Origin of the sequence: Nocardiopsis quinghaiensis, assembly GCF_008638365.1 — a bacterium.
GTDB lineage: Bacteria > Actinomycetota > Actinomycetes > Streptosporangiales > Streptosporangiaceae > Nocardiopsis > Nocardiopsis quinghaiensis.
The window spans coordinates 1-56,626 of the sequence record NZ_VWVU01000001.1 but is presented as its reverse complement, the minus strand read 5'-3'; the positions used below and the strand labels follow the sequence as shown (position 1 = coordinate 56,626).

Below are 56,626 nucleotides of genomic sequence, written 5' to 3'. Positions count from 1 at the left end.
GATTGGAGGCTCCTTGTCTCCCCGCTCCATCAAAGAGGTTCCGCTCCCCGCCCCAGCCGTCATCGACGCGGTCCGGCACTCCTGCTCCTCCTTACCGCCCGGCTCGACCCGCCTGGCCGAGCGCTTCTACCAGAACCTGTTCTCCATGGCGCCCGCGGTACGGGAGATGTTCCCCGAGAACATGCAGACCCAGAAGGAGCGCATGGCCTTCGCCCTGCTGGAGGTCGTCCACCACCTCGACCAGCCCGACGAGGTGGCCGGCTACCTACGGCAACTGGGCGCCCAGCACAGGCGGGACCTCGCCATCGAACCCGAGCACTACCCCTACGTGGGCCGTGCCCTGGTGCGCGCGGTCAGCGAGATCTCACCGACCTGGTCCTCCTCCATGAGCTCGGCCTGGGTGATGGTCTACGAGTGGATCACCGCCAACATGCTCGAGGGCGCGCGCGACGCCGACGCCGGCAAACCCGCGATGCGCAGCCGCCACGCGGCCGCGCCCTCCGGGGCCCGGTCCGACCAGCGGCGGACCGGGGCGCCCGAGGCGACCAACGCCTCCTCTCCGATCCGCTGACCCGCCGGTCCACGGTCCTCCCCAGACCGTTCCGGCGCTTCCCCACCCCACCTGTCCCACCGCCTGGGCGACTGCGGCACCGCAGATCCCACCAATCCCAGCAGCCCCATCAGTTCCTGTGAGAGGCAGTGATGCGCGAGACCTCCCCACGGCACGCACCCGGCAGCGCGGGTGAACACCGCGTCCAGGAGATCACCGGCACGAGCGAGCGCGCCGATCGCTTCTACCGCGACCAGATGCTCGACCACCTGAACCCGCGGATGCGCGAATTCGTCTCCCGGCAGGAGATGCTGTTCATCGCCACCTCGGACCGCCATGGTGAGTGCGACTCCAGCTTCCGCGCGGGGCCGCCCGGCTTCGTCCACGTGATCGACGAGCACACCCTGACCTATCCGGAGTTCCGGGGCAACGGCGTGTTCGCCAGCGTGGGCAACATCCTGGAGAACCCGCACGTGGGCCTGATGTTCATGGACTTCGCGCGCGACCGCATCGGGCTGCACGTCAACGGCCGGGCGAGCCTGCTGGAGGACGTGGAGCTGCGGCGCCACATCCCCGGCCTGCCCGCGCCCGAGGTCCCCGGACAACGGGCGCTGATGTGGACCGTGGTGCACGTGGAGGAGGCCTACATCCACTGCCGCAAGCACATCCCGCACCTGCGCAAGGTCGACCGGGACGAGTCCTGGGGCAGCGACGACACCCTGCGCAAGGGCGGTGACTTCTTCGCCGCCAAGGACACCTCCCAACAGCTGAGCGAGCCCTCCGTACCCGCCTACCCGAGCTGACCTCCGTGGACGGCGGAGGGAACGCGGGGCCGCCCCTCCGTGCGGCCCCGCCCGCCGAGGACGCGTCGGCGTTCGGGGCCCCCGCCGGCACCGCCTTCCGGAGGGCCTCCAGCGGGTCCGACGGGTCGTCCTACCTCAGGGTGTCGAGCAGCGGGCCGAACTCCTGGTCGCCGGTGTACAGCGAGACGGTCCGGGCCTCGTGGTCCGTCTCGACCGCCACGGCGCTCAGGCGGGGCACGTCGGTCTCGGCCCCCGGACCGGGCCGCCACCAGTACAGCTGTGAGCTGACGGGCTTGTCGGTGTCGGCCACGAACCGCTCGGCGAGTGCCCGGAGGCGCTCCATCGCCGCGATCGGGTTCCCCTGGCCCAGCGGGTGCGCCAGGACCGCCTGCGGAACCGGGAAGGCGACGAGCGCGCCGTGCGGCGCCTCTCCCAGATGGCGCCCCAGGACGTGCGCCTGCGCCGAGACGTAGGGGTGCTGGCCGCCGACGTGGACGATCCTCACCCCGTCGATCTCGTGCTCGCTGGTCTCCACCGGCTCCGCCACGGCGTGGGCGACGGCCTCGGCGAAGGCCTCCCCGGTGGACCGGCCCGACCGCTCGTGGGCGTGGCGGCTGAGCGGCTGGACGCTGTCGGGGTGGTCCACGGCCACGGTCTGCCACAGCCCGGGAGCGAGTTCGCGGGCCACGAGCTTGTCGATCACGCCCTCGGGGAAGGCGCTGTCGGGGTAGAGCCGGACCCGCAGGCTCTCGGCGGGTGCGGAGTCCTGCTCCCGCGAGCGCGAGATCTGCTGGGACACCGCCTGGGCGAAGCGGCCCGCCTCGTCGAGGGCCCCGTCCACGGAGGCGTTCCCCACCTTGGCCAGGTAGGCGCTGACGTCGGTGGTGGCGCGGTCGCCTCCGGGCAGGGACAGGCTCAGGACCTGCGGGGACTCGAAGCGGGCGCCGATGCCCATGCGTTCGAGGACCGCGACCAGGGCGCCCCGGCCGTGGTCGTCGGAGCGCGGCGGGTAGTGGGTGCCCAGGGGCACGCCCCGCTCACGGAACATGCGCGTCGTGGCGCGAACGGCCTCGTCGGCCATCCGCGGGTACTGCTCGACGGGGTGCGATCGGGCGCGCTCGGCCGCCTCCCCGTAGTCGGTGTCGAAGGAGCCGGCACCGGGCAGGGGGACGCGCACTCCCGTGGCGGACAGGCGCTCGGCGCGGATGCCCGCGCGGTGGTAGGCCTCCACCAGGAGCGCGACGAAGTCCGTGTCCCGACCGCCGGGGTTCGATGTCTGTGCCATACGGCGTGTGACTCCTCCTCCACGTCCGTGGTCCGCGGTTCCACGGAGGACCCGTGCCCCCCCGGGCGTGCTCTGGTACCGGCGCTTCCTCGACCGTGCTCCCCAGTATCATCCGCCGCACCCGTCCCGGCTATGGCACATGCCACGAGCAGCCCGAACGTCCTGCCTGCCCGTTGTGATGGAATTGTCCACGGGCCGACGGGCCCCGTGAGGACTCACGCGGCCCGCAACAGCACATCGACAGAGGGGGTTGGTCCCGATGACCGACAGCGCGTACGTGATCGCAGGGTCGGAGGCCACCGGCGGCGCCGGCATCCAGGCCGATCTCAGGGCCTTCCAGGAACTGGGCGTCTACGGCATGGGGACGATCACCTGCATCGTGTCCTTCGATCCGAAGAACGACTGGCGCCACCGCTTCGTCCCGATCGCCCCGGACGTCATCGCCGACCAGATCGAGGCGGCGACCTCCTGCCACGACCTGGACGTGGTCAAGCTCGGCATGCTCGGCACTCCGGACACCATCGACGTGGTCGCCGAGGGACTGCGCCGTCAGCCGTGGCGGCACGTGGTCCTGGACCCCGTGCTGATCTGCAAGGGGCAGGAGCCGGGAGCCGCGCTGGACACCGACAAGGCGCTCACCGCGCAGATCCTTCCGCTGGCCACCGTGATCACGCCCAACCACTTCGAGGCGCGCACCCTCTCGGGCATGGAGAGCATCGAGACGGTGGACGACCTGGTCGAGGCCGCCCGACGCATCCACGCGCTGGGTCCCCGGCACGTCGTGGTCAAGGGCGGTGTGGAACTGCCCGGCCCGGACGCGGTGGACGTGCACTTCGACGGCGAGGAGGCGACCGTCCTCAGCGCCCCCAAGATCGGTGACGAGCGTGTGAGCGGGGCGGGCTGCACCTTCGCCGCCGCGATCACCGCCGAACTGGCCAAGGGCGGCGACGTGGGGAGGGCCGTGGACGTGGCCAAGGCGATGGTGCGCGAGGGCATCAACCACCGGGTGACCACGCGGGCCCCGTTCGCCTCGGTGTCCACGGCCGCGCCCCAGGCCTGAGGCCCGGCGGTCACACCCGACCTGCACATTGTCCGTTATGTCTAGATTTTTGCCCTGAACATGATTGCGGCCCCCGTCAGGCGGTTACGGATGTTGACAGGACCGAAAGCCGAGCGGGAGGTGGGTATGTCCGAGCGCGACCAGGCCCGCAACAAGGCCGACGAGTTCAGCGGCAAGGCCAAGGAGGGCTTCGGCAAGGTCACGGACAACGAGCAGTGGCAGGCCGAGGGCAAGGCCCAGAAGAAGACCTCGAAGCTCAAGCAGGCCGGGGAGAAGATCAAGGACACCCTGACCGGGAACGGCAAACCCGGCAGGTGACGGTTCCACCGCCCCGGTGGCGCGGGGAGGCGCCGGTGCGTCCGGCGCCTCCCCTTCCGCGTGCCCGCCCCCGCGCCGACCGCCCGCGGGCTCAGCCGACCGGGGAGAACCCGAGCCGGATCCGGTGCCGTCCGGCCGCCAGGTGGTGCTCGGGGAGCGTCCCGGGTCCGCACGAGGCCGTGCCGATGCCGTGGTGCGCCTGGTCCAGGTGCAGATGGATCCGGTCGCCGGGAACCAGCTCGTGGGGGTGGTCGGCCGCGTCGAGCGCAGCCGTGTCCCAGCGGCGCGCGGTGAAGTCGAACACCGGGTCGCCCTCCACCCGCAGGCCCCTGCCGTCCTCCGCCCGTAGGACGAGCCACCTGGCGTCCATCCGGTTGCCGTTCTCCTGGGGCCGCAGGTAGGGGGTCTGGAGTCCGTCGACCGTGGTGGAGAACCGGCCGATCCTCGCGGCCTGGGACACGTCCCGGTAGGCCTCGCCGGGCCCGCGGCCGAACCACTCCGCCCCGCCCAGGGAGGCCGGCAGGGCCATGTGCACGCCGAAGCGCGGCAGCGGGCAGGGCCACTCCCCCTCGGCCTCGGCCTCCACGTCCAGGATCAGGCGCCCTCCGTCGGTGCTCCACCGGTGGGCGACGCGCATGCCGATCTCCCGGGCGGCCGGGGCCAGCCTGGTCCGGACGACGAACGCGTCGTCCTCCCGTCCGGTGGACACGAGGCGCGAGGTGAGCCGGTCCAGGCCGGATCCGCGCCACCAGGCGGCCACGGAGATCCCGTGCGGTGCCACGTCGTTGTCGGTCGGGGCGCGCCACAGGTCCACCACCGGCGTGTCCACGGGCAGGCCGCCGATCGAGAGCAGCGCGCCGGTCTCCGTGTCCAGCAGTCCCGGGCCGATCCGCACGGTTCCGTCCCCGGCGGCGTACGGCGCCGCACCGCCGGCGGCGAGGGCCGGAGCCGCCGCCGGTCCGGCCGCGGAGGCGCCGATCCCGGCCTGCCCCCAGGCCAGCTCGTGCCCGGCCGGGGCCCAGGGCTCCTTCCCGGCCAGCCGGACGGACACGGTCAGCCAGGCCTCCCCGCCTCCGGGAGGCTCGGGCAGTGCGGGCGACGGCACGTCGACAGCCTCCCCGGGCCCGAGGACCGGTACGTCCAGGACGCCCTCCCCGAACGGGACGCCCTCCTCCTCGGCCCGCCAGGAGAAGGTCAGGCCCGAGGTGTCCCGGAAGTCCCAGGTGTTGGTGACGGAGACGGTGCCGGCCGCCGGGTCGGGGGCCACGCGCACGGGTGCGATGGTCCTGGCGTACGCGGTCAGCCCCGGGCTGGGCACGCGGTCGGGCAGCAGCAGGCCGTCCGCGACGAAGTTCCCGTCGTGCAGGACCTCGCCGAAGTCGCCTCCGTAGGCGAACCACTCGGTGCCGTCCGGCTCCCGGCGGCGGATCCCGTGGTCGATCCACTCCCAGACGAACCCGCCCTGGCAGCGGCCGTGCCGCTCGAACAGCCGCTGGTACTCCTCCAGCGCCCCCGGCCCGGTCCCCATGGCGTGCCCGTACTCGCACAGGACGAAGGGCAGCCCGCGCCGGTGGGCGTCGGCCGCCGGATCCGCCGTCTCGGGCTCCTCACGCCTGCCGACGGCGTCCACCTCGTCGTGCGGCGCGTACATGCGCGAGTACACGTCCACGTACGTGCTGTCCCGGTCGCCCTCGTAGTGGACCGGGCGGGAGGGGTCGTGCCCGCGCGTCCACTCCGCCATGGCCCTCAGGTTCTCCCCGGTCCCGGCCTCGTTGCCCAGGGACCACAGGATGACGCTGGGGTGGTTGCGGTCCCGCTCGACGGTGCGGCGTATCCGGTCCAGGTAGGCGTCGCGCCAGCGCGGGTCGTCGGAGGGGTTGCCGCGCCATCCGACCTCCTCGAACCCGTGGGTCTCCAGGTCGCACTCGTCCACGACCCACAGGCCCAGCTCGTCGCACAGGTCCAGGAAGTCGGGGTGGGGCGGGTAGTGGCTGGTGCGCACCGCGTTGACGTTGTGCCGCTTCATCAGCAGTACGTCCTCGCGCATGGTCTCCCAGGGCACGGCGCGGCCGTGGTCGGGATGCCACTCGTGCCGGTTCACCCCACGCAGCAGCAGCGGGCGGCCGTTGACGCGCAGTCGCCCGCCGGAGACCTCCACGGTCCGAAAGCCGATCCGCGTGCGGGCCCGCTCCCCCGGCGCGCGCACCTCGGCGTCGTAGAGGCGCGGCGCCTCGGCCGACCACGGCTCCACCGCGCCGACCGCGTGCTCCACCCCCGCGGCGGCGTCCACCAGCCCCAGTTCGGGGACGCTGACCAGGACGTCCGGCGACCCCTCCGCGTCGACGCGCAGGGTGCCCGTCCCGGTGGTGTGGTCGTAGGCGGTGTGCACGGCGAGGTCGTCGATCCCCTCCGGGGGCCGGGCGAGGAGGGTGACGTCGCGGAAGATCCCCGACAGCCACCACATGTCCTGGTCCTCCAGGTAGCTGGCCGCCGACCACTGGTGGACGCGGACCGCCAGGGTGTTGCGTCCCGGGCGCAGCAGGTGGCCGACCTCGAACTCGGTGGCCAGGCGGCTTCCGGTGGAGAAGCCCAGTTCGGTGCCGTTGAGCCAGGCCCGGAAACAGGAGTCGACCCCGTCGAAGCGCAGCACCGCCGGGCCCTGCGGCCACTCTCCCGGCAGGTCGAAGACCCGCCGGTGGTCACCGGTCGGGTTGTCGTCGGGCACGTGCGGGGGGTCGATCGGGAAGGGGTAGGAGATGTTCGTGTAGGCGGGGTGGCCGTGGCCGTGCAGCTGCCAGTGGGCGGGTACGGGAAGGCCGGACCACGCGGAGTCGTCGAAGCCGGGGGCCTCGAACCCGTCGGTGCCGGCCTCGGCCCGGGGCAGCAGCCGGAACCGCCACGTACCGTTCAGGTCCAGTGAGGGGGCGTCGGAGGAGAAGCGGGCGCGGGGCGCCCGGGTCCCCCGGGAGGGGGTGAAGTCCTCCAGGTAGGCGGGCTTGCGGTTCGCGGGCACGTCAGGCCTCCCTCAGGTGCAGGAGCAGGGCTTGGGACGGGTTGAGGTTGGGCATGTGCACGCCGGAGCGGGCGAGTACCGCGCCCGACACGGTCGCCCCGCCCTCGGCGAACCACTCCGGGAGCACGTGCTGCATGGTGGAGGGCGGGCCCGCCTCCCGACGCCACACCAGGCGGTAGGTCCGGTCCCCGCGCAGGCCGGGCAGCCGGACACGTCCGGGCAGGGCGCGCGCGGAGGTGGTCGGCCGCGCGTACCGGAACACCGCCTCGCTCCCGTCCGGGGCGACCACCCCGTCGAGCTGGTCCGCGGGGTCGGGTGCGTCGGCGTGCACGGTCTCGCCCGAGTGCAGCAGCGGGCGCAGCTCCTTGTACAGGCCGATCCAGGAGGCCAGCGTCCCGAGTTCGTCGTCGGTGCACCGGGTGATGTCCCACTCGATGCCGGCGTGGGACATCAGGCTGGCCAGGCAGCGGAAGGACAGGTCCGCGTCCCGGCCCGTGGTGTGCGCGGTGCGCCCGCCGACGTGGCTGCCGACCAGCTCGGGCGGCAGCAGCAGGGCGGTCCAGCGCTGGATGGCCAGCCGCTCCAGGGGATCGTTGGTGTCGGAGGCCCACACGCGGTCGGTGCGTTCCAGGATCCCCAGGTCCACGCGGCCCCCGCCGGAGGAGCACGACTCGATCTCCAGACCGGGGTGGCGCTCGCGCAGCCGGTCGAGCAGCGCGTAGACGGCCAGGGTCTGCCGGTGCGTCCCGGCTCCGCCGATGGGCGCGTGCACGGGTTCGAGCAGGTCGCGGTTGTGGTCCCACTTGAGGTAGTCGAGCCGGTACTCGGCGACCAGCGCGTCCAGGTGCTCGAACACGTACCGGAAGGCCTCGGGACGGGACAGGTCCAGCGGTTGCTGGTTGCGGCTGGGCAGGGCCATGCGCCCCTCGGCGGCCAGGATCCACTCGGGATGGGCGCGCACCAGGTCGGAGTCGGGGTTGACCATCTCCGGTTCCACCCACAGCCCGACCTGCATGCCCCGGGAGCGGACGTGGTCGAAGAGCGGGTGCAGTCCCTCGGGCCACACACCGGTGTCCACGGTCCAGTCGCCGAGTCCCGCGGTGTCGTCGCGGCGCCCCCGGAACCAGCCGTCGTCCAGCACGAACCGCTCCACGCCGATCCCGGCGGCGGTGTCGGCGAGCCGTCTGAGTGTGGTGAGGTCGTGGTCGAAGTAGACGGCCTCCCAGGTGTTGAGGACCACCGGGCGCGGGGAGGAGGGGTGGTTCGGCCGGGCCCGCAGCCAGCGGTGGATCCGCGCGGACATGCCGTCGAGTCCCCGGTCGGACCAGGACAGGAGCACCCACGGGGTGGAGTGGGACTCGCCCCGTGCGAGGCGGACCTCACCGGGGTGGAGCAGCGCGCCGCCCGCGATCACCGCGTCGGCCTGCCCGGCGCCCTCGGGCAGGCGCTCGGCCAGGTGGACGTGGTCACCGCTCCAGGCGGTGTGCACGCCCCACACCTCGCCGCGGCGGAAGCCGAACCCGGGCGTCCCGGCGGCGAGCAGCAGCGGGGCGTCGTGGCCGGTCCGGCCTCGGCGGGAGGCGCGCAGCCGGGTACCCATCGTGAGCTCCTGGCGCTGGGGCGAGCGCTCGCGGCACCAGCGCCCGGTCAGGTCCAGGACCTCCTCCGCCTCCCGGGGCAGGGGCAGGGTGACCAGGAGGGCGTCCGGGGTCCACGGCTCGGCGTCGGTGTTGGTGACCGTGTTGCGCGCACGGACCAGCCCGGAGGCCTCCATCCGGAGCTCGCACCGCAGTTCCAGCCCGGCGGCCTCCGCCAGGACGGTGAGGACCCCGCCGACACCGGGCGCGGAGTCCGCCAGCGGGGCCGCGGAGACCTCGCGGACGGTCCAGTCGGGGAAGCTGACCCGGCCCTCGTGGTGCCCGGCGATCCCGGGGTGGCCGCGCCATCCCTCGGCCTGGGTGGGCACCAGCGACAGCCACTGGGACACGTCCACCCCGTTGTGCGCGGCGGGTGGCGCCGAGACGGCGGCGAGCCCCCCGGTGTCGGGCAGGTCGGCTCCCCAGTGCAGGACGTGGGGCAGCCCGGTCTCGGGCACGCCGAGGACCAGGGAGGCCCCCGCCGCGCTCAGACGAACGGTGCGATGCGTCATCGGCTCTCCGGGTGTGGAGACCCCGTCTTCAGTCGGGGCGGGAAACACCCATCTCCTTCCTGGCATGAGTTAACAAGAGCATTGGCCAGAACGTGAGTACGGCCAAGTCAACGGTGAAGCGGGCGTTCAAATACCGCTTTTACCCCACGGGGGCGCAGGCAGCGAAGCTGTCGCGCACCTTCGGGTGTGTGCGCCTGGTTTACAACCGCGCTTTGGCCCACCGCACCCGGGCTTGGTACGACGAAGCCCGCCGAAAAGTGGCGCGGGTGTACGCCCGCGTCAGTGACCGCCGGCGGGATTTTCTGCACAAGCTCACTACTCGACTCGTCCGCGAGAACCAAGTGGTCGTGATCGAGGATCTAACCGTACGCAACCTGGTCAGAAACAGCAGGCTGTCCCGGGCGATCTCGGACGCGGCCTGGCGTGAGCTGCGCATGATGTTGGAGTACAAGTGCGCCTGGTACGGGCGTCAGTCGGTCACCGTGGACCGGTTCTTTCCCTCCTCCAAGCTGTGCCCGATGTGTGGGGCCGTGCGGGAAGAACTGCCGTTGCACATGCGTGAGTGGATGTGCGTGTGTGGTGTGACCCATGACCGCGAGGTGAACGCGGCGATCAACCTCAGGGCCGCCGGGCTGGCGGTTGCTACCTGTGGAGCTGGTGTGAGACCTCAACGGGAGTCCTCCCGGACGGGGCAATCAGCGACGAAGCAGGAAGAACACGACCAGCGTCGGCAGGGCGACGATGACCGATCCCGCCGAGAGCAGGTTGTAGTCGACGAAGAAGGCGCCATGGAGGTTCTGCAGGGCGGTGGTGATGGGCAGCTTGTCCCCGCTGGACAGCAACGCCAGCGCCCAGAAAAAGTCGTTTTGGAGTGCTCTTCCGTTTGAAGCCGGAAGATTCCCGTCTACCTCGCGGTGGCGGGCTCGGCGCGTCGAGCACGCCTGACGGCTGCCCTCCCGGCAGCCGGGACGAGCGCAAGGCCCATCCGATACAGGTGCAAGATGTTCCGCGCCGCGTTGTAGTCGGCGTTACCCGACCAGCCACACGTGATGTTCTTGCACACGAACACCGCCTGGGATTCACGGTTGCCCGGGGTGGTGCACCCGCACATCGAACAGCGTTGGGAGGTTCCACGAGCAGGAACCCTGTGCAGGGCGCCGCCGCGCCGGGCCAGCTTGTACTCCAGCAGGGACACGGTCCGTCCCCACGCTTCCTGGCTGATGGAGCGGTTCAGCCCGGCTTTGGTCCGCACGTTCTTCCCCGGCTGTTCGACCTTGCCCCGCGCGGAGCGGGTCATGTTCGTGATGTTGAGGTCCTCCACCACCACGGTGCCGTAGGTCTTGGCGATATCGGTGGTGGTCTTGTGCTGCCAGTCCAGGTGCCTGCGCTTGGCTCTTGCACGAAGCGCCCGGATCCGGTCATAGGTTTCCGACAGTCGCCGGGAGGTGCGTTCTCCGCGCTCGCGAAAGCTCTTGCGATGTGCCGCCTGATGCTCGCAGCGCGCAAGCTCCGCTTTTTCCTCGATGGTCAGCCACTTGTCGCGGTCAGCTTTCCCGTCCTTCATCCTGGAGGGACGACCGTGGTCGTGGTGGTCGCCATCGGACAGGGCCAGGGGCACGGTCACCCCCACGTCGATGCCGACATCACCACCGGAATGGAGTTGTGGGTCCTCTTCCAGGGTATGAACGCGGAAGACGATGTGCCAGCCCAGGGCGTCCTTGACCAGCCGTGCCCCGGTGATCCGGTTGTCAGCGTCAGCCCGCCTGCCCACGGGCAGATCCCTGGTCCAGCGGAACCGGACACGTCCGGCCCTGGGGATGTTCACCATGCCCCAACGCCGATGAACACGGGTGATGTCCATATGCTGCCCCTGCGGGATGTCCACCGACATCGGTGACCGGAGGCGGGCCTTGAAGAGTGGTCTGCCGGCGCGGCCCTCCCAACAGTTCTTCCACGCCTGGACGTAGGTCTTCAGCACGGCCTGTGCCGCCTGGGCGGGCAGGACCGCCAACCAGTCGATGTCCTTGCGTGCCTGCCGGATGACGGCGTCGGCATCCTTGACAGACACACGCCGGTTCTCGCCGACCATGGTCCACCAGTCGTGCAGCAGGTTCCACAGAGCACGTGCGGCATGAGCCTGGGCATCGAGCTTGCGCACCTGCTCGGGCTCCAGGGAAAGGCGGGCGTTGTGGCCACGGTAAACCTCGACCACGCCTTCACCCCCTTGCTGCGGCCAGAGACGAACATCCACACGAGAGCGGTGTCGGTGTGAACGTAGCACCATGCAACGTCACCTTGTGGACGAATACGAAAAGAAGCGTGTGCACGACAGGGCGACGGTGGCTATGGCGGGCAGCCACACCAGGCCCGCCACGAGCAGGGGGGCACTCCCAGCATCATCCCGGCCTCGCGCCGGACGAGCGCCGTCTGCGCCTCGTTGACGCCCCGGCCCAGGGGGTCGGCCTGGTGGTGGGGCAGCAGCTCGTCCCAGGCGCGAAGACGCTCCTGACCTTGGGGGAGTCCCAGGAGTGGTCGCCGTTGAGCAGCTCCAGGTGGAACTCCGGGCCGTTCAGGCGCAGGTTGAGGTGGTCGAACGTACCCAACATGTTCGACACCCTGACTCTGGGTTGTCAACACTTAACAACTTTTTCCAACAGTTTTCCTCGCTGGTATCCCCAGAATTGACACCAGGGAGGAACCTGCAAAACTATAACCAACACATTCACACACTTTCGATCACGACTGGGGGGCGGATGCTGGCTGCGCAACGGCAGGAGCTGATCCTCGAACAGGTGCGGCGCGCCGGGGCCGTGCGGGTCGCCGACCTCGTCGAGAGCCTCGCCGTGTCGGACATGACCGTGCGCCGCGACCTCGACGTCCTGGAGAACCGCGGGGCGCTGCGCAAGGTGCACGGCGGTGCGGTCGCCCCGGACGGCGCCCGCACCGAGGAACCCGGATTCGAGGCCAAGTCCACCCGCCAGGAGGACGAGAAGCACGCGATCGCCCGGACCGTCGCCGAGCTGGTCGAACCGCACAGCGCCGTCGGCCTGTCCGCCGGCACCACCACCGCCACCGTCGCCGGGTACCTCACCGAGACCCCGGGGCTGACGGTGGTCACCAACTCCCTGCGCGTGGCCGAGGTGTTCTACCAGGCCGCCCGCCCCGACCAGACCGTGGCGCTCACCGGCGGCTTCCGCACACCCTCCGACGCGCTCGTGGGCCCGCTCGCGCTCGCCTCCGTCCGCGGCCTCAACCTGGACACCCTCGTCCTGGGCGTGCACGGCATGCAGGAGCGCGCCGGTTTCAGCACCCCCAACCTCATGGAGTCCGAGACCAACCGGGCCCTGGTGGAGGCCGCCGCCTGCCTCGTGGTCGCCGCCGACCACAGCAAGTGGGGAACGGTCGGTATCAGCACCATCGCTCCGCTGGACCGCTGCGACGTGCTGGTCACCGACTCCGGCATCGACCGGGCCGCCCGGGCCGCCCTGACCGAGCACGTGGGCCGCCTGGTGGTCACCGACGTCCGACCGAGGAAGGAGGACGGATGAGAAGGACCTCCGCACGTCTGGCGGACGGCCGCGAGATCGTCTACTTCGACGAGGGCGACACCGTCCGCGAACCCGCCCCCGACCTGCGCGACCTCCCCCCGTCCGCGACGGGCGCGGAGATGCGCTTCGACCCCCTGCTGCGCGAGTGGGTGGTCGTGGCCTCGCACCGCCAGGGCCGCACCCACCTGCCGTCCAGCCGCGAGTGCCCGCTGTGCCCCTCCGCGGACGGACGGCCGACAGAGGTCCCGGCCGCCTCCTACGACGTGGTCGCCTTCGAGAACCGCTTCCCGTCACTGGTCGCCGACGACGGCCGGGCCCTGGAGGACGTCGGGGAGCTGGAGGCCTCCCGGCGCGTGGCCGCGGGCCGCTGCGAGGTCCTCGTCTTCGGTTCCGACCACGGCGCGTCCTTCGCCGACCTGTCCCCCGAGCGGGCGCGCACGGTCATGGCCGCCTGGGTCGACCGGACCGAGGCGCTGTCGGCGGTTCCGGGCGTGGAGCAGGTGTACTGCTTCGAGAACCGGGGCCCCGAGATCGGCGTGACCCTGCACCACCCGCACGGGCAGATCTACGCCTTCCCCTTCGTCACCCCGCGCACCCGGCGCGTGCTCGACTCCGCCGAGGAGTACCGCGAGCGCACCGGCGGCGACCTGTTCGCCGACGTGCTGCGCGCCGAGCAGGAGGCCAGGATCCGGGTGGTCGCCCGGACCGACCACTGGACGGCGTTCGTCCCGGCCGCGGCCCGCTGGCCCGTGGAGGTGCATCTGTACCCGCACCGGCGGGTGCCCGACCTGCCCGCGCTGTCGGAGGAGGAGCGCGAGGACTTCGGCCACCTGTACCTGGACGTGCTGCGACGCCTCGACGCGCTCTACGACGCGCCCCTGCCCTACATCTCCGCATGGCACCAGGCGCCCGTGCGCGAACGGCGCGACCTCGCCCACCTGCACCTGGAGCTGTTCTCGGTGCGGCGTGCCCCGGGCAAGCTCAAGTACCTCGCCGGGACCGAGTCCGGCATGGACGCCTTCATCAGCGACGTCGCGCCCGAGGCCACGGCACGGCGACTCCGGGAGGCCGCGCAGTGAGACTGCTCGTCACCGGCGGCGCCGGATACGTGGGAAGCGTGGTGACCGCCCTGCTGCTCGGGGAGGGCCACGAGGTGACCGTGCTCGACGACCTGTCCACCGGGCACGCGGACGCCGTCCCCGAGGGCGCCCGGCTGGTGGTCGCCGACCTGCACGAGACGGCCGACGTGCTGGACCCGTCCGTGGACGCCGTCCTGCACTTCGCCGCGAAGTCCCTGGTGAGCGAGTCGGTGACCGCCCCGGAGAAGTACTGGCGCACCAACGTGTCGGGGACCCTGGCACTGGCGGAGGCCGCGCTACGCCACGGGGTGCGGCGGCTGGTGTTCTCCTCCAGCGCCGCCGCCTACGGCGATCCCGGTTCCGACGCGCCGATCGGGGAGACCGACCCGGCGGTGCCCACCAACCCGTACGGCGCGACCAAACTCGCCGCCGACCACCTGCTGGAGTCGTGGTCGCGGGCCCACGGACTGGGCGCGGCGAGCCTGCGGTACTTCAACGTGGCCGGGGCCCACCTGGGGTTCGGCGAGCGGCACGACACGGAGACCCACCTGGTGCCGAACCTGCTGGGTGCGGCCGCCGGCGGGGGCGGGAGCGCGAAGGTGTTCGGCACCGACTACCCGACCCGGGACGGGACGGCGGTACGCGACTACCTGCACGTCGCCGACCTGGCCGAGGCGCACCTGCGCGCCCTGGAACACGTGCGGCCGGGGTCCTTCCGCGTCCACAACCTGGGGACCGGCGGCGGGCACAGCGTGCGCGAGGTGGTCGAGGCCGTCCGGCGGGTCACCGGCCGCCCGGTGCCCGTGGAGGACGCCCCGCGCCGCGCCGGCGACCCCGCCGTCCTGGTCGCGGCCAACGACCGGGCCCGCCGTGAACTGGGCTGGGAGCCGGTGCGCACACTCGACGAGACCGTCGCCGACGCCTGGGAGTTCGCCCTCTCCCGCCGGGACGCGGCCTGACGCCGGACCCCGGTGCCCCCATCGCACGGACGGACAAGGAGGCAGGACCGTATGCATGACGTGACGACCGCGTTCCGCTCGGCGTTCGGGTACGGGCCCGAGGGCGTGTGGACCGCGCCGGGGCGGATCAACCTCATCGGCGAGCACACCGACTACAACGACGGGTTCGTGCTCCCGTTCGCCCTGCCCCACGCGCTGACGGCCGCCGCGGCCCGGCGCCCGGACGGGGCCGTGCGGTTCCGGTCCCGCCAGGCCCGCGAGGAGTTCGGTGCCCGGCTGCCCGACCTGTCCCCCGGCGCGGTGAAGGGGTGGGCCGCCTACCCCGCCGGCGCGCTGTGGGCCCTGCGGGGCGAGGGACACACGGTGGACGGGCTGGACCTGCTGGTGGACAGCACGATCCCGACCGGTGCGGGCCTGTCCTCGTCCGCCGCGCTGACGTGCGCGACCGTCATGGCCGTCGCCTCCCTGCACGGCGCGGACCTCGGGCCGGCCGAGGTGGCCCGGTTGGCGCAGCGCGTGGAGAACGACTTCGTGGGCATGCCGTGCGGAATCCTGGACCAGTCCGCGTCGATGCTGTCCACCGAGGGCCACGCCCTGTTCATGGACACGCGGACCATGGGGACCGAGCAGGTGCCCTTCGACCCTTCGGCGGCGGGGCTCACCGTCCTGGTGGTCGACACCCGCGCCCCGCACCGGCTGGTGGAGGGCCACTACGCCGACCGCCGCCGGTCCTGCGAGGCCGCCGCGCGCGTTCTGGGGATGGCGGCCCTGCGCGACGTCGACGACCTGCCGGGGTCCCTGACCGCGCTGCCCGACGACGTGTCCCGCCGCCGGGTGCGTCACGTGGTGACCGAGAACGCGCGGGTACTGGAGACCGTGGACCTGCTCCGGTCCGGGGACCTGCGGGCGGTGGGGCCGCTGCTCACCGCCTCCCACACCTCCCTGCGCGACGACTACGAGGTCAGCGTTCCGGAGGTGGACACCGCCGTGGACGCCCTTCTGGCCGCCGGTGCGCTGGGCGCCCGGATCACCGGCGGCGGTTTCGGCGGGTGCGTGGTCGCCCTGGCGGACGCCGGCCGCGTGGAGACCTGCGAGAAGGCGGTGCGGAAGGCCTACCGGGAGCGGGGCTTCGCCGAGCCGGTCGTGTTCGGGGCCCTCCCGTCGGCGGGAGCGCGCCGCCTGCTTCCCCGGTGAACTGACCGGAACGTTACGGGTGCGAACCAGGGGTCCCCTCTGCGCTGATCCTGCTCCCAGCGTCACTGTGGAACGCCGGCAGTGCCGCTGGGAGCGAGATCATCGGGGTTGAGCGCGCTCCGGCGCACCCTTGCGGTCACCGCGGGGCGCACGGGAAACCGGTCGGTACGGCGTCGCCGGATCCGGGAGCCCCGCCCCTCGACGTGAGAGCCCCGCCCCCCGCCGTGGGAGCGCTTCCATGGACAATGGGCGGTGATCGAGACTAGGGAGTACGGCATGGGCCTCAGGTTCGGACTGCTGGGCACGGGCTACTGGGCGGCGGAGACGCACGCAGCGGCGCTGGACGGGCACCCCGGCGCCACCCTCGCGGGGGTGTGGGGGCGCGACCCGGCCAAGGCCTCGGCGCTCGCCGAGCGGTACGGGATCCGTGCCCACGACGAGGTCGACTCGCTGCTGGCCGACGTCGACGCCGTGGCCATCGCCCTGCCGCCCGACGTCCAGGCGGAGCTGGCGCTGCGCGCCGCCCGGGCCGGGAAGCACCTGCTGCTGGACAAGCCGGTGGCGCTGTCGGTCGCCGCGGCCGACGAACTGGCCGCCGAGGTGAGGGGGCGCGGACTGGCGTCGGTGGTCTTCTTCACCAGCCGCTTCTCCGACAACGTGACGGAGTTCGTGGAGTCGGCCGCCGACGAGGGCGGTTGGCACGGGGTGCGGGCGACGCTGTTCGCGTCGATCTTCCAACCCGGCAACCCCTTCGGGACCTCTCCCTGGCGCAGGGAGAAGGGCGGCCTGTGGGACGTGGGCCCGCACGTGCTTTCACTGGTGCTGCCGGTGCTCGGCCCGGTCACACAGGTGACGGCGCTCGCGGGACCGCGGGAGACCGTGCACATGCTCACCCGGCACGAGGACGGCGCGGTCGGCTCCTTCTCGGTGACGCTGAACGCCGCCCCCGAGGCGCAGACCTTCGAGGTCGTGCTGCACGGCGAGCGCGGCTGGGTGACGGTGCCCGGCGGCGACCGGAGCCCGGTGGAGGCCTTCGGCGGCGCGGTCGACCGGCTGCTGGCACAGGTGGAGGGCACGGTCGGCGACCCCTGCGACGTGCGCTTCGGACGTGACGTGGTGGCCGTGCTGGAGGCCGCCGAGACCTCGCTGCGCCTGGAGCGGGCCGTGGACGTGGACGGGGCCGCCGGGTAGGCACCCGACGGCCCGTGAAGGGGCGGGACCGCCTCAGGCGGTTCTGCCCCTGCTGCCCTTGGCGCCCTTGGAGTAGAGGCCGTCCGCGAGGTAGACGATCGCGGCCGCCACCAGCACCTGGACGATGACCGTGATGATCAGGCTGCCGGTGAACATGGCGGCGAGCCAACCACCGACGAAGGCCGCCACGATGCCCAGAAGCAGGGTCAGCCAAATCGGCAGGTGCTGTTTGCCCGGGACGACGAGGCGTCCCAAGGCGCCGATGATCAGTCCGACGATGATCGCGCTGATGATTCCGGTGATCTCCATGGGTTCCTCCGGATGTAGACGCTTTCTCCCCCTGCCCGCTCCACTGATGGGAAAACACCGGCGACACGCGCTTGGGGGCAAGCCTTTGCCACTTCTGGAGACGCTCGTGGGCGGGGCTTCGGACACGGCCTGGTTCTGCCCGCCGCAGAAGGCCCGTGGACGTCTCCCCGCCGCGCGGCCCGCGGCGTACGCTCGGAGAAGACCGTCGCGCACGCAACCGTGGAGGCCCTGATGTCCGACGTCCCACGCTCCCTGGACGAGGCCCGCGTGGGCGGGCGCGCCGAGGAGCCGGGAGACCCCCTCATGCGTGACCTCATCGGTGACCTGCTGCGGCGTACCCGGACCGGGCAGGGCCGAACTCTGCGCGAGGTGGCGGAGGACGCCCGGGTGTCCCTGCCCTACCTGTCCGAGATCGAGCGCGGACGCAAGGAGGCCTCCTCCGAGGTGCTCGCCGCCGTCTACCGCTCCCTCGGGCTGAGCCTCTCCGACGTGCTGGGCGAACTGTACGAGCGAACCGTGGCGGTCCGGCTCCGGCGGACCGGTACCTCCCCCGGCGACCACCGTCCGGAGGGCGCCTCCCCCGCGGCCGCGCCCGCCCACCGGGTACAGGTGCTGTCGCTGGCCGCCTAGTACTGCTCGGGCTCCACCACGGCCCCCGTGCGCGAGCCCAGCCGCACCCGCACACCCGCCGAGGTGGCCCCCGCCCGGGAGGGGTCGGGGAAACCCGCGGGGCAGCCCGACGAGTGCCCGGCCGGGGTTCGCCGGACACTCTGCCCCGACCCCTGTGGGGGGTGCCGGAACGATCCCGTCCCGGCACCCGCCACAATGCGTCCGGACGGCTCCGCTACGCGGCGCTCCCGACCGCCGGTGCGACCTCCCGGGTCGTGATGACCCCGTCCACCAGGCCGTACTCCCTGGCCTGCTCCGCGGTGAGGATCTTGTCCCGGTCGGTGTCGGCGCGCAGGCGCTCCTGCGTCTGCCCGGTGTGCCGGGCCAGGATCTCCTCCACCTGGGAGCGGACCCGCAGGATCTCCCCGGCCTGGATCTCCAGGTCGGCGGCGACCCCCTGCCCCTCTCCGGACGGCTGGTGCAGCAGCACCCGCGCGTGCTCCAGCGCCATCCGCTTGCCGGACGTGCCCGCCGCGAGCAGTACCGCCGCCGCGGAGGCCGCCTGGCCCATGCACACCGTGGCCACGTCGGCGCGCACGAACCGCATGGTGTCGTAGACGGCGGTCAGGGCGGTGTTCGAGCCGCCCGGCGAGTTGATGTAGAGCTGGATGTCGGTATCGCTCGACTCGTGGTCGAGGTGGAGCATCTGCGCCATCACCACGTTGGCGACGTCGTCGTCGATCGGTGTGCCCAGGAAGATGATCCGTTCCGAGAGCAGTCTGCTGAACACGTCGAAGGACCGCTCGCCGCGGGGCGTGCGCTCCACCACCACCGGCACCGTGTAGCGCCCGCTCATCGCCGCCCTCCCCTCACCTGGGTGGCGAACCCCGGGGAGTCGGCGCCCAGCCGCAGACCGCTGCCGTCCATCTGCGCCGCGGACTCGACCACGTGGTCGACGAACCCGTACGCCCTGGCCTCCTCGGCGGTGAACCACGCGTCGCGGTGCTGGTCCCGGGAGATGGTCTCCTCGGTCTGGCCGGTGTGCTTGGCGATCAGCCGCACCATGGTCTGCTTGGTGTACGCCAGGTTCTCCGCCTGGATGGCGATGTCCGCGGCGGTCCCGCCCAGCCCTCCCGAGGGCTGGTGCATCATGATCCGCGCGTGCGGCAGGCTGTACCTCCTGCCCGGGGCGCCGACGCAGGCCAGGAACTGGCCCATGCTGGCGGCGAAGCCCATGACCAGCGTGGACACGTCGTTGGGCACGAAGTTCATGGTGTCGTAGACGGCCAGGCCCGCCGAGACCGACCCGCCCGGGCTGTTGACGGCCAGCGTGATGTCCCTGTGCGGGTCCTCGTCGGCGAGCAGCAGGAGCTGCGAGCACACCCGGTTGGCGCTGGCCTCGTCGACCTGCGTGCCCAGCAGCACGATGCGGCTGCGCAGCAGGCGCGCGGCCAGCTGGTCGTCGAAGGCGCCGCCCGAGCTCTCGTCCGGGGCGGCGAGCCGTTCGTGGATCAACATGGCACTCTCCCTCACCGGCCCCCTGTGCGGGGTGGTCGCCCGCCCGGCCGGTGATCCCAGCCTGCGGCGGCGGACCGGGCGGCCGCCACCGTTTCGGCCCGGGGCAGATCCGCCCATGGCAGACCCCGCGGCCACGCCGCCCTCAGGTCTCGTCCAGGGCCTCGCGGAGATCGTGTAGAAGGGTGAGCACCAAGGGGCGCAGTGACGGCCTTATCGCGTCGAAGATCTGCCGCTGCTTGCGCTCCATATCCCTCCGGCGGATCGCGAGTATCCGCTCGCCCTCCTCGGTGATCGCCACCACGGTGCTGCGTTCGTCACGTTCGGAACGACGGCGCGCCATCATGCCCTTGCGCTCAAGCTGTTGGATCATGCGTGTGGCGGAAGGAGAAGAAACACCGACAATCTGGGCGACCGCACCGACACTGGGGGTGTCCATCCCACGCACCACCTCCATCAGGAGCGCCTGGGTGAGAGTGAGCTCATCGGCGCCCCTGTGGCCGTGCCCGCTACGGGACCGGGCGTGGATCGCCGCGTTGATGAGTTCGGTCCAGGCGCGCTGGAACTCTTCGAGCTCGGCATCGTGCTGCTCTGCACGGGGCTCGTGGGTCTCGTCGGGCACGAAACGGTCCTCGCAGGCTGGGTGGGCGCCGCGGGTCCACGACCGCGCGGTGGTTTGACGTTTGTATAGCCTAGCTATTAAATAGCCTTTGCACGCAAATCCACATAGATCCTTGCCCCCTCGAAACCGTAGCGACACCCCGTCCACTGATCCGGTTGTGGGCGAGACGGACCGCTGCTGGGGGCAGTGGACGTCCGCCCGGAACCAGGGCGGGCCCGGGCCGGTCCGGGAGGGGCGCATTGACAACAGTGCTGATCGCACATTTCGTCGCGGCTGCGATCGCGCCCTTACTGGTGCGCCAGTGGGGTCGCAACGCCTTCCTCGCGCTCGCCGTCGTCCCCGGCGTGTCCACCGCCTGGGCCCTTCTCCAGATACCCGCCGTCCTGCGTGGGGAGACACTCTCCGCCTCCATGCCCTGGGCCCCCGAGTTCTCACTCCGCCTCGGTCTGTACATGGACGGCCTGAGCCTGGTCATGACGCTCATCGCCGCGGGCGTGGGCGCTCTGATCCTGGTCTACTGCGCCCGCTACTTCAACGACTCCGAACCCGGCCTCGGACGCTTCGCCGGGGTCTTCGTCGCCTTCGCCGGGGCCATGCTCGGCCTCGTGCTGGCCGACGACCTCATCCAGCTCTTCGTGTACTGGGAGCTGACCACGGTCTTCTCCTACCTGCTCATCGGGCACAAGACCGAACTCAAGGAGAGCCGGCGGTCGGCCATGACGGCCCTGACCGTCACCACCTTCGGCGGTCTGACGATGCTCGTCGGCATGGTCATGCTCGGCGAGGCCGCCGGGACCTACGTCATCTCCGAGATCGTCGCCGCGCCGCCCGGCGGCGCCGCGGTCAACGTCGCGCTCGTCCTGGTGATGATCGGCGCGATGTCCAAGTCGGCCCTGCTGCCGTTCAGCCTGTGGCTCCCCGCCGCCATGCGCGCACCCACGCCGGTCTCCGGCTACCTGCACGCCGCGGCGATGGTCAAGGCGGGCGTCTACCTGGTGGCCCGGCTCACCCCCGCCTTCCACGACGCCGTCGTCTGGCAGTACACGGCGCTGTTCTTCGGCGCGGTCACCATGGTCCTGGCGGGCTGGAAGGCACTGCGCCAGTTCGACCTCAAGCTCCTCCTGGCCTACGGCACCATCAGCCAGCTCGGCTTCCTCATCACGCTGCTGGGCGCGGGGACCCGGGCCGGCGCCCTGGCCGGAATCTCCATGCTCATCGCGCACTCGCTGTTCAAGGCGCCGCTGTTCCTCGTGGCCGGCGTCATCGACCACAGCACCGGCACGCGCGACCTGCGCGAACTCTCCGGCCTGCGCACGTCCATGCCGGGGTCCTTCTGGACCACGGTCGTGGTCCTGGCCTCGATGGCGGGCCTGCCGCCCACCCTCGGGTTCGCCGCCAAGGAACTGGCCTTCGGCGCCTTCGCCCACGGCGACGTCGTCGACACCGCGGCCCTGACCGGCATCACGGTGGGCAGCGTCCTCACCGTCGCCTACAGCCTGCGCTTCCTGTGGGGCGCCTTCTCCGCCAAGGAGGACGTCGCACCCACACCGACCCACTCCCCCGGCCCGCTCTTCCAGGCGCCCGCCGTGGTCATGGCCGCGCTCGGTCTCCTGGGCGGCCTGCTCTCCAGCCTGGCCGACCCCCTCCTCGCCGTGTACGCGGACACCGTCCCCGCCACCCCCGGCGAGGAGGAGAAGCACCTGGCCCTGTGGCACGGCTTCGAACTCCCCCTGCTGCTGTCGGCGGTGTGCGTCGTCGGCGGCCTGGTCATGTTCGTCTTCCGCCACCAGATCGTGTGGGCGGGCACCCGGACGGCGCTGCCCGACCCCAACCGGGTCTACCGCCGCATGCTCGCCTGGCTGGAGAACCTGGCCCTGCAGGTCACCGGCAGCACCCAGCGCGGTTCGCTGCCCATCTACCTCGGCACGATCCTGGTCGCCCTGGTCATCGCCACCGGGTGGTGGATGGCCAGCGGTCGGATCTGGGACGGCGACTACCCGAGCCCGCGCCTGTGGGACTCCCCCGTACAGATCATCCCCGCCCTGATCATCATCGTCACCGCCCTGTTCACGCTGTTCGTGCGGCGACGCCTGTTCGCGGTGGTCCTCGTCGGCACCGGCGGCTACGGCGTCGCCACCCTCTTCTACGTGATGGGCGCCCCCGACATCGCGCTCACCCAGTTCCTCGTGGAGACCGTCAGCCTGGTGGTCTTCGTACTGGTGCTGCGCCGCTTTCCGCCCCGTTTCTCGGCGCCCGCCCTGCGCGTCCGCCGGATGTGGAACCTGGCCCTGGGACTGGCCACCGGCGTCGTGGTCTCCTCGATGACCTGGTACGCCCTGGCGGGCCGCCAGGAACCGTCCATCGCGGAGGGCTACCCGGCCGCGGCGAAGGAGGCGGGCGGCGACAACATCGTCTCGGTCCTGCTGGTCGACATCCGCGCCTGGGACACCATGGGCGAGATCTCGGTGCTCGCCGCCGCGGCCGCCGGCGTGGCCAGCCTGATGTTCGTGCGCCGCCGCGCCCAGCCCCGCAAGGCCCCGGGCGGAGTGATGGCCCTGTCGGTCACGCAGCCTCCGAGGCCCGACGAGGACCAGGACAGGGCCGACCTCGGCGGGATCCGGATCGCGCCGCGGAACATGCACATCGAGCCCCGGTGGCAGCACACCTGGCTGCCGGGCGCCGACGCCCTGCCCACCGAGCGCCGGTCGATCATCTTCGAGGTCGTCTCGCGCTTCCTCTTCCCGGTGGTCATGGTGATCTCGGTGTACCTGCTGCTGACCGGCCACGGCTCGGTCGGCGGCGGCTTCGCGGGCGGTATCGTCGCGGGCCTGGCGTTCACCGTCCGCTACCTCGCCGGGGGCCGGTTCGAGCTGTACGCCAGCGCGTGGGTACAGCCGGGCGCGCTGATCGGCACCGGTCTGGCCGTGGCCACCGGCACCGCGCTGGGCGGCGCGATCTTCGGCACCAACGTCCTGGCGGGCGGCCACGCCTACATCGACCTCTGGATCCTGGGCGAGGCCCACGTCACGGTCTCCATGCTCTTCGACACCGGTGTGTACCTGCTGGTCATCGGACTGATCCTGGACATCCTGCGCAGCCTCGGCGCACGTATCGACGAGCAGATCGAGCGGGACACCGCGCACGAGGAGGCGGGCACCCGGGGCAGGGCTCCCGAACCCGCCGAGGAGGTCATCTCGTGAACGAGTCACCCAGTCTGGTCATCGTCATCGTCGTCGGCGTCCTCGCCGCGGTGGGCGTCGTGCTCCTGCTGGAGCGCAGCCTCACCCGTGTGCTCCTCGGCTTCATCATGCTGAGCAACGGCGTCAACCTGATGATCCTGTCCATGGCGGGTGAGCCCGGCAGGCCGCCGGTCCTGTGGCTCACGGACCCCGAGGACATGACCGACCCGCTGCCGCAGGCGATGATCCTGACCGCACTCGTCATCACCCTCGGCATCACCGCGTTCCTCCTCGCCATGGCCTATCGGAGCTGGCAGCTGGAGGGCAACGACGAGGTACAGGACGACGTCGAGGACCTGCGCATCGTCCAGGGCGAGGGCCGCCGCGCCGTGCGCCAGCGCTTCCTCAAGGAGCGGCGCAGGCTCCAGGCCGACATCCGCCGCCAGCGCGCCGAACTCCAGGCGACCATCGCCGTCGCCGACGCCCAGGAGCTGGCCGAGCAGGCACGTATCAAGGCCGAGATCGCCAGGGCACAGGCCGAACTGGCCCGCTACGAGCTGGAGGCCGAGGACAACGACCCCGACGAGCGGTCCCAGGAGACCATGCGCCGCCTGAGCGACCGCGCGGAGAGCATGACCGCCCAGGTCCAGGAACTGCGCGGCCGGATCCGGCAGGGGCGGAAGCGGCTGCGCGAGCACCGGCGGGCCGACCGCGCCGCCGAGCGCGAGCTGTGGCGTGAGCTGCGCCGCCGCGTTCGCTCGCAGCGGCGCCAGGCGCGCCAGACCATGCGGGCCGAGCGCGAGCGCCTGGCCCGCGCCGAGGACAGCGACCTGCAAGGGAGCGAGTGACCATGGGTGTGGACCACCTCTCCGGGATCCTGCACTACCTCATCCCCCTGCCCGTGGTGCTCCCGCTGTTCACGGCCGGTGTGAAACTGGCCCTCGGCATCCGTTGGTCCCGTCTGCAGCAGTGGCTGAGCGTCATCTCGCTGGCCCTGGTCCTGGCCATCGGCCTGGTGCTGATGCTGGGCGTGCACGAGTTCGGTCCGCTGGCCGTGCAGGTGGGCGGCTGGGAGGCGCCGATCGGCATCACCCTGGTCGTCGACCGGCTGTCCGCGCTGCTGGTGACGGTGTCGGCGGCGATCACACTGGCCGTGCTGGTGTACTCCATCGGCCAGGGCATGGTGGGCAAGGCCGAGGTGGCGCCCCTGTCGGTGTACCAGCCGACCTACCTGATCCTGGTGGCGGGCGTGTCCAACGCCTTCATGGCCGGCGACCTCTTCAACCTGTACGTCGGGTTCGAGATCCTGCTGACCGCCAGCTACGTACTGCTGACCCTGGGCGGCACGCAGTCCCGTATGCGCGCGGGCGCCACCTACGTCGTGGTGTCGCTGGTGTCGTCGGTGCTGTTCCTGATCGCCATCGCGCTGGTCTTCGGCGCCACCGGCACGGTGAACATGGCCCACCTCGGCGAGCGGCTGCCGGAGCTGTCCACCGACCTCAGGGCGATCCTGCAGATCATGCTGCTGTTCGCCTTCGGCATCAAGGCGGCGGTGTTCCCGCTGGCCGCCTGGCTGCCCGACTCCTACCCGACGGCGCCCGCACCGGTCACCGCGGTGTTCGCGGGTCTGCTCACCAAGGTGGGCGTGTACGCGATCATCCGCACGCAGACCCTGCTGTTCCCCGGCGAGCAGCTCAACGGCCTGCTGATGTGCGTGGCGCTGGCGACCATGATCATGGGCATCCTGGGCGCCGTCGCGCAGACCGACATCAAGCGGCTGCTGTCGTTCACACTGATCAGCCACATCGGGTACATGGTCTTCGGCGTGGCCCTGGGCAGCGAGCAGGGCATGGCGGGCGCGGTGTTCTACATCGCGCACCACATCACGGTGCAGACCACGCTGTTCCTGGTCACGGGTCTGATCGAGCGCCGGGGCGGGAGCACGTCCCTGGACCAGCTGGGCGGCCTGGCGCGGATCGCGCCGGTACTGGCGGTCCTGTTCTTCATCCCGGCGATGAGCCTGGGCGGCATCCCGCCGCTGTCGGGGTTCCTCGGCAAGGTCGGCCTTCTGCAGGCCGGTGTGGCGGCGGGAACCCCGCTCGCCTACACCCTGGTGGGCACGTCGGTGCTCACGAGCCTGCTGACCCTGTACGTCATCGCCCGGGTGTGGAACTACGCGTTCTGGCGAAGGCCGTCCGAGGGCATGGTGGCCGAGCCCGGTACCGTGCTGGAGGACGTCGAGACCGACGACCCCTCCACCGCGGCGCTCGGCCCCGGTGATGCGGTCGGACCGTCCTCCCGGCTGAGGGACACCGCGACCGCGGCCACGTCGGTGGTCACGTCGGTGGTCCTGCCGAAGAGCATGGTCGGCGCCACGGTCGCGCTGGTGGCGTTCAACGTCGCCCTGACGGTGTTCGCGGGGCCGCTGATCGAGTACTCCCACGACGCGGCCGTCGAACTCCAGGCACGCACCCTCTACATCGAGGCCGTTCTCGGAGGCGACCGGTGACCAGACTGCGGAAGAAGAAGAGGACCGGCCTGACCGCGCTACGCAGGCGCCTGGGCAAGGTGCAGGTCCCGGTCGCGCTCGGCATGACCCTGGTGTGGATGCTGCTCTTCAAGGGCTTCCAGCTGCGTTGGGAGTCACTGGGCCTGCTGGTCCTGGGCTTCCTGGTGTCGGTGCTGATCATGGTGCTGTTCCCGATGCCGCCGATCACGCCGGGGCCCCGCTTCCATCCGGTGAACCTGGTCCGGCTGCTCCTGTACGTGTTCGTCGAGATAGTCGTGGCCAGCTTCCAGGTGACGGTGCTGGTCTTCACCCCCGGGCAGGTGCGCAACTCGGTGGTGGCGGTGCGGATGCGCACCGACTCGGACCTGACGATGGTGTGCACCGCGATCGCCGCCTCGATCATCCCCGGCACCCTGATCGTCGAGGTCAACCGGCCCGACCGCGTCCTGTACGTGCACATGCTGGGCGTGGAGGACGACGAGGCCATCGAGCGGGGCCGCCGGGACGTCTGGAAGCTGGAGAGACGGTTCGTGATGGCCCTGGGTACCCACGAGGACATCGCCGCGCTGCGGGCCGGCGGACCCGAGAAGCGCGAGGCACGGAAGAGGCACGAGGGGAAGGAGGGGCCGTGAACGCTCTGTGGATCGCCATCGGCGTCATGCTCGGGGTGGCGGCGCTACTGGGCATGGTCCGGATGCTGATGGGGCCGAGCATCCTGGACCGGGCACTGTCCGTGGACGTGCTGATCGCCTCGGCGCTGACCGGCGCGGGGGCCTACGCCGCCTTCCACCGTGACCCCACGGTGCTGCCGACCCTGCTGGTGCTGTCCCTGCTGGGCTTCGTCGGGTCGGTCAGCATCGCCAAGTTCGTCGCCCGGCGCACACAGCAGGAGCACATCCCCACGACGACCGAGGCGCATCCGACCACCGCGACACCCACCGACGCCGTCCCCGGGTCGGAGAAGGGGGAGAACCCATGAGCGAGACGCTCGGCACCGTCCTGGACTGGGTGGCGATCCTGTGCATCCTGGCCGGGTCCGTGCTCTCCCTCGTGGCCGGGATCGGGCTGGTCCGCTTTCCCGACCTGCTCTCACGCATGCACACCGCCGCCAAGCCGCAGGTGCTGGGACTCCTGCTGGTGCTGGTGGGAATCGGTCTCCGGCTGGTCCCGGTGGAGACCAACGTGTTCAACGTCGGGACGCTGGTGCTGGTGGCGCTCTTCCAGACGGTGACCATCCCCGTGGCGGGCCACATCACCGCACGGGTGGGCTACCGGACCGGGCGTATCGACGAGAGCCTGATGGCGCACGACGAGCTCGCCGAGCGCCTGAGGACCGAGGGCGACGTCCCCGGGAGCGGCATGGCCCGGTAGGCGTGGTGGCCGTTCACCCGCACGCGGCCCGCCTGGACGTCGAGGCCCGCGCAGTAGGCGGTGTCGCCGTCGCGCGACCACACGCCCGCCCCAGCCCGTACAGGGTGCCGTCGGCGGTCCTGACATAGTCGTCGAAGCGGGTCACCGACACCACACCGGGCCGGAGATCTCCTCCTGGAGGACCCGCGTGCTGTTCCGGCCCTCGCAGACGGTCGGGGCGGCGTACCGCACCCGTGTCCGTCCCCGTTGGACCTGTCCGCCGTGGTGACGCCCGGCCTCTGGAACCGAGCTCCGCACCGGGTGCTCCGGCCGCACCGGGACACGGACCGCCGGGGTCACGTCCCGGCGGCGCCCTCCCCGGGGCCGTCCACGAGAGCGGTCAACGCGACCGTCATCGCCACGCGGGCCTCCGGTTCGTGCAGCCGCAGGTCCGCGACCGCGCCCATCCGGCGCAACCGGTACCGCACCGTGTTCGGGTGCAGGCCCAGGGACTCCGCGGCCCGCCCCAGGTCGCCGTGCGCGTACAACCAGGTGCGGAGCGTACGCGCGTGGTCCGTGCCATGCTCGGCGTCATGCCGCACCAGGTCCGCCGCCGGGTTCCGGACGGGCAGACGGCCGCTCTCGGCCACCAGCCGCAGACGGCGCAGCAGCACGAGGTGCCAGGCGTCGTCGTAGACGAGCGCGTCGGCTCCCTCCGGCGCCCGCCCGCGCAGGGCCAGGCACTCGTCCGCCTCCTGTCTGCTCGCGGGCAGGTCCGAGATGCCGGCGACACCGCCCACACCGACGACGAAGCCCGGGGACCCGGGCAGGGCGCGCAGCGTGGAGCGCGCCCACCCCACCGCGGGAGCGGGATCGCCCCCGCAGGGCAGCACCGTGTACACGGTGGTCCCCAGCAGTGTGCTGCGCCCCGGGCGCGACCACCCGAAACCGGTGGTGACCTGTTCGAACAGGTGCAGGATCGCGGCCTCGGGCTCGCCTCGGTCGCGGGTCTGGAAGGCGATCACCCGCAGCCCCTCGGCGAGCAGGCCGATCCGTCCGGCCGTCTGCGCCGGGTCGGCCGACCCCTCCAGGAGATCGATCACCGACTCCGACTCGACCTGCCTCTCCAGGTCACTGCTCACCCGGGCCCTCAGCATGTGCAGGCCGACCGTGTACGCGCCCTCGCGGAGCGCCCGCGACCGCTCCGCGTCCAGCGGGGCCCCGCACACCACCCACAGCGATCCCAGGAGCTCGCGGCCCACCCGGATGGGCACGGCGGTGCGCCCGCCCAGGCCGAGCGCGGGCACTCCCGGGACGAAGCGGGGTTCGGTGGACGCCGCCAACCGGGTGAACACCCCGTCCACGCCGAGCCGCTCCCGGACCGCCTCCGGTACCCGCCGGTCCACAAGGGTGTCGCGCCGTACCGGGTCGGTGTCCCCCTGGGAGGCGGAGTAGGCGACCACCCGGGACGCGCGGTCCTCGATGGTGACGGGCCCGTCGACCTCGGAGGCGAGGGTGTCGGCGAGTGCGAACAGGTCGCTGGGGCCGCGTCCGGCCTCGGTCTCGCGTCCTTCCAGCACCAGTCCGTAGACGACGCCGGATATCTGGCTCCACGACACCGCGGGGTCCACGGTGAGAAGGGCGGGGCCGCTCTCCCGGAGGCGCCCGCGCACCTCGTCGTCGGGCTCGTCGGCGGACCGGACGATGACGACGGTCGCGCGGGCCCGCTCGGCGAGGCGCACGGCCTCGGCCGCCGAGTCCACGCCGACCGCGAGGAACGCGTCACCCGGGAACAGCACGTCGTCGGTGGGATCGTGCACGGCCACGCTGCGCAGCTCCCGGCGGCGCAGCGGTTCCGGGCCGACCAGCCGGGCGCCGTACCCGCCCAGGACGTTGACGAGGCGGTCGAGGTGGATCACGGCTTCCCCCTTCCCCCGGCAGGGGTGTTGTGCTCTTCCCACAAAGAACGATCACCTGTTTGTGACCTGAGGATAACGCTCGGCACCGCGATCGTGGACACACTCGTCATGAGCGGCAGCACCCCCGGCCCTCGCTGTGTTTATCCGTCCACGGTCCGGTCCGTGGGCGGCCTGTGAAGACAAGGAAAGTCCCATGGCGAAGACCACCGAACGATGGATGACACGGGAGGCCCACGAGCGGCTCCGGGAGGAGCTCCGGGCACTGCGCGCGCTACCCGACGGCGATCCGGGGACCGGGTCGGACGGGGGCGCGGGGGACACACTCCCCGCGCCCCGCTACATTCACGACCCGGCCGTGCGGCAGGCCCGCGTGCAGACCATCGAGAGGCTGCTCAGCGAGGCCGTGGTGGAGGAGGCCGCCCCCGACGACGGGATCGCCTCCCCCGGCAAGGTGCTCACCATCCGCTACGACGGCGAGGAGGGGACCGAGGAGTTCCTGCTCGGCGTCCGGGACGCGTCCGTGGCGGACAGGGTGACCGTGTACTCCCCCGACTCACCGCTGGGCGCTTCGCTGGTGGGAGCCCGCCGGGGTGAGCGGCGCACGTTCACCGCGCCGCGGGGCGCGGTCATCGGGGTCACCCTCCTGAACGCTCGGCCGTACCGGGCGGCGGCCGTCGGCTGACCCGGCCGCGTGCGGCCCCGGCTCGACCGGGGTCGCACCGCCCGCGCCGGAGGGAACCCGGAAGCCTCCGCGGGGAAGGTCCTCCTCTCCACCCGCGCACCCATGGTGTGATCCAGGACACAAGCCCCCATTGTCACCACGGGAAACATCCACCCCCGGAAACACATGCGGTTACACCGGTTGACGCGAGCGTTACTAAATGATCACTTAGCTTCCAGTCTCTACCCGCTACTCAAGGAGACGGAAATGATCAACCGCAGACTCTTCCTCGGAGGAGTGTCCCTGGCCGCCGGGGCTCCCCTGCTCGGCGCCTGCTCCCCCTCGGGCAGCCAGACATCGCTCCAGTCGAACACCGGCGGCGGCGCCAACCCGGGAGCACTCCCGGTCGGCGTCACCAACGCGACGGGGCGCTACTCCGACGGCGAGGTCCTCGTCTACGTCGTCGGCACCGACCTGACCACCGACCAGCACTGCTGGGTGGACTCCTCCGGGACACCGCACCCGGTCAGCGTGGACGACAACACCGACGGCGGATACACCGACTACTCGATCCCGCTCGACGCCCTGTCCGCCGACATGAGCCTGCCCTACATGTCCGGACGGATCTACATCGCGCTCGGCGGCAAGCTCGGCATCCGCATCGTCGCCGACGGCAACGGCAACCCCGCCCTCCAGCTCCCCGCGGGCTGGGTGGAGAGCGACCACGGGTTCGGCGTGCTGCACGACTCGGTCGAGTTCACCCACAACGAGGACGGGATGTTCTGCAACACCAGCATGGTGGACCAGTTCAGCGTCCCGATCGGTATCCGGCTGACCGGAGACGCCGACCAGACCACCGGCACCTTCGCGCCCGGCGGGCGCGACGCCGTGTTCGAGACCCTCGCCGCGGACCCCGTCTTCTCGTCGCTCGTCGTCGACGACCTGCGGGTGATCGCACCCGGACACGGGATCGACGCCGGGCTGTTCCCCGCCGACTACTACGACCCCTACATCAACGAGGTCTGGGCCCACTACGCCGCCAACGACCTGCGTGTCACCACCAACGAGGGGACCTTCACCGGGCGGGTGCGGGGCGACCAGTTCGTCTTCGACGGCGGCGTGGCCCCCATCTCCCGGCCCTCGACCAGGGACGTCTTCTTCTGCGACGGCAACCTGGCCGCCCCCAACGACGGGCTCACCGGCCCGGTCGCGGCCATCCTGGGCGCCGCCCTCAACCGGTCCACCCTGCTGACCTCCTCCGAACAGCCCACCAGCGACCCCGGCACCTTCTACCTGGCGGAGGTCACCAACCGCTACGCCGGGGTCTTCCACGAGCACACCGTGGACGGCAAGGCGTACGGGTTCGCCTTCGACGACGTGGCGGGCTTCGCGTCCTACATCCAGGACCACGGCCCCGCGGAACTCGACATCACCCTGACGGCGTTCTAGGCGTCCGGCCCGGGGGCGCCTCCGTGCCGTCGGGCACGGAAGCGCCCCCGGGCCCTCACAGGTCGGCCAGCCCCAGCGGGCCGTCCGGGGCCGGAGCGAAGTGGCGGGCCACGTCGCCGTCGGTGACCGACTCCAGGGTGTCGGGCACCCACTTGGGGGAGCGGTCCTTGTCGACCACCTGTGCCCGGATGCCCTCCACCAGGTCGGGTGAGGCCAGGACTGCGCAGGAGACCCGGTACTCCTGTTCCAGGACGGCCTCCAGTCCGGGCAGGCCGCGGGCGCGGCGCAGCGCGGCCAGGGACACCTTCACCGAGGTCGGCGACTTGCGCGCGACGGTCTCGGCGGCCAGAGCGGCCTCAGGATCACCGTGGTCGCGCAACCGGGACACGACCTCCTCGGCCGTGCCGGCGGAGTAACAGGCGTCGATCCAGTGCCGCCGGGCTTCGAGGTCCGGTGCGGGCGCGGGTTCGGCGAACCGGGCCACCGTCCCGGCGATCCCGTCGGCGGCGGTGCCGGCGAGCGCGGCGGTGAGGTCGGCCAACCGCTCCGAGGGCACGAAGTGGTCGGCCAGGCCCAGGTACACGGCGTCGCCCGCGCCGACCGGCTCCGCGGTGAGCGCCAGATGGGTACCGGTCTCCCCCGGCGCACGGGACAGCAGGAAGGTGCCGCCGACGTCGGGTACGAACCCGATGGCGGCCTCGGGCATGCCGACCAGGGAGCGCTCGGTGACGATCCGGACCGACCCGTGCGCGGACACGCCCACGCCACCGCCCATGACCACGCCGTCCATGAGGGCGACGTAGGGCTTGGCGTAGCGGGCGATGTGCGCGTTGAGGAGGTACTCGTCGCGCCAGAACGCGGCCGCCAGCCGGCTCCCGTCCCGGGCGCTGGACCGGATCGCGCGGATGTCGCCGCCCGCGCACAGCCCCCGCTCCCCCGCGCCGTCGAGGAGGACCGCGGAGACCGTGTCGTCGTCCTCCCAGGCGGTGAGCGCCTCCCGGAGGCGGCGCACCATGGCGTGGTCGAGGGCGTTGATGGTACGCGGCCGGTTCAGGGTGAGGCGGCCCAGGCGCCCCTCGACGCGGACCAGGACCTTGTCCCCGTCCTCTGACACGGCCTGCCCGTGGGCGGTGGTCGGGCTCGTGGCCACGCTGGTTCCCTCCAGGTCGAAGACTCCCGTGGTCGGCACGGGCGCGGGTCGCCGACGATCCTCCCAGTGCCGTTCCCGGCGGTGTCGCCCACCCCCGGAGAAGACGACGGTACCCGCGGCGGCGGGGGCGGGCGCCACTCTCCGCGCGGCCCGGCGCGACGGGGTAGGAACTCCTGTGGGGACCGTGCGGTCCCCGGCCACGGGAACGACGACGAGGGGAGCCGGAACATGGCCGAGGAAAGGGACACCACACGCTGGGCTCCGGTCCGGGACTGGCACACCGCGGTGAACGGACGCGACCTGACGGCCGCCAGGGCCGTCGCCGACCCCGATGTCAGGATCGGCGGCCCCCAGGGTTCCACCCGGGGCGTGGAGGTCTTCCTGGACTGGATCCGCGAATCCGGTGTCCGCCTCGTGCCGGTCGCCTGGCACGAGGTCGACGACGAGCGCGTCGTGGTCGAACAGGACGCCACGTGGCCCGGCCGCGCCGGCTCCGGTTCGGACGCGGCCCCGCGGCGCACCGCGACCCTCTTCGAGGTGCGCCACGGCCTCGTCACAGCCGTGCTCCGCTACGACGAGGGCGTGGACACGGCCCTCGCAGCAGCGCGGCAGGTCTCCTGAACGGCACGGCGGCGCTGGCGTCCGGCCCCGGCGCGGCGCCGCCGTCGCGGTCAGGAGGCCGTCTGCCCTCCGAGGGTGCGTAGCAGGTCGTGGGCCTCGTCCAGCCGGACGGGGAAGGCCTCGGGGTTCTCTGCCAACCGCATGGCGGTGAGCTCGCAGGCCATGGCGGTGTGGGCGGCGAGCACGGCGACGTTCTCGGCCGTGCCCGCCTCCACCAGGGCGCCGGCCAGCCTGGTGGCCCGATGCTGCCGGGTGAGGAGGTAGCGGGAGCGCAGATCACCGCTCTCACGGAGCAGGCGTGCCAGGACGGCCGAGTGCGCGGGCGAGAGCGCGGTGTGCGGCCTCGTGGCCTCGTCCGCCTCCCTGAGCAGCTCGACGGCGGCGCGCAGGTCGCCGCCCAGCGGCCGGGGCGCCTTCTCCCGTACGTAGGCGCACATGCGGTCGACCTCGACTCCGGCGTCGGCGAACAGCACTTGTTGTTTGTCGCCGAAGTACCTGAAGAAGGTGGTCCGGCCGACTTCGGCGCGCTCGGCGATCGCGGCGACCGTGACGTTGTCGAATCCGTGTTCGGCGAAGAGCTGGAAGGCTGCTGACACGATCATGGCTCGGGCCTTACGGCGTTTGCGAGCGTGGAGCGTGTCCGGGGGGTGGTGCATGAGGCGACCCTATCGAGTGGGGACCCGGTCCTTGCCGGTACTCAGGACCATTGGGACGGTAGTCCTGAAACGCGCCGTGGAACCGGGCTAGCGGGAAGTCGTCCGTCCTGTTCGTGGTGGGGGGAACGCAGCCGGTGGGCACAGGACGAGCCCACGCGGACACACCGGTTGACCCGGAATTTTATTGCAGATCAGTCTTCTCCTGACAACCGCCTTCCACCTCGTGGTGAACACCTACCGGAAAGTGGTTCCCCCCTCACGGAAGATATGCCTTCGGCGGGCGCACCATTTTTGATCAGCGTTCATTAAACATCTTCCTGGAAACCTTTTGGCTTCCTCACCATTGGCCTGCCCGAACGACCGGAACCCGTGTCCCCATCGTGTCGGCGCCGCGCCTCCGCAGAATGTCAGTGCCCTGTGCCACAGTGAGATCCTCATTCCCGTACTGGAGTTGGTCATGGCGTATCTCCTGGTCATCGGCACACGCAAGGGGCTCTTCACGGCCCGAAGCGAGGATCGGCGGGGATGGGAGGTGAGCGGCCCCCACCGGCTCGACGCCGCGGACCACGCCAGCATGAGCGCCGTGTACGCGGTCGGGATCGACCCGCACAGCGGCCGTGTCCTGGCCGGCGCGGAGAGCTCCCACTTCGGGCCGAGCGTCTGGTACAGCGACGACGCGGGCCTGACCTGGCACGAGCCCGCCTCCGCGCCCATCGCCTTCCCCGAGGACACCGACGCCTCCCTCACACGCGCCTGGCAGTTCGCCTTCGGCGACGATCCCGGGACCGTGTACGCGGGTGTGGAGCCGCACGCGCTGTTCCGGTCATCCGACGGAGGGGCGAGCTTCGAGCTCGTCCGCGCCCTGTGGGACCACCCCCACCGCGCCAACTGGTACCCCGGCGCGGGCGGCGGCGCGGTCCACACGGTCCTGCCCGGGGTCCTGGGCTGGGGAGAGCGCTCCCCCGGCTCCATGACGGTGGCCATGTCCACCGGTGGTATCTACCAGACCCGTGATGACGGGGCCAGCTGGGCTCCGGCCAACCGGGGGATCTCGGCGGGGTTCATGCCCGACGAGGAGCCCGAGTACGGGCAGTGCGTACACAAGGTGGCCGCCGGGCCGGGCGGTGTGCTCTACGCCCAGAACCACCACGGGGTGTACCGCAGCGAGGATCCCGCCGGACAGGGATGGACCGCCGTGGAGAAGGGACTGCCCACCGACTTCGGGTTCGCGGTGGTCGCCCACCCGCACCGGCCGGAGACGGCGTTCAACTTCCCCGTCATCAGCCAGGAGGTGCACCTGCCGCCCGACCACCGGCTGGGGGTGTACCGGACCGACGACGGGGGCGGCAGCTGGCACCCGTTCACGCGGGGCCTCCCGGAGGACCCCTACTTCGGGATCGTGCTGCGCGACGGTGCCTGCACCGACGGCGCGGACGATCCCGGGCTCTACTTCGGCACGCGTACCGGCGACGTCTACGCCGCCACCGACGGCGGAGAGGGCTGGCACCGGGTGGCCGAACACCTGCCCGACGTGCTGTGCGTCCGCGCCGCGGAGGTGTGACATGCGGGTGACGGTACATCTGCCGGGGCTGCTGCGCGCGGACGCCGGCGGCTCCGCCCACATCCCGGTGGAGGTCGACGACGGCACCGCGCTGGGCGGGGTGCTGGACGCGCTCACCTCCCGGCACCCCGGCCTGGACCGGCGGATCCGCGACGAGCGGGGGGCGCTGCGCCGCTATGTCAACGTGTTCGTGGACGAGGACGAGTGCCGCACCGTCGGAGGGTTGGCCGCGCCGCTCCGCGACGGCGCGGACGTGCGCGTGCTCCCGTCGGTGGCGGGCGGCTGACGGGCCCCGGCGCCGGGGCCCGGTCGGCCTCCGGGCACGGAGCCGCTGTGCCGACCGGTCCCCGCGCGCGGCGGCATCCCGCCCTCCACCTGCCCCATGGCCGCCAGGAACACCGCCACGCCGCCCGGCCCCCCGCCTCGTCCTTTCGGCCGAGGCCGTGCCCGGCGCGGGAGACCTAGTCTGGGGGCCATGGCGTTGAACAGGGCCTCCGCCCTCCTGGCCCGGCAGCTCACGCTCGTCGACGGCGGGCTTCCCCGGCTCACCGCTTGGGCCGTCGCGGTCCTTTTGGTGGCGGCGTGGAGCGGAGACCTGGCGACCACCCTCCAGGCCCTGTCCGCCGACGTCTGGTTGGGCCCGCCCCGCGACTTCATGTACTTCCTGCCCCTGGTCTCCGGAGGTCTGGCGACCGGGGTCGCCCTGGCCGCGCTGCTGCCGAGGACGGGGCCCGCGCTGACCACGGCCGCCGGGGCGGGCGCCGCGCTCCTGACGGTGGCGGCGTCAGCGGTGCTGTGGCCACTGGACAAGGGGACGTACGGCTACTCCATCGCGCTCTCGGAGGGCGCCGCGGTCCTGACGACGCTCTCGCTCGTCGCCCTGCGCGGACGTGTGTGGCAGGTCGGCCTGGTCTCGCTCCTCGCCTTCGCCGCGCTCCTCTCGGACTATCTCCGCGAACCGTTCTTCTGGCCGGGCCGGGTCACGACGGCCCTGCTGGTCGCGGGGGTCGGCCTGGTGCCCGGCCTGTACCTGCGGTGGCGGGACGCCCGGCACTCCGTCCGCGTGGAGGCGGTCCGCGCTCAGGAGCGGCTGGCCATCGCCCGGGACCTGCACGACGTCGTGGCGCACGAGGTGACCGGCATCGTCGTCCAGGCACAGGCGCTGCGGCACATCGCCGACCGCGACCCCGGTGCGGTGCGGACGGCCCTGCCGGAGATCGAGGCGGCGGGCGCACGCGCCCTGGCGTCCATGCGCGGGATGGTCTCGCGGCTCCGGGAGCCGGACGACGTGCCGTTGGCTCCGGACACCACCGGAGGGCTGGCCCGGCTGGAGGCGCCCGCCACCTCCGGTCGGCCGGGGGTGAGGGTGCGATACGAGGGCCCGGTGGACGCTCTGCCTCCGGCCGTGGGCACCACGGTGCTGCGGATCGCCCAGGAATCGGTCACCAACGCCCTGCGGCACGCCCGTGGCGCGTCCCGGGTGGACGTGGTGGTGGAGGCCGGAGCGGACGGTGTCCGGGTGGAGGTGCGCGACGACGGCCGCGGGACCGCCGGGCCGGTCGACGGCTTCGGCCTCACCGGCATGGCGGAACGGGTGCGCCTGCTCGACGGGGAGTTCTCCGCCGGGCCCCACGGGAGGGGCCCCGGCTGGGAGGTGAGGGCGTGGCTGCCGCTGGGGGGAAGAGGATGACGTCCGGGGGAACGGCTGAGAGGCGGGGAACAGGCGTGGCGACCGAGGGAGGGCCGGTGACGGTCGAAGGGGAACGGGTCGGGACCGGGACGGCACCGGAGACGATCCGGGTGCTGCTGGCGGACGACCAGCGGATGGTGCGGACCGGATTCCGGTACATGCTGGCGGCCGAGGACGGCGTCGAGGTGGTGGGCGAGGCCGGTGACGGCCTGGAGGCGGTCCGGCTGGCCCGGGACCTGCGCCCCGACGTGGTGCTCATGGACATCCGGATGCCGGGCGTGGACGGCCTGGAGGCCACCCGGCGGCTGGCCGGCCCGGGGGTGGCCGACCCGCTACGGGTGGTCGTGGTGACCACGTTCGACCTGGACGATTACGTACACGCGGCGCTCACCGGAGGGGCGGTCGGATTCCTGTTGAAGGACGCGGGTCCGGCTCTGCTGGTGGAGGCGGTCCGGGCCGCCGCCAGGGGCGACGCCCTGGTCTCTCCCAGGATCACCGTCCGGCTGCTGCGGCACTTCGCGGCGACGGCTACCCGGTCCGCGCCGGAGGAGGGCGGACTGACCACGCGGGAACTGGACATCGTGCGGTCGGTGGCGCGGGGACTGACCAACACCGAGGTGGCCGGAGAGCTGTTCGTCACCGTGAGCACGGTGAAGACGCACCTGGCGAGCGTGCAGGCCAAGCTGGGCGCGCGCAACCGGGTGGAGGTGGCCGCCTGGGCGTACCGGAACGGACACGCCACGTAGCGGCGGAGGAACGGCGGCCCCTCCGCCGCCGGACGGACGGGCACGGTAGGGGCACGTGGGACCGGGGGCCCGAAGAGCTGGGATCGGTCGTTTGACCGGAACCCGGCTCCTCCCCAAGTGTCGCCTTCGTTCGGATCCGTCTTCGCACGATGATGATCAGTGAAACTTCCACGACAGCGGATGCGAGGACCTCCATGGCCACGATGCGTGCGGCCCGGCTCAACGTGAAGACCCGGACCCTGGAGCTCAAGGACGTCCCCAGGCCCGTCCCCGGCCGGGGCCAGGTCCTGGTCCGTGTGAAGGCGGCCGGGGTGTGCCTGTCCGACGTGCACCTGATCGACGGCACCCTCACCCCGCTCCACCTGGAGGGCGACGAGGTCACCCTGGGACACGAGGTGTCCGGTGTGGTGGAGGAGATCGGTCCCGACGTCATGGACCCCGAGGTGGGCGACCGGGTGATCCTCCAGGCGGGACAGACCGACCGCTCCGGGAAGGTGATCACCCGGGGCGTGGACTACGACGGCGGGTGGGCCGAGTACGCGCTCGCCGACGAGGAGACCCTCGTGCCGATCCCCGACGACCTGCCCTTCGACCAGGCGGCGATCATCCCTGACGCCGTGTCCACCCCGTGGGCGTCGATCACGTCCACCGCCGACGTCGGACCGGCCGAGGCCGTCGCCGTGTGGGGTGCGGGCGGCCTGGGCGCGCACGCGGTGAAGCTGCTGCGCCTGGTGGGCGCGGCCCCGGTCATCGCCGCCGACCCGGACCCCCGTGCCCGTGAGCGCGCGCTCGCCTTCGGCGCCGACGCGGCCCTGGACCCGACCGCCTCGGACTTCCTGTCGACGATCGGCGAGATGACCGGCGGGCAGGGGCTCAACGTCGCCTTCGACTTCGCCGGCGTCCCGGTCGTGCGCGAACAGGCCCTCCGCCTGCTCGGCGAGCACGGCCGCCTGGTGCTCGTCGGCCTGACCGACGAGCCGCTGGAGGTCAAGGACGGTACGCGCTTCAGTTACCTGCAGCAGCAGATCCTCGGCCACTACGGTTCCGAGCCCGAGCACGTCGTCCAGCTGGTGGAGCTGGTCAACGCGGGCCGTGTGGACTTCGCCAGCTCGATCAGCGGCACCCTCGGCCTGGAGGAGGCGCCGGCGGCGGTCGAGCAGCTGGAGAAGCGGACCGGCTCCCCGATCCGGCTCGTGCTCGAACCCTAGCCGTCGAGGAGCCCCACGGCCCCCGCCGTCTCGGCGGCGGGGGCCGGCCTCCCGGCCCCCCGTCGAACGGTGCCTCGCCTTCGACGCCGTGGGCGGGGTGTCCATCGCCGTCCCGCTGTGGGACCCGTCCGGCCTACCAGTTGGCGGGGGCGTAGTCCTTCAGGAAGCACCCGTACAGGTCCTCCCCCAGCTCACCCCGCACGATGGGGTCGTACACGCGCGCGGCCCCGTCCTCCAGGTCCAGCGGCGCGTGGAACCCGGCCTCGGCCATCCGCTCCTTGTCCGGATGCGGCCGCTCGTCGGTGATCCACCCGGTGTCCACGCTGGTCATCAGGATGCCGTCGGACTCCATCATCTCCTGGGCGCTGGTACGGGTGAGCATGTTCAGGGCGGCCTTGGCCATGTTCGTGTGGGGATGCCCCGCGCCCTTGTAACCGCGCCCGAACACCCCCTCCATCGCCGACACGTTCACGATGTAGGTACGGCGTGCGGGGGACGCGGCCAGGGCCGGACGCAACCGGTCCACCAGCAGGAACGGTGCGCTCACGTTGCACAGCTGCACCTCCAGCATCTCGACGGGGTCGATCTCACCGACCCGCTGCGTCCAGCTGTTCACCGGCGTGAGGTCGGGGACCAGTCCGCCCGCGTCGATCGCCGTCCCGGCGCGCACCTTCTCCATCGACGCCGATCCCGTGGTCAGCGCCAGCGACGCGAGCATCCGCGGGGTGAGCGCGTGCCGCGTCAGGGCGGGCCCGGCCGTGTCCGGGGCGGCTCCGCTCATGCTTCCGGTCGGAGCGTCCTCCAGCGCGCGCGGACGCACACCGCCGAGGACCAACGGCTCCGGCAGTCCCTCCCCCGTGAGCGGTTCGGCCTCGGCCTCCAGCAGCGGCCCGTACGAACCCGGCGCCCTGCGCACCGTCTGCGCGGCGTTGTTGACGAGAACGTCCAGCGGCCCCTGTTCGGCCACCGAGTCGGCCAGCCGCACCACCTGTGCGGGGTCGCGCAGGTCGACACCCACCACCCGCAGCCGGTGCAGCCACTCGGCGCTGTCGGGCATCGCGGCGAAACGGCGCACCGCGTCGTTCGGGAACCGCGTGGTGATGGTGGTGTGCGCGCCGTCCCGCAGCAGCCGGAGGGCGATGTACATGCCGATCTTCGCTCGGCCGCCGGTGAGCAGGGCCCGTCGGCCGGTCAGGTCGGTGCGGGCGCCCCGGCGCTCCCTGTTGAACGCCGCGCACGTCGGGCACAGCTGGTGGTAGAAGGCGTCGACCTCCCGGTACCTCCCCTTGCAGACGTAGCAGGACCTGGCCTTGCTCAGCACGCCCGCGAGGGCGCCGCTGCTCCCGCTGGTGAGGGCACGGCCGCTGGTCTCGTCGTCGATCCGGTCGGGCGCCGCGGTGGCGGTGGCCGCGAACACGGCTCTGTCGTGGGCCCTCTGCCTGGCCTGACGCTCCTTGCGGCGCTGTTCCTTGACCTTCTTGAACAGCCCGGCGGTGGCCCGCTGCAGAGCCGCCGAGTCCGGGTGGTCGCTGGGCAGGTCGCCCGCACGGGAGAGCACGTCCAGACACACGGCCAGCCGGTCGGGGTCGATGCCCTCCGCCGGCTCCGTCCGCGCCTCCGCCGGGGTCTCCGGCTGTCTCTCCAGGTCCGTGTCCGTCATCGTGTCCGTCACCACTCCGCCGCCGCGCTGCCGCCGCACCGCTGCCGCCGTTGTCGCGGCCGTTGTCTCCTACCGCCCCCGCCACTCCGAGGTTCCGGTGCCACCGGCGTCCTGGTCTGCCCGGAGAACAGCGTGCTCCGGGTTCGGGGCCATCAGAACCTTATGCGTATCCGGACACCACCTGGGGCACGAACCGGTGCACGTGACAGGTGACCATAGAGACCAAGCAGATGACGCGTGGGGTCCGAGGACCCCACTGGTAGGGGGAGTCCCGTGATCCAACCGACGGCCGCCACGACGAACACCGGTTCCCCACGCGAGTTCGTGGTGCTGCTCGACGAGGAGTACCGGCGCGTGGGCGTCGCCGACAAGGCGACGGTGCACACCGAGGACACCCCTCTGCACCTGGCGTTCTCCTGCTACGTCCTGGCCGCGGACGGGCGGGTGCTGATCACCCGCCGGGCCCTCGGCAAGACCACCTGGCCGGGGGTGTGGACGAACAGCTGCTGCGGCCACCCCTCCCCCGACGAGGACCTGGGGGAGGCCGTGCGCCGCCGGGTCGCGCAGGAGCTGGGGATGGACGTCACGGAGGTGCGGCCCGCGCTGCCCGACTTCCGGTACCGGGCGGTGTCGGCGGAGGGGATCGTGGAGAACGAGTTCTGCCCGGTGTTCTGGGCCCGCGCGGCGGGGGACCCGGTCCCGGACCCGGCGGAGGTCGCCGAGCACACGTGGGTGGAGTGGTCGGACCTGGTGGCGGTCGCCGAGCGGACCCCCGCGCTGCTGAGCCCGTGGGCGGTCGAGCAGATTCCCCGCCTGAACCCCTGACCGCGGCGACGGGCGCGGACGGAGTTCCCGGGCCAGGCGAGGAGGGAAGCGCTGGAGGCTCCGTGTGCGGGTAGGAACCCGTGTGGGTACCCCCTCGCCCCCTGGAGTCGAACCCATGCCCGAACGCCCCGCCGGCCGGCTGCTCCGTCCGTCCGCTCTCGTCTTCGACGTCCTCGAAACCCTCTTCCCGCTGGCGCCCCTGGAGTGGCGGTTCCGGGAGGCCGGCATCCCCCGGGTGCTCATGCCCCGCTGGTCGGCCCACCTGCTGCGGGACTCGTTCGCCCTGACCCTGACGAGCGGTGACGCCCCCGACGGCCCCTCCCCGGGCGACCGGTCCTTCGAGGACGTGGCCCGAGGCACGCTGAGGGACATCACGGGCCACCAGATCGCCCCGTCGGCCGAGGACGCCGTCATCGCGGGCATGGCCGGACTCGATCCCCGCCCCGAGGCGGCCGCCGCCCTGCTCGCCGCACGCGAGGCCGGGCTGAGGGTGGCGACCCTGAGCAACCACGACGGCCTCCTGCCCCGGACGCTGCTGGAGCGCGCCGGTCTGCTGGACCTGGTGGAGGACGTGCTGGCCGTACACCCCGCCGGCAGGTGGAAGCCGATGCCCGGCGCCTACCGCGCCGCCGCACGGTCCCTGGAGGTCTCCCCGGAGCGGCTGGCCCTGGTCACCGCGCACGGCTGGGACGTCGCCGGGGCGAGGACCGCGCGTCTGGTGACCGGCTGGTCCTCCCACCTGGAGGGGCGCTTCCCGTCGGCCTTCGCCCCACCGGACGTCTCCGGCCGGGATCTCGCCGAGACGGTGGACGGGCTCCTCGAACTGCCCCGGTGATACCCGCGTGCCTGCGCCCCCTTTTCCCGACCGGTCGCTCTCAACGGCCCTGAAGGAGACGGTGTCCCTGATCGGCGGGGAGGGCGGCAGCGCGGACGGCCCTACACCTCCCAGGACTCGTCGTACTCGGGATGGGTGCGGTAGACCGCTGCCAGGTACTTCACCGCCAGCCGCCAGGCCAGCAGTCCCGACCAGGGGTCACCGCCGTCGGCGGGCGGACCGGGGTTGGGCCGGGGCCGGGAGGAGTGGGTGCCGGGGGCCAGAACCGGTTCGAGACTGCGCATACCCGCGCGGTGGGCTTCGGCGTATCCACGGACGATCCTGCGTTTGGCCGCGACCTCTGCCAGTGCCCGGTCCCGGCCGCGCGCTCCCGCGGGAGCCGCCTTCGACGCGCGCTCGTCCTCGTCCAGACGCGCGTTCAGGAACTCGACGATGGTCAACGGACCGCTCCTATCCTGTACCCCCCGCGTTGCGTTGCTCCGTGAAGACTCAGTATCCGCCATACACCCCGCTCAGACCACACCTCAGGTTCCCCGGAGGCCACCCGGCCGATCCCGGCCACGGCTCCGGCCCCACCGGCCGTTCCCCTTCTCCACCGCCGTTCCCACGGGCACACCCGGTCCCGCTCAGACGCACCCCTCGAACTGGGGCACGCTCGTCACCACCTGGAGGTCGGTCTCGCCGAACCAGGTCTCCAGGAACTCCTGGGCCGTGCCGTCCTGGTACATCTCGCTGATGGCCTTGTTGACGGCCTCGCAGGCGCGGACGTCGCCGTACGGCAGGCCGACGCCGTACTTCTCGTCGGTGAAGGGGTTGTTGACGAAGCGGAAGGCGGAGGGGTCCTCGGCGAGGAATCCGGCCAGGATGAGGTTGTCGGTGGAGACGGCGTCCACGTCGCCCTCGCGGAGGGAGTCGATGCAGGCGCTGTAACTGGGCGCCTCCGTCTTCTGGACGTCGATGCCGAGGCCCTCGGTGATGCGTACGGCGGAGTAGGAGCCCTCGCCCTGGCAGACGCTGCGGCCCTCCAGATCGCGCACGCCCCGGATGTCGGTGTCCTCGGCACGTACCAGCACATCCTGTTTGGCGACGTAGTAGGGGCCGCCGAAGGTCACCTGGGTCTTGCGGACGGGGGTGATGGAGTAGGTGGCCACGACCATGTCCACCTCACCGCTGATCAGTTTCTCCTCGCGCTCGGCGGAGGTGACGCCGGTGAACTCCACGTCATCGGCGGGCACTCCGAGCTTGTCCGCGATGTAGAGGGCCACGTCCACGTCGAAGCCCGTGATGCCGCCGTCGCCGTCGTCCAGCCCCAGTCCGGGCTGGTCGGTCTTGACCCCGACGGTCATCGAGGCCGCGTCGACCAGCGACTCCTCCTCTCCCAGCACCGCTGAGCAGGCGGGCAGCCCGAAGACCGCGACGGCGGCCAGGGCGGCTGCGGCGGCGGTGCGGCGGTGGCGAAACCTCATCGGCCTGTTCCTTGTCTCTCGGAGCCTTCGGTGTGCTCTCGGGTGTCAGCGGTACTCGGCCAGTCGGGGACGGACCCCGAGCACGACGAGCACGAGCAGGAGAAGCGCCCCCACGGGCAGCAGCCACGTCCAGGGGGCGAGCACCGCGTCACCGCGCTCGATCCCCTCGGTGAACGCGCCCACGTGCAGGCCGGTCAGCTCCTCCAACGCGGTCTCGTAGGCCTGGAAGGCACCGTCCTCGGTGTGCGCGATGCCCATGCGGATGTCCAGTGCCCCGGCAAGGTCACCGCTCCCCGCCGCCGAGCGCAGTGCCCGGTCCTCGTTCTGGAGGGCGTTGTAGGACTCCAGCACTCCGGCGAGCGCGTCCTCCTGGCCGGGCAGCAGCGCGTCCTGGGCGTTCTGCCCCAGGTAACCGAGCGTGCCCGGGTCGTCGGGGTCGGATCCGTCCGTCCCCGGCAGGTCCGGGTAGGCGGCGGCCACCTCGTCGATGGCCTCGTAGTAGGCCTCCAGGTTGCTCGCGGGGCGGAACAGCACCTGCTGGGCCCGCTCCAGGTACACCTGCTGGTAGTTGTCGGCCATCTCCCGGTCGACCAGGTACCGGCTCTCGTCCGCCTGCATGTCGGTGACGATCGCCCCGGCCCGGGACAGCGCCATGGCCGCGTCCAGGCCCTCCTCCTTGGCGTCACGCTGGTGGTCACCGCTGGCGAACAGGGCGAGGGTCACCCCCGCGGTGAGCAGGACGGTGCCCGCCGTGGCCGCCGCCAGCGGGACGCTGACCCGTCGGCGGAACCGCGCACGCAGGTACAGCTGGAGTCCGAGCAGCGCGGCGACCGCCACCGCCCCGACCGCGCCGACCCACAGCAGGCCGAGCCCGACGGCCTCCTGCCGCTCCTCGTGGTTGGCGCGCACGATCGCCGACGAGTCCAGCCCCAGGTTGAACGCCTTGGGAAGCAGCTCGGTGTGCATCATTCGCGTGGCCCGGCGGTACGGCTCCAGGGCGGCTTCGTCCACCCGTCCGGGCGGGGCCTGCGCCTCGTCGTTGAGCAGCCGCGCCTCGGCGGCCAACTGCTCGTAGGCACCCACCCCGTCCAGGACCGCCCGGATGTTCTTCTTCTCCACGGTGTCGCCCTCGGTCAGCGAGGCCGCCTGCAGCAGGGCCTCGTTGGCCCGTGCCCGACTGTTCCCGTACCGTTCCAGGGCGTCCTCGCGGCCCGAGCCGAGTTCGTGGTCGGTGCCCATGAGCAGCACGTCGGCCACACGGGCGTCCATGTCGGCGAGCGCCAGGTACAGCTTGGTGGTCGCCATGGCCTGAGGCCCGGCGTCGTCCCCGAGCACGCTGAGGCCGTCGCGGGCCTGGTTGAGGGTGAAGGCCGCCGAACCGAACAGTCCGGCGACCGCCACCACGCACGTCAGGGTCAGCAGCCGCACCCGGGCCGGGGTGGTGCCCCGCCAGCGGCGGGCCCGGGTCCCCCGTTCGCTCATGCCGGTCCGCCCGGTCCCGGACCGCCGCGCCTGGTCGGAGTCGGGGGGCGTCAACGGGGCTCACCCCTTCTGGAGGATGATGACGGTCCATGCGCCGACGTAGATCCGGTCACTGTCATGCAGGGGAACCTCCACGTTGGGGGCGATGGGATCGGCGGTCCCGTTGATCGTGGTGCCGTTGGTCGATCCCGGGTCGAGGAGTGTCCAGGTGTCGCCGGGCCTGGCGATCAGGACCGCGTGGATGTGGGAGATCGCGGGGTCACCGCCGGGTCCGCCCAGGTCGATCTCGGGGGTGAAGCCGCGGGAGGCGCTGCGCCGCCCGATGTGCACACGGTCGCCCGTGAGCGCCACCCGGCGCTGCGCACCGCCCGCGGGGAAGGAGATCCGGGTGGCGTCGAGCATGCCCTGGTCGACCATGTACTGGTAGTACGCGGGGTCGGCGGCCACGATCGCGCGCCAGTGCGCCCCGGCCGGTGCGCCTCCCGGCCCGGAGCGCCCGTGCTGGTGGCCTCCGGACTGCGAGACGAAGTCGTACCCGCACTCCTCGCAGAACCGGCCCGCCCTGGAGGTGCCGCACTCGGGACAGGGGCCTCCCCTGGGCGCGCCCGGCGGGCGGCGCGGCGCGGGGGGCCGCACCGGGGACAGGGGCGGGGTCGGCGGGGTCGGATGCCGGTGTGACGGGGGCGGCGGCGTCGGGGGGCGGGTCCGGAGGCGCAGTCCGCAGACGTCGCAGAAGTCGGTCGCCGTGGAGCGGTGCCCGGAAGGGCAACTCGGCATGGGTCCCTCCTACCCGGGTACGGGGGCACCGCCGGTGTCCGGCCCGCCCTGTCGGGGTCGGGGCCGGGTCCGTACGGTCCGGGTCGAGTCGGTGTCCGGGACCGTCCCGTCGGCCTTGTCGGCACCGGGCTTGAGCCGGACGGTTCCGGTCACGGGGGCGACCACGTCGACGACCCTGCCGAGGAGCCTCGCGGTCTCCTCGTCGCCCGACTCGTGGGCGGGTGCGGCGGCGCGGCCGAGCCGCGTGGTGGCGGCACGGTCAGTCGTGTTCGACACGGGAGCCCCCTGGAGGCACGGGAACGACGACGACGGTGATGTTGTCCTTGCCGCCCGCCTGGAGGGCGAGGCCGACGTAGGCGCGGGCGGCGTCGCGGGGCCTGGCGCCCGCCCCGGGGACGGCGTCGGTCAGGGCCTGCGCCTCGGGGTAGTAGTTCCACAGGCCGTCGCTGCACAGCACGACGGCGCCGGGACCGGTCGGGGTGACGGTGGAGATGTGCGCGTCGATCTCGCCGGAGTCCGCGCCCATCCACGCGATGAGGGCGTGGGCGTTGGCCGAGCGCATCGCCTCCTCCCGGGAGAGGGTGCCCATCTGCACCATCGCCTCGCTCCAGGAGTCGTCCTTGGTCAGGAGGGCGGACGCGCTGGCGGCGGGGCCGCCGGAGAGCCAGTAGGCGCGGCTGTCGCCGACCCAGCCGACGGTGACGGTGCCCGTGGCGGGGTCGACCACCGCGGACACGAAGGTGCAGGCGGGTGCGGAGCTGGCCGAGTCGGCGATCCCGGCGACCGCCTCCGCGGCCCTGGTCATCGCCGCCCCGGTGGCCTCGCGGGGGTCGGCGCCCCCGCTTACCCGCTCCGCCAGGACCGACACGCCGGTCTCGGCGGCGACCCGGGAGGCCTCGTCCGAGCGCGGTGAGCTGGAGACACCGTCGCAGACCACCGCGCAGACCGCGCCGGGCGCGCGGGGGGCCTCGGCGTCGATCACGCGGATCGCCATGGCGTCCTCGTTGCGCCTGTGCCGCAGTCCCCGGTCGCTGACGCCGACGGCGGCGTGCGTACGCACCTCGACGTGGTCGCGGCCGGTGGGCTGGAGGAGGCCGCACTTCTCGCAGTAGCCGTCACTGACCCTGCCGGGGCACCACACGCACAGTCCGGGGTCGGTGGGCGGTACCGGGTCGCTCCGGGTGGCGAGGGGGTCGGCCAGGCTCACCTGCGGAGCCGTCGGGGCGCCGTCCGTCGGGACCAGGCCCGGGCGTTCGTCCGGCACCGCTTTCAGGCTCACCTGCGGTGCGGTGGGGGCGCCCTCGTCCGGAACCAGACCCGGACGTGCGCCGGCGTCGGACACCTCCCCGGCGGAGTCGCCGGACGGTACCTCGCCGGACATGCTCGCCTGCGGAGCCGTGGGCACCGAGTCGGGGTGCTCCGCGGGCACGGTCACGGCGTCCTCGGGGAGGGCGCGGCCGCACCCCTCGCAGAAGACGTCTCCCGCAGCCGCCCTGTCCGAGCAGGCAGGGCAGATCCGCACCTTGGTCATCGCCGTTCCCTCGTTCCTCACAGCAGCGTCACGGGGCGTAGGGAGTTGGCCCTGTCGATGAGTTCGTAGCGTTCCGAACGCGCGGTGGCGCGCTGGGCCAGAGCACGGTAGCGGCGTTCCAGGTTGGTCCGCACGCCCTCCTCCGTGAGCGGGCCGCCGAGCAGTCCCTCCCCGCCCGGGGCCCCGCCTCCCGCGTGGAGCCAGTCCAGGGCCGACTCCAGTACCCGGGCGGCCAGTCGGTCGGCCGACTCGCTGTCCAGGCCGATCCGCTCCAGGCGGCGTCCAGCCCGCACGAGGTCGGCGGCGTCCGTGCCGTGGTACCGGGTCGCGAGCACGGCGATCAGCGCGGTCTGGGCGTGGACGTGGAGGCTGGACAGTGCCGGGACCGTGTCCAGGACGGCGATGGCCTCGGCCCGGCTCCCCTGGGCGAGGCGGATCCGGGCCAGACCGAACGCGGCGCTGACGAAGGAGTGGTCGGTTCCCCAGACCGTCTGGAACTGGCGGGCGGCGGTCACGTGCTCGCCGGTCCGCTCGCAGGCCAGGGCCAGCCCCAGCTTGGGCGCGGCCTCACCGGGCAGGTGGTCGTACAGCTCGTCGAAGTGGTCACGGGCCTCGCGGAACCGGCCGGTGCTCAGCTCGGCCACCGCCAGGTACCACATGGTGCGCCAGTCCCCGGGCACGGCCACGCTGAACTGCTGGAGGGCGTCCATGGCCTCGCCGTGTCGGCCGGCGTTGATGAGCGCCCGGGCCAGCATCAGCAGGGTCTCGGGCGTGGGCTCGGGCATGGAGCGCAGCGCGGGGACGAGTTCCTCGGGGGAGAGTGTGTGGAAGCCGTGCAGGTACTGGGCGGCCGGGTCGTTCTGGTCGATGAGGGGCGCGGGCAGCAGTGCCGCCGCCTCGGTGGGCGGGGGCGGTGCGAGCATGCGGTCGGCGTTGTGGGCGCCAAGGTCGCGGCCGATCGCGGAGTTCTCACCGCCGAAGAGGGTGGAGGCGGCCGGGTGCGGTACGCCCTCCGTGTCGGAGAGGACCTCGCGCAGCACCCCGGTGAGCTGGTCGGCCATGTCGTCGGCGTCGTGGAAGCGCAACTCGGGCTCGGCGTGGGTGGAGCGGCGCAGCAGCCGGTCGAAGGACTCGTGGCGCTGGAGCAGCGGCACCGTCTCGCGCGGCGGGATGCTGTGCGGGTGCTCGCGCGTGAAGCCGAAGCGGAAGCTGAGCACGGCCAGGGCGCGGCCCACCGAGTACAGGTCGGCGCTGACGGTGGGGCCGGGATCGCGCAGCTCGTCCTCGGGCACCCGGTAGCCGGGGGTGGTGTAGACGGGACTGGCGGTGTCGTCCATGTGTCGCACGCCGCCCAGGTCGATGAGCTTGATCTGCTCCTCGCTCTGGATGACGTTGTCGGGTTTGAAGTCGCAGTAGAGCAGGCCCTTGGAGTGGAGGTGGCCCAGGGCGCGCAGGGCCTCCAGGCCGTAGGCGATGACCTGCTCCGGGGGCAGGACCGCGTCGGGGCCGTCCTCACGGCGCTCGGTGAGCAGCTCACGCAGGGACTTGCCCCCCACGTACTCCATGACGATGTGGCCGCCGGGGATGCCCGTGCGCGGATCCGGGTGCTGGGAGAAGTTGATGATCTTGACGATGTTGGGGTGCTCGACCTTGGAGAGGAACGCGCGCTCCGCCGCGGCCGCCTTGTGCGCCTCGGCGTCACCGGCGTTGAGCAGGCCCTTGAGGACCACCCAGCGGTCGTTGACGTTGCGGTCGCGGGCCAGGTAGATCCAGCCGAGACCGCCGTGGGCCAGGCAGCCGAGCACCTCGTACTGTCCGCCGACCATGTCGCCGGGGGAGAGTTTGGGGGTGAAGGAGAACTGGGTCCCGCACTTGCGGCAGAAACCCTCGGTGCGACCGGGCTGGTCGTCCCGGGTGCGGCCGACCCTCTCGCCGCAGTTGCCGCAGAAGCGGTTCTTCTCCGCGACGACGGGATTGACCATGACGGCTTCGGCCGGGTCCCGGTAGGGGACGAAGGGCACCTGGACCATGCCCATACCGAGCATGCCGCGCGAGGAGCGGCGGCTGCCGCGACCCGCGCTCCCGCCGCCGGCACCGGTGCCCGCGGTGCCGGAGACGCTGCCGGGACCGGAGCGCCCCGAGAGCCTGACACCGCCGGAGACGGGATGGGAGTGCACCGGATCTCCGCCGGCGGGGTCCCGGCCCGGAGGGCTGGAGGACGGCCACTGGTCGGGTGCCTCGTCCCGGCCCCCGTGCGGGGCCTTCGGGGCGGAGGGGCGGGACGGCCTCCGCGGGCCCGCACCGGGCTCCGGGAGGGCCTGCCGGGGGGTGGTCAGGGCCGGCGGGGGCCCCGCGTCCACGGGGGCCGGTCCGCACACGCCGCAGAAGCCGTCCTCGACCAGGCCGTGGCAGCCGGGGTCCGTGCACTTGGTCATCTGCTCACACCACCATCGCTCTCACCGTCTGATGCGCCCGGGCCCGGTGCGGTTCCGTTCACAGGGGGGCCGGTCCCGCCGAGTTCCTGGAGCGCGCGCTGGTACGAGGACAGGGCCGCCGTGGCCGCGCGTAGATCGCAGGGGGCGGTCCACAGCTCCCAGTGCGCCGCACGGTGGAGTCCGACCAGCCTCGCGTCCTCGGCGATCCCGAGCCGGGCCGCGCGGGCCCGGTAGGCGTCCAGGCGGCCGCGGAGTTCGGCACGGCGCTCCAGGAGTCCGGTGAGGTTGGCCTCGCGCTCGCGCGCGTCGTCGGCGGCCCCGTGGACGGCGCGCTGCAGTTCACCGAAGCGCGCGCCGAGTTCGCGCCACCGGCTCCGGGAGCGCAGGGCGTCCATGTCCGCGACACCGGCCCGCAGCTCGGGGACGGGGTCGGGAACGTCGATCGCGGAGGGCGAGGAGATCTTGGCGACCACCTGATCGCGCAGTCGACGGACGCGGGCGAGGACCTCGCCGACGTCGTCGACGGCGGAGCGGAGCCGCTCGACGCTCTCGGTGTAGGAGTCGCGCATGCGCAGGGCGTCGCGGAGTTCGCCGCGTACGCGCTCCAGCCGCAGGCGCAGCCGTTCGAGGGAGGAGGTGTCCACACGCCCGTCCTCGACGAGCGAGAGGGGATCGCACCGCACGGTGGTGCCCGCCGCGTCCAGGTCGGCACGCAGGGACTCGTGCTCGTCCTCACCGAGTTCGACCAGGTCGGAGAAGGTGCAGATATCGCGCCACATCGCGTCGAGCCCGGCCAGGCGCGGGTGGAGGACGTCCCAGGCCGTCTCGACGGCCGAGATGACCTCGGTGGCCTCCTCGTAGTCGGCCGTCATGCGGGCGACGGCGGCGGCGAGGGTGGTGGGCTCCCTCTCGGTGTGGAGCGGTCCGCGCTCGCGCGGCGGGACCTCCCTCGCGGGCAACGGCACGGAGGCGCCGTTGAGCAGGGAGGTCAGGAGGGCCTGGTCGTCGGGGCCGCCGCCTCCGGAGACACGGAGTTCCCGGGTCCGGTCGACGACGCGGCGGAACACTTCGTAGACCGCCCACAGGCTGTGGATGTGCTCGCTGGCGTGTTCCCAGCGCAGCCGGGTGCGTCCGGCGAGGTCGGCTCCCCGGAGCATCCGGTGGCCGACGTGGCCGTCCAGGTCGGCGAGGTCGAGGGCGATCCGGTCGGCCTCCCCGCGCACACGGTTGAGCGCGTGGTCGATGCCCTCCCAGCTCATGGGCGGCGTGTTCGCCCCAGACGCGCTGGCCACCTACCGCATTCCTTCCGGCGTCCTCGGTCCCGCGCCCGTCTCGGGCGCGAACGGTCAACGTTCCTTTACCTAGACAAGAGTCTGGCGTCGACCCACGGGAACCACAAGGGAAAGCGCGGTTCGCGGCCACGACCGGCCACATATGCCCTGTTTGTGGAACACAGGCACCGTGACATAACAGAGGTCTCTCCCAGCCACAGGAGTCACATTCCGCCCGTCCTGTGCTGGTGCTCGCGTGTGCCTCGGGGCATATGGGACAGGATGAAGCGGGCTCGCTCGGCGACCGGAACGCGCGGCAGTTCCACCGGCTCGTAGCCGCACGCCGGGTAGGCCTCGACCATCGCCCGGTACGTGCGCTCGGCCTCCTCCGGGGACTGGTGGCGTTCGGCGTCGCCGGTGAAGATCTCCGGCCACGGCGGGGCGACGAACACCCTGCGGTGGTACCGGAACCTGCGGGCCGCCTCGGTGACGTGCTCCGGGACCGGCAGGCCGCGCAGCAGGAAGTAGCCGACCAGGTCGGGGACGCCCCGGTCGCAGAAGACCGGCCCGGGCAGGGCGGCGGCCTCGCGGTGGGTGCGTATCTCCCACGCGAGCATGAGCTCGGCGAACAGGTCGTCGTCGCGCCAGGCCAGACCGCGGCCGCCGATCTCCCTCTGGTCGCGGATGATCGCCCGTCCGGCCTCCGTGGTGCGCGCGTACCCGAGCGCGGCCAGGTGGTCGAGCAGGGTGGTCTTGCCCGAACCCGGGCCTCCGGTGACGACGACGAGGTGGTCCATAGTCCCTCCGCGGGGTGTGGGCGGGTGTTCCGGTGCGTGTCCGGAGCATGGGGCCGGTGCGCCGCGTCCTCGGACACGGCGCACCGGAGGGGGAGCGGGTCGGTGCTTTCCGGCTAACCGGGCAGTTCCGCCTCGATCAGGTCGGCCGCGTAGGAGGTGCCGCCGGCCTGGAGCCGGGCACTGATTTCGGCCAGTCTTCGGGCGGCCTCCGGATCGGAGGCCAGCTCCAGCAGCGTCGAGCGCAGCCGGTCCGCGGTGGCGTCCGCGGTGTCGATCCGCCGGGCGACGCCGAGCTCCTCCAGGCGGTCGGCGTTGCCGAACTGGTCGACGGCCTGCGGGACGGCGATCATCGGGACACCGCTGTACAGGCCCTCGCTGGAGCCCCCCATCCCGGCGTGGGTGACGAAGGCGTCGGCCTGGCGCAGGACGGCCAGCTGCGGCACCCAGGAGTGCGTCTCGACGTTGGCGGGGACCTCCCCCAGCTCGGCGGGGTCCACGTACTTGCCGGTCTGCAGCACCACGTGCCACCCGGGCAGGTCGCCGAAGGCCCTCAGGCACTCGCGGTAGAACCCCGGCTGGTTGGTGTAGGCCGATCCCAGGGAGACCAGCAGGACCTTCCCCGCGTCCACCGGACGGTTCCACTCCCCCTGGTCGACCCGCTCCCCGAGGCACGGCCCGACGAAGGTGACCGTGTCGGCCACGGTGTCGGCGAACGGCTGCATCTCGCGCGGGATCATCGCCAGCGACCGCTCCGGGCGGGCGACGAAGGAGGTGTGGTCCAGGCCGGTGACACCGTTGTCGGCCAGCCAGGCCTCCATCTTCCCGAAGTGCTCCTCCGCTCCGGGCAGGGCGCGCAGTTCCTCCATGACGGTGTCGCCGTAGTCCCCCCAGGCCACGTAGGCGGGTGAGAGCTGCACGGACGGGATGCCCCAGCCGATACCGAGGACCCGGGCGGCGTATCCCGAGATGTCGTACAGGAACAGGTCGGGGCGGTCGGCGTCGTAGGCGGCCCGCAGGACGGGCAGTTGGGCGATCGCCTCGTCCAGGAAGACGTCCATCCCCGCGATCGGGTCGTCCGGCCACTCCTCGTCCCCGGTGGGCAGGGTGGTGGCGTACGGGACGAGTTCGGCGCCGGCACCGGTGATCATGTCGGCCAGCACGGGATCGTTGGCGTAGGTGAGGCGGTGTCCCCGGTTCACCAGTTCGCGGATGATCTCCAGGCTGGGCAGGGTGTGGCTCACGGCGGGCGTGCCGACCATGGCGATGTGGGCGCGACGGGTCATCGCTGATTCTCCAGAACGAGGTGTCCACGGGTAGGGCTGAGGGGCACCGGCCCCGGGCGGGGCGGGTGCGCGCGGCGTCGGGGACGCCTGCCTCTAGCCGTAGATCTGGAGGAAGCACATGGCCTCATGCTATCCGCGGCCCGGGGGCACGCGGGGCACGGCCGGGACGAGTTCGGCGGGACGCGCCCTAACGCCGCTCGTCGGGGTGGCCGGGATCCCCCTCGTCCTCCCCCGGAGTCCGGTGACGGCCCCGCCCGGAGGTCTCGTCCCCGTCCTCCCGGTCACCGTCGCCGCGAAGTTCCTCGTAGGTCCTGGTGGACCCTCCCCCCGCCGGTTCGTCTGGGTCACGGAGGTCGTCGAAGGCCCCTCCCTCCGGGCCCGGGAAGGCGTCGGCGGCGCCGCGGAGGCGGAACCCGGCCACCGCCATCGCCGCACCGAAGACGACGGCGTACATCGCGATCACGAACATGATGGCCTGCGCGCCCTCCAGTGGCCAGAACCACAGCAGCAGGCCGAAGACGATCGAGAGGGCTCCCACGAAGATCAGCAGCCACTCGGAGCTGATGTGCGCGCGCAGGCGGATGGCGGTGATGATCTCGGCGACGCCGGTGGCCACCGCCCAGACACCGATGACGAACACCAGGGCGACGATCGCCACGACCGGCCAGACCAGCGCGGTCAGACCCATGATGACGCCGATGACCGCCTGCACGGCCAGGGAGGCGCGGTTACCCCGTGCCGCTCGGTAGGCGGCGTATCCCAGGGCGGCGCCGTCGGCCAGCGCGTAGACGCCGAAGACGACCGCCAGGACCACCAGGGTCTTCTCCGGCCAGACCAGCGCGACCACGCCGAAGAGGACGGCGGCGACTCCTCGGAGGACCACCAGCCACCAGCTCCGGCTCAACTCGTCGAGCAGGTCGCCGGCCAACGCGTACCGGACCATCGTCGCCTCCCTCCACGGCCCTGTCCGGGGCCGTACCCTGCCCCCTTCCCCCGGAGTCGCACGGCGGGGGCAGCTGATCGCAAAACGCGGCAAAAGACGGGACCGCCCGTAGGTGTCCTGGTACGGGTGGTACCCGCCGTGTCCGGCGCCCAACAGCGGACGACGGGGGAGGACACGAGAGCGCCCGCCCCGTCGGTGACGCGGGCGGGCGCTCTCGGTGTTCTCCGGGAGGGTTACTCCTGGCCGGGGAGCCGACGCTCGGAGGCGCCGACGTAGTGCTGGCGCGGGCGCGCGATCCGGAAGGCCGGGTCGTGCAGCTGCTCGCGGTAGTGGGCGACCCAGCCGGGCAGGCGGCCGATGGCGAACAACGCGGTGAACATGTTGTTCGGGAAGCCCATGGTGCGGTAGATGACGCCGGTGTAGAAGTCGACGTTCGGGTAGAGCTTGCGCTCCGTGAAGTAGGGGTCGGCGAGCGCCGCGGCCTCGAGCTTGAGGGCGAGCGCGAACAGCTCGTCGGGGTTGTCGTCCCGGTCGAGGATCTGGCTGGCCAGAACCTTGATCTCCTTGCTGCGCGGGTCGAAGTTCTTGTAGACCCGGTGGCCGAAGCCCATGAGGCGCATCTCGCGGGCCTTGACCCGCTCCAGGAAGTCCTCGATGGAGATGCCCGAGTCGCGGATCTGCTCCAGCATCTCCAGCACGGCCTGGTTGGCGCCGCCGTGGGACGGGCCGGAGAGCGCGTTGAGGCCCGAGGCGATGCTGGCGTAGATGTCGGCCTTGGCGGAACCGACGACGCGCACCGTCGCGGTGGAGCAGTTCAGCTCGTGGTCGGCGTGCAGGACCAGCAGCATGCCCACGGCCTGGTTGAACAGGTCGCCGAGCTCGCTGTCTGCGTGGGTGTCGCCGAAGGTCATCCGGATGAAGTTGTCGACGTAGTCGAGCGAGCTGTCCGGGCTGATCGGCTTCTCGCCGATGGAGTTGCGGTAGATGCGCGCCGCGATCGTCGGCAGCTTGGCCAACAGCCGGATCGTGGCGAGCTCGACCTGGTCCTCGTCACCGGGGTCGACGCTGTCGTCGTAGTAGGCGGCGAGGGTGTTCACGGCGCTGGCCGTCAGTGCCATGGGGTGGCCGTTGCGGGGCATCGCGTCGATGAGCGCGCCCATTTCGGCCGGGATGTCGGCGTTCTCGCGCAGCTTGTCGGAGAACTCCTTGAGCTGGTCCGGCTCGGGCAGCTCGCCGTAGATCACCAGATAGGCGACCTCCAGGAAGGTCGCGCCCACGGCGAGGTCCTCGATCGGGTACCCGCGGTAGCGCAGGATCCCGGCGTCCCCGTCGATGTAGGTGATCTTCGAGCTACACGAAGCGGTGTTGCTGAACCCCGGGTCCAGGGTCGTCATGCCGGTCGACCCCAGGAGGGTCTTCAGCTCGATGGTGCGTTCACCCTCGGTACCGGTGAACACCGGCAGCTTCAGCACGCCGCCCTCGTAGTGGAGCTCCACCGTGCGCTCTTTGTCGTCTTCGCTCATGCCCGAGGTCAACCTTTCCAGGCGGGGGATACGTGAGATGCGTCAGACGCGGGGCGGTCCGCCGCCACGTTCCTGCTTCACTCGTTATTGTTCTGTTTTGTTAAACGACAGTTAAGCAAAAGCATATAAGTTTCACCGATTCACGAACAGGTGACATGCAACACATACCCAGATGTGAGCAGAATTACCGCAAGGTGAAGATTTACAAACTTTGCCAGCCGTCGATTACTCCGTGATCGCCCTGAGACATCATGAACGGCGCCGGGGGTCCACCCGACACCGCCCTGCCTCCTGCTCCGGTCCCCTGAGCACCTCACCACCCGACACGAACCCGCCCCTTCCGGCCGTCCTTCACAGAAGTGGACAGAGCCGGACGGAGCCCGGTGCGGCCAGGTGCCCGAACGCGCCCTAGTGGCCTTCTCCCAGAGTACCTTCGCCCTGATCACGGGGGTCGGCACGGGGTACCCGACAGCCGGTGACATTGGCCTCTGCCCGGGGCCCGGGGGTGCCGCGACCCCTCCGGACCCATCGGGTCGGGCCCGTCGTGGCAACAGTCTGTGCGTGGGGCACGAGAGTTCACACGCCGTCCGCGCGGAGCCCGCCCGGCGCGGCGGCCGTCGTCCAATTCGCGGGAACCGCGATCGGCATCGACAAAGGGTTATCGGCATTCACCCCGAGTAAACAGGGCGGGCGTGCTTTGCCGGAAAGGACGGCGGGCACCGGTGGCGGTACCCGCCGAAGCGTTCCGAAGGACGTCACACGCCCTCGTCGACGCCTCCGGCGAGGAGTGGTTCCATGAACAACTCCGGATGGTCGCGCTCGATGACACGCAACCGCCACTTGTTGTGCACCAGCACCAACAGCTCACCGTCGTTACGACGCCTGAGCACCTCCG

General features: G+C 72.0%; 49 protein-coding genes and 4 pseudogenes. 27 read left to right on the top strand and 26 right to left on the bottom strand.

All coding sequences use genetic code 11. The annotated features are described in order from the left end of the window. The first annotated feature begins 13 nt into the window (after positions 1–13). Both FYX01_RS05070 and FYX01_RS05065 read left to right on the top strand, forming a co-directional pair. On the top strand, positions 14–571 hold the full coding sequence (locus FYX01_RS05070; protein WP_150238054.1) for a globin domain-containing protein: 558 nt from the start codon (positions 14–16) through the stop codon (positions 569–571). A gap of 131 nt (positions 572–702) precedes the next feature. Further along, positions 703–1,353 (top strand): pyridoxamine 5'-phosphate oxidase family protein, encoded by a 651-nt coding sequence (locus tag FYX01_RS05065; RefSeq protein ID WP_150238053.1) that lies wholly within the window; start codon positions 703–705, stop codon positions 1,351–1,353. Positions 1,354–1,483: 130 nt separating this feature from the next. Here the strand turns inward: FYX01_RS05065 and FYX01_RS05060 are convergent, their stop codons facing one another. Continuing rightward, positions 1,484–2,638 (bottom strand): hypothetical protein, encoded by a 1,155-nt coding sequence (locus tag FYX01_RS05060; RefSeq protein WP_150238051.1) that lies wholly within the window; start codon positions 2,636–2,638, stop codon positions 1,484–1,486. A 259-nt stretch (positions 2,639–2,897) separates the two neighbouring features. On the opposite strand from FYX01_RS05060, the gene thiD reads away from it, so the two are divergent. Then, positions 2,898–3,698 carry a bifunctional hydroxymethylpyrimidine kinase/phosphomethylpyrimidine kinase gene (thiD, locus tag FYX01_RS05055; protein ID WP_150238049.1) on the top strand — a complete coding sequence of 267 codons (801 nt, stop codon included), beginning with the start codon at positions 2,898–2,900 and terminating at the stop codon, positions 3,696–3,698. A 126-nt stretch (positions 3,699–3,824) separates the two neighbouring features. Then, positions 3,825–4,016 carry a CsbD family protein gene (locus FYX01_RS05050; RefSeq protein WP_150238046.1) on the top strand — a complete coding sequence of 64 codons (192 nt, stop codon included), beginning with the start codon at positions 3,825–3,827 and terminating at the stop codon, positions 4,014–4,016. 91 nt (positions 4,017–4,107) lie between these two features. Here the strand turns inward: FYX01_RS05050 and FYX01_RS05045 are convergent, their stop codons facing one another. Beyond that, entirely contained in the window at positions 4,108–7,029 is a 2,922-nt protein-coding gene (locus tag FYX01_RS05045; RefSeq protein ID WP_150238044.1) for a glycoside hydrolase family 2 TIM barrel-domain containing protein, read from the bottom strand. 1 nt (position 7,030) lies between these two features. Next, a complete protein-coding gene (locus FYX01_RS05040; RefSeq protein ID WP_150238042.1) occupies positions 7,031–9,178 on the bottom strand; it encodes an alpha-galactosidase in 2,148 nt (715 codons plus the stop codon). A 92-nt stretch (positions 9,179–9,270) separates the two neighbouring features. Here FYX01_RS05040 and FYX01_RS05035 point away from each other — a divergent pair. Then, positions 9,271–9,897 (top strand): annotated as a pseudogene (locus FYX01_RS05035) (RNA-guided endonuclease TnpB family protein); the annotation flags it as partial. On the opposite strand, the pseudogene FYX01_RS26510 reads toward FYX01_RS05035, so the two are convergent. The 3 genes and pseudogenes from FYX01_RS26510 to FYX01_RS05020 all read right to left on the bottom strand — a co-directional run. Next, positions 9,874–10,050 (bottom strand): annotated as a pseudogene (locus FYX01_RS26510) (carbohydrate ABC transporter permease); the annotation flags it as partial. The pseudogenes FYX01_RS05035 and FYX01_RS26510 overlap by 24 nt on opposite strands. Positions 10,051–10,082: 32 nt before the next feature. Then, complete coding sequence (locus FYX01_RS05025) at positions 10,083–11,390, bottom strand: RNA-guided endonuclease InsQ/TnpB family protein (RefSeq protein WP_150238040.1); 1,308 nt, start codon at positions 11,388–11,390, stop codon at positions 10,083–10,085. Between the two features lie 179 nt (positions 11,391–11,569). Then, positions 11,570–11,781: pseudogene (locus tag FYX01_RS05020) on the bottom strand (carbohydrate ABC transporter substrate-binding protein); the annotation flags it as partial. Positions 11,782–11,931: 150 nt separating this feature from the next. Between FYX01_RS05020 and FYX01_RS05015 the strand changes: the two are divergent. The 5 genes from FYX01_RS05015 to FYX01_RS04995 all read left to right on the top strand — a co-directional run bounded on the left by FYX01_RS05015 (position 11,932) and on the right by FYX01_RS04995 (position 17,149). Continuing rightward, the gene (locus FYX01_RS05015; RefSeq protein ID WP_150238037.1) at positions 11,932–12,726 is read left to right on the top strand and encodes a DeoR/GlpR family DNA-binding transcription regulator; all 795 of its coding nucleotides are present in this window, start codon (positions 11,932–11,934) and stop codon (positions 12,724–12,726) included. Continuing rightward, positions 12,723–13,805 carry a galactose-1-phosphate uridylyltransferase gene (gene galT / locus FYX01_RS05010; RefSeq protein ID WP_150238035.1) on the top strand — a complete coding sequence of 361 codons (1,083 nt, stop codon included), beginning with the start codon at positions 12,723–12,725 and terminating at the stop codon, positions 13,803–13,805. The genes FYX01_RS05015 and galT overlap by 4 nt, the downstream gene beginning before the upstream one ends. Beyond that, positions 13,802–14,764 carry a UDP-glucose 4-epimerase GalE gene (galE, locus tag FYX01_RS05005; protein ID WP_150238033.1) on the top strand — a complete coding sequence of 321 codons (963 nt, stop codon included), beginning with the start codon at positions 13,802–13,804 and terminating at the stop codon, positions 14,762–14,764. The genes galT and galE overlap by 4 nt, the downstream gene beginning before the upstream one ends. A gap of 51 nt (positions 14,765–14,815) precedes the next feature. Continuing rightward, positions 14,816–15,958, top strand: coding sequence for a galactokinase (gene galK, locus FYX01_RS05000; RefSeq protein WP_150238031.1), 1,143 nt, complete (start codon positions 14,816–14,818; stop codon positions 15,956–15,958). Between the two features lie 276 nt (positions 15,959–16,234). After that, positions 16,235–17,149 carry a Gfo/Idh/MocA family protein gene (locus FYX01_RS04995; RefSeq protein ID WP_150238664.1) on the top strand — a complete coding sequence of 305 codons (915 nt, stop codon included), beginning with the start codon at positions 16,235–16,237 and terminating at the stop codon, positions 17,147–17,149. A gap of 33 nt (positions 17,150–17,182) precedes the next feature. Here FYX01_RS04995 and FYX01_RS04990 read toward each other — a convergent pair whose 3' ends face one another. After that, positions 17,183–17,458: a GlsB/YeaQ/YmgE family stress response membrane protein gene (locus tag FYX01_RS04990; protein WP_150238030.1), complete on the bottom strand. Its 276-nt coding sequence runs from the start codon at positions 17,456–17,458 to the stop codon at positions 17,183–17,185. Between the two features lie 231 nt (positions 17,459–17,689). Between FYX01_RS04990 and FYX01_RS04985 the strand changes: the two genes are divergently transcribed. Further along, on the top strand, positions 17,690–18,088 hold the full coding sequence (locus FYX01_RS04985; RefSeq protein ID WP_150238028.1) for a helix-turn-helix domain-containing protein: 399 nt from the start codon (positions 17,690–17,692) through the stop codon (positions 18,086–18,088). Between the two features lie 214 nt (positions 18,089–18,302). Here FYX01_RS04985 and FYX01_RS04980 read toward each other — a convergent pair whose 3' ends face one another. The 3 genes from FYX01_RS04980 to FYX01_RS04970 all read right to left on the bottom strand — a co-directional run bounded on the left by FYX01_RS04980 (position 18,303) and on the right by FYX01_RS04970 (position 20,204). Continuing rightward, positions 18,303–18,923, bottom strand: a complete 621-nt coding sequence (locus tag FYX01_RS04980) for an ATP-dependent Clp protease proteolytic subunit (RefSeq protein WP_150238026.1) — start codon at positions 18,921–18,923, stop codon at positions 18,303–18,305. Then, positions 18,920–19,585, bottom strand: coding sequence for a ClpP family protease (locus tag FYX01_RS04975; protein ID WP_190394183.1), 666 nt, complete (start codon positions 19,583–19,585; stop codon positions 18,920–18,922). Before FYX01_RS04975 ends, FYX01_RS04980 begins: the two co-directional genes overlap by 4 nt. Before the next feature lie 142 nt (positions 19,586–19,727). Further along, entirely contained in the window at positions 19,728–20,204 is a 477-nt protein-coding gene (locus FYX01_RS04970) for a MarR family winged helix-turn-helix transcriptional regulator (protein ID WP_150238023.1), read from the bottom strand. A gap of 248 nt (positions 20,205–20,452) precedes the next feature. On the opposite strand from FYX01_RS04970, the gene FYX01_RS04965 reads away from it, so the two are divergent. Genes FYX01_RS04965 through mnhG form a run of 6 tightly spaced genes read left to right on the top strand, consistent with a single transcriptional unit; the run spans position 20,453 to position 27,263 of the window. Beyond that, positions 20,453–23,404 carry a Na+/H+ antiporter subunit A gene (locus FYX01_RS04965; RefSeq protein ID WP_150238660.1) on the top strand — a complete coding sequence of 984 codons (2,952 nt, stop codon included), beginning with the start codon at positions 20,453–20,455 and terminating at the stop codon, positions 23,402–23,404. Further along, a complete protein-coding gene (locus tag FYX01_RS04960) occupies positions 23,401–24,231 on the top strand; it encodes a Na(+)/H(+) antiporter subunit C (protein WP_150238021.1) in 831 nt (276 codons plus the stop codon). The genes FYX01_RS04965 and FYX01_RS04960 overlap by 4 nt, the downstream gene beginning before the upstream one ends. A 2-nt stretch (positions 24,232–24,233) precedes the next feature. Next, entirely contained in the window at positions 24,234–25,892 is a 1,659-nt protein-coding gene (locus FYX01_RS04955) for a Na+/H+ antiporter subunit D (RefSeq protein ID WP_190394182.1), read from the top strand. Beyond that, on the top strand, positions 25,889–26,524 hold the full coding sequence (locus tag FYX01_RS04950; protein WP_150238017.1) for a Na+/H+ antiporter subunit E: 636 nt from the start codon (positions 25,889–25,891) through the stop codon (positions 26,522–26,524). Before FYX01_RS04955 ends, FYX01_RS04950 begins: the two co-directional genes overlap by 4 nt. Beyond that, positions 26,521–26,871, top strand: a complete 351-nt coding sequence (locus FYX01_RS04945) for a monovalent cation/H+ antiporter complex subunit F (RefSeq protein ID WP_150238015.1) — start codon at positions 26,521–26,523, stop codon at positions 26,869–26,871. The genes FYX01_RS04950 and FYX01_RS04945 overlap by 4 nt, the downstream gene beginning before the upstream one ends. After that, positions 26,868–27,263: a monovalent cation/H(+) antiporter subunit G gene (gene mnhG / locus FYX01_RS04940; RefSeq protein WP_223830313.1), complete on the top strand. Its 396-nt coding sequence runs from the start codon at positions 26,868–26,870 to the stop codon at positions 27,261–27,263. The genes FYX01_RS04945 and mnhG overlap by 4 nt, the downstream gene beginning before the upstream one ends. A 335-nt stretch (positions 27,264–27,598) precedes the next feature. Here the strand turns inward: mnhG and FYX01_RS04930 are convergent, their stop codons facing one another. Then, on the bottom strand, positions 27,599–29,161 hold the full coding sequence (locus FYX01_RS04930; protein ID WP_150238013.1) for a PucR family transcriptional regulator: 1,563 nt from the start codon (positions 29,159–29,161) through the stop codon (positions 27,599–27,601). A 193-nt stretch (positions 29,162–29,354) separates the two neighbouring features. Between FYX01_RS04930 and FYX01_RS04925 the strand changes: the two genes are divergently transcribed. Further along, positions 29,355–29,843, top strand: coding sequence for a GreA/GreB family elongation factor (locus tag FYX01_RS04925; protein WP_150238011.1), 489 nt, complete (start codon positions 29,355–29,357; stop codon positions 29,841–29,843). A gap of 246 nt (positions 29,844–30,089) precedes the next feature. After that, positions 30,090–31,271: a beta-1,3-glucanase family protein gene (locus tag FYX01_RS04920; RefSeq protein WP_150238009.1), complete on the top strand. Its 1,182-nt coding sequence runs from the start codon at positions 30,090–30,092 to the stop codon at positions 31,269–31,271. A 55-nt stretch (positions 31,272–31,326) separates the two neighbouring features. Here FYX01_RS04920 and FYX01_RS04915 read toward each other — a convergent pair whose 3' ends face one another. Next, complete coding sequence (locus tag FYX01_RS04915) at positions 31,327–32,421, bottom strand: enoyl-CoA hydratase/isomerase family protein (protein WP_190394212.1); 1,095 nt, start codon at positions 32,419–32,421, stop codon at positions 31,327–31,329. A gap of 228 nt (positions 32,422–32,649) precedes the next feature. Here FYX01_RS04915 and FYX01_RS04910 point away from each other — a divergent pair, with 228 nt between their 5' ends. Further along, on the top strand, positions 32,650–33,042 hold the full coding sequence (locus tag FYX01_RS04910) for a nuclear transport factor 2 family protein (RefSeq protein ID WP_150238005.1): 393 nt from the start codon (positions 32,650–32,652) through the stop codon (positions 33,040–33,042). Between the two features lie 50 nt (positions 33,043–33,092). On the opposite strand, the gene FYX01_RS04905 is transcribed toward FYX01_RS04910, so the two are convergent. Next, the gene (locus FYX01_RS04905; protein WP_150238003.1) at positions 33,093–33,698 is read right to left on the bottom strand and encodes a TetR/AcrR family transcriptional regulator; all 606 of its coding nucleotides are present in this window, start codon (positions 33,696–33,698) and stop codon (positions 33,093–33,095) included. 457 nt (positions 33,699–34,155) lie between these two features. Between FYX01_RS04905 and FYX01_RS04900 the strand changes: the two genes are divergently transcribed. From FYX01_RS04900 to FYX01_RS04880, 5 genes are all read left to right on the top strand, one after another. Further along, positions 34,156–35,259 (top strand): WD40/YVTN/BNR-like repeat-containing protein, encoded by a 1,104-nt coding sequence (locus FYX01_RS04900; RefSeq protein ID WP_150238001.1) that lies wholly within the window; start codon positions 34,156–34,158, stop codon positions 35,257–35,259. Between the two features lies 1 nt (position 35,260). Then, complete coding sequence (locus FYX01_RS04895) at positions 35,261–35,545, top strand: MoaD/ThiS family protein (RefSeq protein ID WP_150237999.1); 285 nt, start codon at positions 35,261–35,263, stop codon at positions 35,543–35,545. 189 nt (positions 35,546–35,734) lie between these two features. Continuing rightward, positions 35,735–36,949 (top strand): sensor histidine kinase, encoded by a 1,215-nt coding sequence (locus FYX01_RS04890; protein ID WP_150237998.1) that lies wholly within the window; start codon positions 35,735–35,737, stop codon positions 36,947–36,949. Positions 36,950–37,005: 56 nt separating this feature from the next. After that, complete coding sequence (locus FYX01_RS04885; RefSeq protein ID WP_317846049.1) at positions 37,006–37,695, top strand: response regulator; 690 nt, start codon at positions 37,006–37,008, stop codon at positions 37,693–37,695. Between the two features lie 194 nt (positions 37,696–37,889). Then, the gene (locus FYX01_RS04880) at positions 37,890–38,903 is read left to right on the top strand and encodes a zinc-binding dehydrogenase (protein WP_150237996.1); all 1,014 of its coding nucleotides are present in this window, start codon (positions 37,890–37,892) and stop codon (positions 38,901–38,903) included. Positions 38,904–39,036: 133 nt separating this feature from the next. Here the strand turns inward: FYX01_RS04880 and FYX01_RS04875 are convergent, their stop codons facing one another. Continuing rightward, a complete protein-coding gene (locus tag FYX01_RS04875) occupies positions 39,037–40,563 on the bottom strand; it encodes an SDR family oxidoreductase (protein ID WP_150237994.1) in 1,527 nt (508 codons plus the stop codon). Between the two features lie 273 nt (positions 40,564–40,836). On the opposite strand from FYX01_RS04875, the gene idi reads away from it, so the two are divergent. Together idi and FYX01_RS04865 are read left to right on the top strand one after the other, a co-directional pair. After that, positions 40,837–41,388 (top strand): isopentenyl-diphosphate Delta-isomerase, encoded by a 552-nt coding sequence (gene idi, locus FYX01_RS04870; RefSeq protein WP_150237992.1) that lies wholly within the window; start codon positions 40,837–40,839, stop codon positions 41,386–41,388. A gap of 115 nt (positions 41,389–41,503) precedes the next feature. Further along, positions 41,504–42,223, top strand: a complete 720-nt coding sequence (locus tag FYX01_RS04865) for an HAD family hydrolase (protein WP_150237990.1) — start codon at positions 41,504–41,506, stop codon at positions 42,221–42,223. Positions 42,224–42,324: 101 nt separating this feature from the next. On the opposite strand, the gene FYX01_RS04860 is transcribed toward FYX01_RS04865, so the two are convergent. The 12 genes and pseudogenes from FYX01_RS04860 to FYX01_RS04805 all read right to left on the bottom strand — a co-directional run bounded on the left by FYX01_RS04860 (position 42,325) and on the right by FYX01_RS04805 (position 55,731). Then, positions 42,325–42,663, bottom strand: coding sequence for a DUF6221 family protein (locus FYX01_RS04860; protein ID WP_150237988.1), 339 nt, complete (start codon positions 42,661–42,663; stop codon positions 42,325–42,327). Positions 42,664–42,849: 186 nt separating this feature from the next. Then, a complete protein-coding gene (locus FYX01_RS04855) occupies positions 42,850–43,689 on the bottom strand; it encodes a glutamate ABC transporter substrate-binding protein (protein ID WP_150237986.1) in 840 nt (279 codons plus the stop codon). Positions 43,690–43,734: 45 nt separating this feature from the next. After that, a complete protein-coding gene (locus tag FYX01_RS04850) occupies positions 43,735–45,171 on the bottom strand; it encodes a hypothetical protein (protein ID WP_150237984.1) in 1,437 nt (478 codons plus the stop codon). Between the two features lie 60 nt (positions 45,172–45,231). Continuing rightward, positions 45,232–45,948 (bottom strand): FHA domain-containing protein, encoded by a 717-nt coding sequence (locus FYX01_RS04845; protein ID WP_150237982.1) that lies wholly within the window; start codon positions 45,946–45,948, stop codon positions 45,232–45,234. 9 nt (positions 45,949–45,957) lie between these two features. Further along, positions 45,958–46,209, bottom strand: a pseudogene (locus FYX01_RS04840) (hypothetical protein); the annotation flags it as partial. Then, on the bottom strand, positions 46,208–47,479 hold the full coding sequence (locus FYX01_RS04835) for a PP2C family protein-serine/threonine phosphatase (RefSeq protein ID WP_150237980.1): 1,272 nt from the start codon (positions 47,477–47,479) through the stop codon (positions 46,208–46,210). The pseudogene FYX01_RS04840 and the gene FYX01_RS04835, both read right to left, overlap by 2 nt. A gap of 17 nt (positions 47,480–47,496) precedes the next feature. Further along, complete coding sequence (locus FYX01_RS04830) at positions 47,497–49,914, bottom strand: serine/threonine-protein kinase (protein WP_150237978.1); 2,418 nt, start codon at positions 49,912–49,914, stop codon at positions 47,497–47,499. Then, complete coding sequence (locus FYX01_RS04825) at positions 49,911–51,173, bottom strand: hypothetical protein (protein WP_150238656.1); 1,263 nt, start codon at positions 51,171–51,173, stop codon at positions 49,911–49,913. The genes FYX01_RS04830 and FYX01_RS04825 overlap by 4 nt, the downstream gene beginning before the upstream one ends. A 236-nt stretch (positions 51,174–51,409) precedes the next feature. Next, on the bottom strand, positions 51,410–51,982 hold the full coding sequence (locus FYX01_RS04820) for an AAA family ATPase (RefSeq protein ID WP_150237976.1): 573 nt from the start codon (positions 51,980–51,982) through the stop codon (positions 51,410–51,412). A gap of 113 nt (positions 51,983–52,095) precedes the next feature. Continuing rightward, positions 52,096–53,265, bottom strand: coding sequence for a macrolide family glycosyltransferase (locus FYX01_RS04815; RefSeq protein WP_150237974.1), 1,170 nt, complete (start codon positions 53,263–53,265; stop codon positions 52,096–52,098). A 187-nt stretch (positions 53,266–53,452) separates the two neighbouring features. Continuing rightward, the gene (locus tag FYX01_RS04810) at positions 53,453–54,208 is read right to left on the bottom strand and encodes an HdeD family acid-resistance protein (protein WP_150237972.1); all 756 of its coding nucleotides are present in this window, start codon (positions 54,206–54,208) and stop codon (positions 53,453–53,455) included. 233 nt (positions 54,209–54,441) lie between these two features. After that, positions 54,442–55,731 carry a citrate synthase gene (locus FYX01_RS04805; protein ID WP_150237970.1) on the bottom strand — a complete coding sequence of 430 codons (1,290 nt, stop codon included), beginning with the start codon at positions 55,729–55,731 and terminating at the stop codon, positions 54,442–54,444. Positions 55,732–56,626 lie beyond the last annotated feature (895 nt).

Coding starts and splice junctions, on each gene's coding strand:
- FYX01_RS04905 (WP_150238003.1), bottom strand. CDS start 33,698: ATGCACCACCCCCCGGACACGCTCCACGCTCGCAAACGCCGTAAGGCC.
- FYX01_RS04845 (WP_150237982.1), bottom strand. CDS start 45,948: ATGCCGAGTTGCCCTTCCGGGCACCGCTCCACGGCGACCGACTTCTGC.
- FYX01_RS04875 (WP_150237994.1), bottom strand. CDS start 40,563: ATGACGGACACGGACCTGGAGAGACAGCCGGAGACCCCGGCGGAGGCG.
- FYX01_RS04900 (WP_150238001.1), top strand. CDS start 34,156: ATGGCGTATCTCCTGGTCATCGGCACACGCAAGGGGCTCTTCACGGCC.
- FYX01_RS05015 (WP_150238037.1), top strand. CDS start 11,932: ATGCTGGCTGCGCAACGGCAGGAGCTGATCCTCGAACAGGTGCGGCGC.
- FYX01_RS04990 (WP_150238030.1), bottom strand. CDS start 17,458: ATGGAGATCACCGGAATCATCAGCGCGATCATCGTCGGACTGATCATC.
- FYX01_RS04910 (WP_150238005.1), top strand. CDS start 32,650: ATGGCCGAGGAAAGGGACACCACACGCTGGGCTCCGGTCCGGGACTGG.
- FYX01_RS04830 (WP_150237978.1), bottom strand. CDS start 49,914: ATGACCAAGTGCACGGACCCCGGCTGCCACGGCCTGGTCGAGGACGGC.
- FYX01_RS04825 (WP_150238656.1), bottom strand. CDS start 51,173: ATGAGCTGGGAGGGCATCGACCACGCGCTCAACCGTGTGCGCGGGGAG.
- FYX01_RS04895 (WP_150237999.1), top strand. CDS start 35,261: ATGCGGGTGACGGTACATCTGCCGGGGCTGCTGCGCGCGGACGCCGGC.
- FYX01_RS05050 (WP_150238046.1), top strand. CDS start 3,825: ATGTCCGAGCGCGACCAGGCCCGCAACAAGGCCGACGAGTTCAGCGGC.
- FYX01_RS04820 (WP_150237976.1), bottom strand. CDS start 51,982: ATGGACCACCTCGTCGTCGTCACCGGAGGCCCGGGTTCGGGCAAGACC.
- FYX01_RS05060 (WP_150238051.1), bottom strand. CDS start 2,638: ATGGCACAGACATCGAACCCCGGCGGTCGGGACACGGACTTCGTCGCG.
- FYX01_RS04925 (WP_150238011.1), top strand. CDS start 29,355: ATGGCGAAGACCACCGAACGATGGATGACACGGGAGGCCCACGAGCGG.
- FYX01_RS05065 (WP_150238053.1), top strand. CDS start 703: ATGCGCGAGACCTCCCCACGGCACGCACCCGGCAGCGCGGGTGAACAC.
- galK (WP_150238031.1), top strand. CDS start 14,816: ATGCATGACGTGACGACCGCGTTCCGCTCGGCGTTCGGGTACGGGCCC.
- FYX01_RS04975 (WP_190394183.1), bottom strand. CDS start 19,585: ATGTTGATCCACGAACGGCTCGCCGCCCCGGACGAGAGCTCGGGCGGC.
- galT (WP_150238035.1), top strand. CDS start 12,723: ATGAGAAGGACCTCCGCACGTCTGGCGGACGGCCGCGAGATCGTCTAC.
- FYX01_RS04995 (WP_150238664.1), top strand. CDS start 16,235: ATGGGCCTCAGGTTCGGACTGCTGGGCACGGGCTACTGGGCGGCGGAG.
- FYX01_RS04890 (WP_150237998.1), top strand. CDS start 35,735: ATGGCGTTGAACAGGGCCTCCGCCCTCCTGGCCCGGCAGCTCACGCTC.
- FYX01_RS04955 (WP_190394182.1), top strand. CDS start 24,234: ATGGGTGTGGACCACCTCTCCGGGATCCTGCACTACCTCATCCCCCTG.
- FYX01_RS04815 (WP_150237974.1), bottom strand. CDS start 53,265: ATGACCCGTCGCGCCCACATCGCCATGGTCGGCACGCCCGCCGTGAGC.
- FYX01_RS04920 (WP_150238009.1), top strand. CDS start 30,090: ATGATCAACCGCAGACTCTTCCTCGGAGGAGTGTCCCTGGCCGCCGGG.
- FYX01_RS04985 (WP_150238028.1), top strand. CDS start 17,690: ATGTCCGACGTCCCACGCTCCCTGGACGAGGCCCGCGTGGGCGGGCGC.
- FYX01_RS04855 (WP_150237986.1), bottom strand. CDS start 43,689: ATGAGGTTTCGCCACCGCCGCACCGCCGCCGCAGCCGCCCTGGCCGCC.
- FYX01_RS04880 (WP_150237996.1), top strand. CDS start 37,890: ATGGCCACGATGCGTGCGGCCCGGCTCAACGTGAAGACCCGGACCCTG.
- FYX01_RS04805 (WP_150237970.1), bottom strand. CDS start 55,731: ATGAGCGAAGACGACAAAGAGCGCACGGTGGAGCTCCACTACGAGGGC.
- FYX01_RS05040 (WP_150238042.1), bottom strand. CDS start 9,178: ATGACGCATCGCACCGTTCGTCTGAGCGCGGCGGGGGCCTCCCTGGTC.
- FYX01_RS04980 (WP_150238026.1), bottom strand. CDS start 18,923: ATGAGCGGGCGCTACACGGTGCCGGTGGTGGTGGAGCGCACGCCCCGC.
- FYX01_RS04865 (WP_150237990.1), top strand. CDS start 41,504: ATGCCCGAACGCCCCGCCGGCCGGCTGCTCCGTCCGTCCGCTCTCGTC.
- mnhG (WP_223830313.1), top strand. CDS start 26,868: ATGAGCGAGACGCTCGGCACCGTCCTGGACTGGGTGGCGATCCTGTGC.
- FYX01_RS04850 (WP_150237984.1), bottom strand. CDS start 45,171: ATGAGCGAACGGGGGACCCGGGCCCGCCGCTGGCGGGGCACCACCCCG.
- FYX01_RS04835 (WP_150237980.1), bottom strand. CDS start 47,479: ATGACCAAGGTGCGGATCTGCCCTGCCTGCTCGGACAGGGCGGCTGCG.
- FYX01_RS04810 (WP_150237972.1), bottom strand. CDS start 54,208: ATGGTCCGGTACGCGTTGGCCGGCGACCTGCTCGACGAGTTGAGCCGG.
- thiD (WP_150238049.1), top strand. CDS start 2,898: ATGACCGACAGCGCGTACGTGATCGCAGGGTCGGAGGCCACCGGCGGC.